55 protein-coding genes and 1 pseudogene (2 of these 56 running past the window's edge) are annotated in these 57671 nt (G+C 71.0%); 29 read left to right on the top strand and 27 right to left on the bottom strand.

Annotation, left to right across the window (positions count from 1 at the left end):
- From LO762_RS13040 to LO762_RS13115, 16 genes are all read right to left on the bottom strand, one after another.
- A protein-coding gene (locus LO762_RS13040) for an ABC transporter permease (RefSeq protein ID WP_230614874.1) crosses the window boundary here: on the bottom strand, nucleotides 1-2371 show its 5' portion. It extends 140 nt beyond the left edge of the window; the window shows 2371 of its 2511 coding nt (coding positions 1-2371); it begins with the start codon at nucleotides 2369-2371; its stop codon lies beyond the left edge, outside the window.
- Nucleotides 2368-3147, bottom strand: a complete 780-nt coding sequence (locus tag LO762_RS13045; RefSeq protein ID WP_374201554.1) for an ABC transporter ATP-binding protein — start codon at nucleotides 3145-3147, stop codon at nucleotides 2368-2370. The genes LO762_RS13040 and LO762_RS13045 overlap by 4 nt, the downstream gene beginning before the upstream one ends.
- Nucleotides 3148-3363: 216 nt before the next feature.
- Nucleotides 3364-4050, bottom strand: a complete 687-nt coding sequence (locus tag LO762_RS13050) for a response regulator transcription factor (RefSeq protein ID WP_230614875.1) — start codon at nucleotides 4048-4050, stop codon at nucleotides 3364-3366.
- 1 nt (nucleotide 4051) lies between these two features.
- A complete protein-coding gene (locus LO762_RS13055; RefSeq protein WP_230614876.1) occupies nucleotides 4052-5242 on the bottom strand; it encodes a sensor histidine kinase in 1191 nt (396 codons plus the stop codon).
- Between the two features lie 121 nt (nucleotides 5243-5363).
- Nucleotides 5364-6440: an ABC transporter ATP-binding protein gene (locus tag LO762_RS13060; protein WP_304523643.1), complete on the bottom strand. Its 1077-nt coding sequence runs from the start codon at nucleotides 6438-6440 to the stop codon at nucleotides 5364-5366.
- Between the two features lie 8 nt (nucleotides 6441-6448).
- A complete protein-coding gene (locus LO762_RS13065) occupies nucleotides 6449-7501 on the bottom strand; it encodes an ABC transporter ATP-binding protein (protein ID WP_230614877.1) in 1053 nt (350 codons plus the stop codon).
- Nucleotides 7498-8511 (bottom strand): ABC transporter permease, encoded by a 1014-nt coding sequence (locus tag LO762_RS13070; protein WP_230614878.1) that lies wholly within the window; start codon nucleotides 8509-8511, stop codon nucleotides 7498-7500. The genes LO762_RS13065 and LO762_RS13070 overlap by 4 nt, the downstream gene beginning before the upstream one ends.
- A gap of 90 nt (nucleotides 8512-8601) precedes the next feature.
- Nucleotides 8602-10353: an ABC transporter substrate-binding protein gene (locus LO762_RS13075; protein ID WP_230614879.1), complete on the bottom strand. Its 1752-nt coding sequence runs from the start codon at nucleotides 10351-10353 to the stop codon at nucleotides 8602-8604.
- A gap of 61 nt (nucleotides 10354-10414) precedes the next feature.
- On the bottom strand, nucleotides 10415-11404 hold the full coding sequence (locus LO762_RS13080) for an ABC transporter permease (RefSeq protein WP_230614986.1): 990 nt from the start codon (nucleotides 11402-11404) through the stop codon (nucleotides 10415-10417).
- Nucleotides 11405-11740: 336 nt separating this feature from the next.
- Nucleotides 11741-12721, bottom strand: coding sequence for an ABC transporter ATP-binding protein (locus LO762_RS13085; protein ID WP_255685656.1), 981 nt, complete (start codon nucleotides 12719-12721; stop codon nucleotides 11741-11743).
- Between the two features lie 10 nt (nucleotides 12722-12731).
- Complete coding sequence (locus LO762_RS13090; RefSeq protein ID WP_230614881.1) at nucleotides 12732-13799, bottom strand: ABC transporter ATP-binding protein; 1068 nt, start codon at nucleotides 13797-13799, stop codon at nucleotides 12732-12734.
- A complete protein-coding gene (locus LO762_RS13095) occupies nucleotides 13800-14813 on the bottom strand; it encodes an ABC transporter permease (protein ID WP_230614882.1) in 1014 nt (337 codons plus the stop codon). It abuts the gene before it with no gap.
- A gap of 106 nt (nucleotides 14814-14919) precedes the next feature.
- Entirely contained in the window at nucleotides 14920-16671 is a 1752-nt protein-coding gene (locus tag LO762_RS13100) for an ABC transporter substrate-binding protein (protein WP_230614883.1), read from the bottom strand.
- A gap of 53 nt (nucleotides 16672-16724) precedes the next feature.
- Nucleotides 16725-17717, bottom strand: a complete 993-nt coding sequence (locus LO762_RS13105; protein WP_230614884.1) for an ABC transporter permease — start codon at nucleotides 17715-17717, stop codon at nucleotides 16725-16727.
- Between the two features lie 487 nt (nucleotides 17718-18204).
- Nucleotides 18205-18642: a hypothetical protein gene (locus LO762_RS13110; protein ID WP_230614885.1), complete on the bottom strand. Its 438-nt coding sequence runs from the start codon at nucleotides 18640-18642 to the stop codon at nucleotides 18205-18207.
- A 102-nt stretch (nucleotides 18643-18744) separates the two neighbouring features.
- The gene (locus tag LO762_RS13115) at nucleotides 18745-19398 is read right to left on the bottom strand and encodes an HAD family phosphatase (RefSeq protein WP_230614886.1); all 654 of its coding nucleotides are present in this window, start codon (nucleotides 19396-19398) and stop codon (nucleotides 18745-18747) included.
- A 194-nt stretch (nucleotides 19399-19592) separates the two neighbouring features.
- Between LO762_RS13115 and LO762_RS13120 the strand changes: the two genes are divergently transcribed.
- From LO762_RS13120 to mshC, 3 genes are all read left to right on the top strand, one after another.
- The gene (locus tag LO762_RS13120; RefSeq protein ID WP_230614887.1) at nucleotides 19593-20048 is read left to right on the top strand and encodes a universal stress protein; all 456 of its coding nucleotides are present in this window, start codon (nucleotides 19593-19595) and stop codon (nucleotides 20046-20048) included.
- A gap of 135 nt (nucleotides 20049-20183) precedes the next feature.
- Complete coding sequence (locus tag LO762_RS13125; RefSeq protein WP_230614888.1) at nucleotides 20184-21038, top strand: PAC2 family protein; 855 nt, start codon at nucleotides 20184-20186, stop codon at nucleotides 21036-21038.
- Between the two features lie 34 nt (nucleotides 21039-21072).
- Nucleotides 21073-22302: a cysteine--1-D-myo-inosityl 2-amino-2-deoxy-alpha-D-glucopyranoside ligase gene (gene mshC, locus LO762_RS13130; protein ID WP_230614889.1), complete on the top strand. Its 1230-nt coding sequence runs from the start codon at nucleotides 21073-21075 to the stop codon at nucleotides 22300-22302.
- 111 nt (nucleotides 22303-22413) lie between these two features.
- Here mshC and LO762_RS13135 read toward each other — a convergent pair whose 3' ends face one another.
- The gene (locus LO762_RS13135; protein WP_230614890.1) at nucleotides 22414-23469 is read right to left on the bottom strand and encodes a glycosyltransferase family 2 protein; all 1056 of its coding nucleotides are present in this window, start codon (nucleotides 23467-23469) and stop codon (nucleotides 22414-22416) included.
- 178 nt (nucleotides 23470-23647) lie between these two features.
- On the opposite strand from LO762_RS13135, the gene LO762_RS13140 reads away from it, so the two are divergent.
- The 11 genes from LO762_RS13140 (at nucleotide 23648) to LO762_RS33475 (ending at nucleotide 35788) form a co-directional block, all read left to right on the top strand.
- Nucleotides 23648-24475, top strand: coding sequence for a family 16 glycosylhydrolase (locus LO762_RS13140; protein WP_230614891.1), 828 nt, complete (start codon nucleotides 23648-23650; stop codon nucleotides 24473-24475).
- A gap of 184 nt (nucleotides 24476-24659) precedes the next feature.
- A complete protein-coding gene (locus LO762_RS13145; RefSeq protein WP_230614892.1) occupies nucleotides 24660-25808 on the top strand; it encodes a glycosyltransferase family 4 protein in 1149 nt (382 codons plus the stop codon).
- A complete protein-coding gene (locus LO762_RS13150; protein ID WP_230614893.1) occupies nucleotides 25805-26917 on the top strand; it encodes a glycosyltransferase in 1113 nt (370 codons plus the stop codon). Before LO762_RS13145 ends, LO762_RS13150 begins: the two co-directional genes overlap by 4 nt.
- A complete protein-coding gene (locus LO762_RS13155) occupies nucleotides 26907-27947 on the top strand; it encodes a glycosyltransferase family 2 protein (protein ID WP_230614894.1) in 1041 nt (346 codons plus the stop codon). The genes LO762_RS13150 and LO762_RS13155 overlap by 11 nt, the downstream gene beginning before the upstream one ends.
- Entirely contained in the window at nucleotides 27944-28816 is an 873-nt protein-coding gene (locus tag LO762_RS13160) for a glycosyltransferase family 2 protein (protein ID WP_230614895.1), read from the top strand. Before LO762_RS13155 ends, LO762_RS13160 begins: the two co-directional genes overlap by 4 nt.
- Nucleotides 28813-29865 (top strand): glycosyltransferase, encoded by a 1053-nt coding sequence (locus LO762_RS13165; RefSeq protein ID WP_230614896.1) that lies wholly within the window; start codon nucleotides 28813-28815, stop codon nucleotides 29863-29865. Before LO762_RS13160 ends, LO762_RS13165 begins: the two co-directional genes overlap by 4 nt.
- Complete coding sequence (locus tag LO762_RS13170; RefSeq protein ID WP_230614897.1) at nucleotides 29865-31157, top strand: oligosaccharide flippase family protein; 1293 nt, start codon at nucleotides 29865-29867, stop codon at nucleotides 31155-31157. Before LO762_RS13165 ends, LO762_RS13170 begins: the two co-directional genes overlap by 1 nt.
- Nucleotides 31154-31993 (top strand): glycosyltransferase, encoded by an 840-nt coding sequence (locus tag LO762_RS13175; RefSeq protein WP_230614898.1) that lies wholly within the window; start codon nucleotides 31154-31156, stop codon nucleotides 31991-31993. Before LO762_RS13170 ends, LO762_RS13175 begins: the two co-directional genes overlap by 4 nt.
- A gap of 95 nt (nucleotides 31994-32088) precedes the next feature.
- Nucleotides 32089-32994 (top strand): family 16 glycosylhydrolase, encoded by a 906-nt coding sequence (locus LO762_RS13180; protein WP_230614899.1) that lies wholly within the window; start codon nucleotides 32089-32091, stop codon nucleotides 32992-32994.
- Nucleotides 32991-33458 carry a hypothetical protein gene (locus tag LO762_RS13185; RefSeq protein WP_230614900.1) on the top strand — a complete coding sequence of 156 codons (468 nt, stop codon included), beginning with the start codon at nucleotides 32991-32993 and terminating at the stop codon, nucleotides 33456-33458. The genes LO762_RS13180 and LO762_RS13185 overlap by 4 nt, the downstream gene beginning before the upstream one ends.
- The gene (locus LO762_RS33475; protein WP_230614901.1) at nucleotides 33455-35788 is read left to right on the top strand and encodes a DUF2206 domain-containing protein; all 2334 of its coding nucleotides are present in this window, start codon (nucleotides 33455-33457) and stop codon (nucleotides 35786-35788) included. Before LO762_RS13185 ends, LO762_RS33475 begins: the two co-directional genes overlap by 4 nt.
- Nucleotides 35789-35828: 40 nt before the next feature.
- Here LO762_RS33475 and LO762_RS13195 read toward each other — a convergent pair whose 3' ends face one another.
- Genes LO762_RS13195 through LO762_RS13210 form a run of 4 tightly spaced genes read right to left on the bottom strand, consistent with a single transcriptional unit; the run spans nucleotide 35829 to nucleotide 38549 of the window.
- Nucleotides 35829-36605: an NRDE family protein gene (locus LO762_RS13195; RefSeq protein WP_230614902.1), complete on the bottom strand. Its 777-nt coding sequence runs from the start codon at nucleotides 36603-36605 to the stop codon at nucleotides 35829-35831.
- A 7-nt stretch (nucleotides 36606-36612) separates the two neighbouring features.
- Nucleotides 36613-37341 carry an SCO1664 family protein gene (locus LO762_RS13200; RefSeq protein ID WP_230614903.1) on the bottom strand — a complete coding sequence of 243 codons (729 nt, stop codon included), beginning with the start codon at nucleotides 37339-37341 and terminating at the stop codon, nucleotides 36613-36615.
- Nucleotides 37338-37880 carry a DUF3090 family protein gene (locus LO762_RS13205; RefSeq protein ID WP_230614904.1) on the bottom strand — a complete coding sequence of 181 codons (543 nt, stop codon included), beginning with the start codon at nucleotides 37878-37880 and terminating at the stop codon, nucleotides 37338-37340. Before LO762_RS13205 ends, LO762_RS13200 begins: the two co-directional genes overlap by 4 nt.
- Nucleotides 37881-37889: 9 nt before the next feature.
- Nucleotides 37890-38549, bottom strand: a complete 660-nt coding sequence (locus tag LO762_RS13210; RefSeq protein ID WP_230614905.1) for an MSMEG_4193 family putative phosphomutase — start codon at nucleotides 38547-38549, stop codon at nucleotides 37890-37892.
- A 120-nt stretch (nucleotides 38550-38669) separates the two neighbouring features.
- On the opposite strand from LO762_RS13210, the gene LO762_RS13215 reads away from it, so the two are divergent.
- Nucleotides 38670-39638, top strand: a complete 969-nt coding sequence (locus tag LO762_RS13215; protein ID WP_230614906.1) for a magnesium and cobalt transport protein CorA — start codon at nucleotides 38670-38672, stop codon at nucleotides 39636-39638.
- A gap of 4 nt (nucleotides 39639-39642) precedes the next feature.
- Here LO762_RS13215 and LO762_RS33480 read toward each other — a convergent pair whose 3' ends face one another.
- A complete protein-coding gene (locus tag LO762_RS33480) occupies nucleotides 39643-40428 on the bottom strand; it encodes an SDR family oxidoreductase (protein ID WP_230614907.1) in 786 nt (261 codons plus the stop codon).
- Complete coding sequence (locus LO762_RS13225) at nucleotides 40425-40982, bottom strand: hypothetical protein (protein ID WP_230614908.1); 558 nt, start codon at nucleotides 40980-40982, stop codon at nucleotides 40425-40427. Before LO762_RS13225 ends, LO762_RS33480 begins: the two co-directional genes overlap by 4 nt.
- 126 nt (nucleotides 40983-41108) lie before the next feature.
- On the opposite strand from LO762_RS13225, the gene LO762_RS13230 reads away from it, so the two are divergent.
- The 3 genes from LO762_RS13230 (at nucleotide 41109) to LO762_RS13240 (ending at nucleotide 44392) form a co-directional block, all read left to right on the top strand.
- On the top strand, nucleotides 41109-42047 hold the full coding sequence (locus LO762_RS13230; protein ID WP_230614909.1) for an aldo/keto reductase: 939 nt from the start codon (nucleotides 41109-41111) through the stop codon (nucleotides 42045-42047).
- Nucleotides 42037-43617 carry an ATP-dependent RecD-like DNA helicase gene (locus LO762_RS13235; protein WP_230614910.1) on the top strand — a complete coding sequence of 527 codons (1581 nt, stop codon included), beginning with the start codon at nucleotides 42037-42039 and terminating at the stop codon, nucleotides 43615-43617. The genes LO762_RS13230 and LO762_RS13235 overlap by 11 nt, the downstream gene beginning before the upstream one ends.
- A 160-nt stretch (nucleotides 43618-43777) precedes the next feature.
- Entirely contained in the window at nucleotides 43778-44392 is a 615-nt protein-coding gene (locus LO762_RS13240; RefSeq protein WP_230614911.1) for a hypothetical protein, read from the top strand.
- A 125-nt stretch (nucleotides 44393-44517) separates the two neighbouring features.
- Here LO762_RS13240 and LO762_RS13245 read toward each other — a convergent pair whose 3' ends face one another.
- Nucleotides 44518-45255: a GntR family transcriptional regulator gene (locus LO762_RS13245; RefSeq protein WP_230614912.1), complete on the bottom strand. Its 738-nt coding sequence runs from the start codon at nucleotides 45253-45255 to the stop codon at nucleotides 44518-44520.
- A gap of 179 nt (nucleotides 45256-45434) precedes the next feature.
- Between LO762_RS13245 and LO762_RS13250 the strand changes: the two genes are divergently transcribed.
- The 7 genes from LO762_RS13250 to LO762_RS13280 all read left to right on the top strand — a co-directional run bounded on the left by LO762_RS13250 (nucleotide 45435) and on the right by LO762_RS13280 (nucleotide 52168).
- Nucleotides 45435-45809 (top strand): hypothetical protein, encoded by a 375-nt coding sequence (locus LO762_RS13250; protein ID WP_230614913.1) that lies wholly within the window; start codon nucleotides 45435-45437, stop codon nucleotides 45807-45809.
- Between the two features lie 11 nt (nucleotides 45810-45820).
- A complete protein-coding gene (locus tag LO762_RS13255; RefSeq protein WP_230614914.1) occupies nucleotides 45821-46840 on the top strand; it encodes an NAD(P)-dependent oxidoreductase in 1020 nt (339 codons plus the stop codon).
- Nucleotides 46841-46867: 27 nt separating this feature from the next.
- Complete coding sequence (locus LO762_RS13260) at nucleotides 46868-47614, top strand: hypothetical protein (RefSeq protein ID WP_230614915.1); 747 nt, start codon at nucleotides 46868-46870, stop codon at nucleotides 47612-47614.
- Nucleotides 47615-47623: 9 nt separating this feature from the next.
- Nucleotides 47624-48943 carry a hypothetical protein gene (locus LO762_RS13265; RefSeq protein ID WP_230614916.1) on the top strand — a complete coding sequence of 440 codons (1320 nt, stop codon included), beginning with the start codon at nucleotides 47624-47626 and terminating at the stop codon, nucleotides 48941-48943.
- Between the two features lie 12 nt (nucleotides 48944-48955).
- Complete coding sequence (locus LO762_RS13270; protein WP_230614917.1) at nucleotides 48956-50026, top strand: NAD(P)-dependent oxidoreductase; 1071 nt, start codon at nucleotides 48956-48958, stop codon at nucleotides 50024-50026.
- A complete protein-coding gene (locus tag LO762_RS13275; protein ID WP_230614918.1) occupies nucleotides 50016-51185 on the top strand; it encodes a DegT/DnrJ/EryC1/StrS aminotransferase family protein in 1170 nt (389 codons plus the stop codon). Before LO762_RS13270 ends, LO762_RS13275 begins: the two co-directional genes overlap by 11 nt.
- Before the next feature lie 104 nt (nucleotides 51186-51289).
- Nucleotides 51290-52168, top strand: a complete 879-nt coding sequence (locus tag LO762_RS13280; protein ID WP_230614919.1) for a glycosyltransferase family 2 protein — start codon at nucleotides 51290-51292, stop codon at nucleotides 52166-52168.
- A gap of 86 nt (nucleotides 52169-52254) precedes the next feature.
- Here the strand turns inward: LO762_RS13280 and fabI are convergent, their stop codons facing one another.
- The gene (fabI, locus tag LO762_RS13285; protein WP_230614920.1) at nucleotides 52255-53043 is read right to left on the bottom strand and encodes an enoyl-ACP reductase FabI; all 789 of its coding nucleotides are present in this window, start codon (nucleotides 53041-53043) and stop codon (nucleotides 52255-52257) included.
- Nucleotide 53044: 1 nt separating this feature from the next.
- A complete protein-coding gene (fabG, locus tag LO762_RS13290) occupies nucleotides 53045-53749 on the bottom strand; it encodes a 3-oxoacyl-ACP reductase FabG (protein WP_230614921.1) in 705 nt (234 codons plus the stop codon).
- 176 nt (nucleotides 53750-53925) lie between these two features.
- Here fabG and LO762_RS13295 point away from each other — a divergent pair, with 176 nt between their 5' ends.
- Both LO762_RS13295 and LO762_RS13300 read left to right on the top strand, forming a co-directional pair.
- Entirely contained in the window at nucleotides 53926-55428 is a 1503-nt protein-coding gene (locus LO762_RS13295) for a TldD/PmbA family protein (protein ID WP_230614922.1), read from the top strand.
- Nucleotides 55425-56774, top strand: a complete 1350-nt coding sequence (locus LO762_RS13300) for a metallopeptidase TldD-related protein (protein WP_230614923.1) — start codon at nucleotides 55425-55427, stop codon at nucleotides 56772-56774. The genes LO762_RS13295 and LO762_RS13300 overlap by 4 nt, the downstream gene beginning before the upstream one ends.
- 45 nt (nucleotides 56775-56819) lie before the next feature.
- On the opposite strand, the gene LO762_RS13305 is transcribed toward LO762_RS13300, so the two are convergent.
- On the bottom strand, nucleotides 56820-57035 hold the full coding sequence (locus LO762_RS13305; protein WP_230614924.1) for a dodecin: 216 nt from the start codon (nucleotides 57033-57035) through the stop codon (nucleotides 56820-56822).
- 144 nt (nucleotides 57036-57179) lie between these two features.
- On the opposite strand from LO762_RS13305, the gene LO762_RS13310 reads away from it, so the two are divergent.
- Together LO762_RS13310 and LO762_RS13315 are read left to right on the top strand one after the other, a co-directional pair.
- A complete protein-coding gene (locus LO762_RS13310) occupies nucleotides 57180-57524 on the top strand; it encodes a DUF3099 domain-containing protein (protein ID WP_230614925.1) in 345 nt (114 codons plus the stop codon).
- A 90-nt stretch (nucleotides 57525-57614) separates the two neighbouring features.
- A pseudogene (locus tag LO762_RS13315) lies at nucleotides 57615-57671 on the top strand (RNA-guided endonuclease InsQ/TnpB family protein) (it continues 1040 nt past the right edge of the window).

Below are 57671 nucleotides of genomic sequence, written 5' to 3' on the forward strand. Positions count from 1 at the left end.
CGTCCTTGATCGCCTGTTGGATGGCGATGCCGAACGCGAGGCCGAGGCCGATGCCGAGGATTCCGCCGAAGAGGGCGATGACGACGGATTCGAGGCGGATCATCCGGCGGGTCTGTCTGCGGGACAGGCCGACGGCGCGGAGCAGGCCGAGTTCGCGGGTCCGTTCGGTGACGGACAGGGTGATCGTGTTGATCACGCCGAACACCGCGATGACGATGGACAGGGCCAGCATGAAGGTGAAGAAGACGAGGAATCCGTCGAGCTGGCCGGACACCATCTCCTTCAGGTCCGCCTGGTCCATGACGTCGACGCCGGGGTAGGGCTTGAGGGCGTCTTCGAGTGCCTGTTTGGTCTGCGGTCCGGGGTCGGCGGCGTTGACGGCGATCTCGCGGGCGAGTGCCTTGTCGGTGTGCGCGTGCCACAGGTCGGGGCTGAGGATGATGGAGGGCAGGACCTCGGAGTCGGGGAAGATCCCGGTGACCTTGAGCTGGGTGCGGGTGCCGTCGGCGAACACGGCGGGCACGGCCGCGCCGACCTTGAGTTTGTTGTCCTTGGCGTAGCCCTCGCTGAGGAGGACGCCGTCGGGGCCGGTGGTGGCGGTGCCGTCGCTGACGCTGGCGTTGGAGACGGCGAGGAGGTCGGCGGGCTCGCCGCTGGCGTAGCTCTGGTTCTCGCCGTTGAAGGAGAACTGCTCGTAGCCGATCGGCACGACCTTCGTGATGCCGGGGACGGCGCGGACGGCGTCGACGGCGGCGGGTTCGACGCCGCCGGGGCTCATCGTGAAGACGTTGTAGTGGGCGCCGAACTGGCGGTCGATGAGGTCGTTGACGGACGCCCGCGCCGAGGAGGCGATGACGTTGACGGTGGTGACGAGGGACAGGCCGATCATGAGGGCGACGGCGGTGACGGCGGTGCGGCGCGGGTTGCGCTGCGGGTTCTCGCGGGCGAGTTTGCCGGAGACGCCGAACACCTTCGGGTACCAGGCGGCCAGGACCTTGACGACGGGCTTGCCGAGGACGGCGGCGAGGAACGCGGCGGCGAGCCAGACGAGCAGGACGCCGATGCCCAGCAGGCTGAAGGTGGCGGCGGTGCTGCCGGTTCCGGAGAGGCCGAGCGCGAGGGCGGCGACGCCGAGCGCGGCGAGGACGGTGCCGATGATGGTGCGCAGGCGCAGGCTGCGCTGCGGGATGGACACGTCGTCGCGCATGGCGGCGACGGGCGGGATCTTGGCGGCGCGGCGGGCCGGGAAGTAGGCGGCGGCGCAGGTGACGAGGACACCGACCGTGTAGGACATGATCACGGCGGCGGGGGTGATGGCGAGGTCGCCGCCGAGTTCGAGGCCCTGGGCGGCGAACACGACCTTGAGGAGTGCGGCGATGCCGGCGCCGACGAGGAGGCCGAGGGTGGAGCCGATGACGCCGACGGCGACGGCTTCGCCGAGGACGGCGGTGGTGACCTGGCGACGGGAGGCGCCGACGGCGCGGAGCAGCGCGAGTTCGCGGGTGCGTTGGCCGATGAGCATCGAGAAGGTGTTGAAGATGTTGAAGGATCCGACGACGATCGAGACGATCGCGAAGGCGAGGAGGAAGTTGCGCAGGACGCTGAGGGCGCCGTCGACGTCGCTGCGGGTCTCCTCGGAGAGTTTGTCGCCGGTGACGGCTTCGAGTTCGGCGGGCAGGAGGGGTGCGACGCGGGCGGCGAGGTCCTGCTGGGAGGCGCTGCCGTCGCCCTGGATGACGATGAGGGAGAGTTGGCCGGGCTTCAGCAGGAGTTTCTGGGCGGTGGCCAGGTCGAAGAAGACGAAGGTGACGCCGAGGTCGTCGCCGGAGGCGATGCCGGTGACGGTGGCGGTCTCCTGGCCGCCGCGGACGGCGATGCGCACCTGGTCGCCGATCTTGGCTTCGGCGAGTTCGGCGGTGCGTTCGCCGAGGGCGACCTCGCCGGCCTTGGCGGGTGCCTTGCCTTCGATGAGGGGTGTGGCCTGGTCGCCGTTCCAGGCGAGGCCGAGTTGGGGCGGTCCGCCGCCGCCGATGAGGTCGCCGTCCTTGTTGATGAGGGCGGCGAACCCGTTGACCTCGCCGCGTGCCTCCTTGACGCCGGGGACGGCGGCGACGCGTTCCTTGAGGTCCTCGCTGATGGCGATGGCGGTGACGGCGTCGTCGTCGCTGCCTTCGATGGCGGGTTTGGCGCGGACGGCGACGTCGGTGTTGGCGTACAGGTCGGTGAAGAGGGTGTCGAAGGACTTGTTGGCGGTGTCGGTGAAGATGAGGGTGCCGGACACGAACGCGACGCCGAGGATGACCGACAGGGCGGTCAGGACGAGGCGGATCTTGTGGGCGGCGAGGTTGCGGAGGGTGACTTTGGTCATCATCGGGTGACGACCTCCGGCAGCTCGAAGCCCTTCATGCGCTCGAGGACCTTGTCGGCGGTCGGCTCGGGCATGGTCCCGACGATCTTGCCGTCCTGCAGGAAGATCACTTCGTCGGAGTAGGCGGCGGCGGCGGGGTCGTGGGTGACCATGACGATGGTCTGGCCCATCTCGCGGACGGAGGACCGCAGGAACGAGAGGACTTCGGCGCCGGAGCGGGAGTCGAGGTTGCCGGTCGGCTCGTCCGCGAAGATGATCTCGGGCCGGGAGACGAGGGCGCGGGCGCAGGCGACGCGCTGCTGTTGGCCGCCGGACAGCTCGGACGGGCGGTGCTTGAGGCGTGGCCGCAGGCCGACGGTGTCGATGACGCGGTCGAGCCATTCCTTGTCGGGTTTGCGGCCGGCGATGTCGAGCGGGAGTGTGATGTTCTCCAGCGCGGTCAGGGTCGGCACGAGGTTGAACGCCTGGAACACGAACCCGATCTTGTCGCGGCGTAGGCGGGTGAGGCGTTTGTCGTCGAGGCCGGTGAGGTCGGTGTCGCCGATGAACACCTGGCCGGAGGTGACGGAGTCCAGGCCGGCCATGCAGTGCATGAGGGTGGACTTGCCGGAGCCGGAGGGGCCCATCACCGCGGTGAACCGGCCGCGTGGCACGCCTGTGGTGACGTCGTCGAGCGCCCTCACCTCGGCGTCTCCGCTGCCGTAGGACTTCGTGACGTGCAGGACGCGCGCGGCGAGGTCGCCGGTGGGTGCGGGGGGCTGGGTGGCGGTGTGCGGCACGGGGTCTCCCGGAACGGTACGGACTGAGGTATGTCACTACCGTAGGGATTTCGGCGCTCCGGCGGATCGGTCGTGGGGACGGGCTTGCCGCTCCCCCCGCCGCAGGAGGAGGACGGGGCCGGTCCTCCCCCTGAAGGAGGGGTGTCCCCGAGGCCGGTCCCCCGCCGGTCTCAGGGATGCGGCCCGCTCGCGGCGGGGTGTCCCGGTATGTCCTGTTCAGCCGCCGCCGGGGCGGATGACGCCCGTCTCGTAGGCGTAGACGACGGCCTGGACGCGGTCACGCAACCCGAGTTTGGCCAGGACGTTCCCGACGTGCGTTTTGATGGTGGTCTCCGACACGACGAGTTCGCGGGCGATCTCGGCGTTGGACAGGCCGCGCGCGACCTGCCCGAGGACTTCGCGTTCCCGTTCGGTGAGGTGGTCGAGGCCGGGCGGCGGGCCCTCGTCGCGGACGGCGGGCAGCCGGGACGCGTAGGTGTCGATGAGGCGGCGGGTGACGCTCGGCGCGATGAGCGCGTCGCCGTCGGCGACGATCCGGATGGCCGCGACGAGGTCCTCGGGCGGCGCGTCCTTCAGCAGGAAGCCGGACGCGCCGGCGCGGACCGCTTCGATGACGTACTCGTCGAGGTCGAAGGTGGTGAGGATGAGGACCCGCGGGTTGTGGGCCGCTGCCCCGTCCCGGACGATCCTGCGGGTCGCCTCGATGCCGTCGACGCCGGGCATGCGGATGTCCATGAGGACGACGTCGGGCAGGAGCGAGCGGGTCGCCTCGACCGCCGCCGCGCCGTCGGCCGCCTCGCCGACGACGGTGAGGTCGGGTTCGGCCTGCAGGATCAGCCGGAATCCGGCCCGCAGTAGCGGCTGGTCGTCGACCAGCAGGATCCGGGTGGCCGCCGTGCTCAAGTCATACCTCCAGGGGGAAGCTCGCGCGGACCTGGAAGCCGCCGCCGGTGCGGGGGCCTATCCGCAGTTCACCACCGTAGAGGGCGACGCGCTCCCGCATGCCCACCAGGCCGTGCCCGGACGACGTGCCGGCCGAGGAGTCCAGGACGCCGCGGCCGTCGTCGGTGATCTCGACGGTCAGGTTCCGGTCGCCGTAGTTGACGCGGACCCAGGCGCGGGCGTGCGGGCCCGCGTGTTTGAGGCTGTTGGTGAGGGCCTCCTGGATGAGCCGGTAGGCGGCGAGGTCCACGCCGGTGGACAGGCGGCGGGATTCGCCGGCGACGTCGAGTTGCACGTCGAGGCCGGTTTCGCGGACCTGTTCGATGAGGCCGGACAGGTCCTCGACGCCGGGCTGGGGGGACAGTTCGTGACCGGGCGCGACGGTGTCCCGGTCGGTCCGCAGCACCCCGACGATCCTGCGCATCTCCGACAGCGCGGTCCGGCCGACCTGCTCGATCGTCTCGATGGCCTCCCGCGCGGACTCGGGGTCCTTGGCCATGACGCGGCGGGCCGCGCCCGCCTGGACGGTCATGACGCTGACGTGGTGGGCGACGACGTCGTGCAGTTCCCGCGCGATCCGGGACCGCTCCTCGACGCGCGCGGTGCGGGCGTCGGCGAACCTGGCCTTCTCCAGGCGGGCCGCCCTGTCCTCAAGCTCGGTGAGGTAGGAGCGGCGCAGCCGGGTGGAGCGGCCCGCCCACCAGACCGTCGCGATCAGCGCCAGGTAGAGGGCGATGAGGACGGCGGGCGGGCGGGGTGAGGCGACGGCCATGAGGAACGCCGACACGGTGAACGCGGTGGCGCCCGCGAGGAAGCTGCGGGCGAGCGGCCGGTAGGCGGCGACGGAGTAGACGGCGATGAGGAACGCGACGAGGTCGCCGGACGGCTCGCGGTGCGTCAGACCGAGATAGGTCTGGCCGAGCAGCGCCAGCAGGAGGACGGCGACGGGGAACCGCTGCCGCACGACCATCAGCCCGGTCAGGGAGATCGTGACGGTGTAGGACAGGGTGCTGGGGGCGGTGAACTCGCCGGTGTTCCTGGCTCCCGACAGGTCGACGAGGGTCAGCACGGTCAGCGCCAGCGCGAGAACCCCGTCGGCCGCCTCCGGATGGCGGCTCGTCCAGGCTCTCAGCTCGCGGATACGGGTGGTCACCCCCTCACGGTAGGGCCACCCGCACCATGCCCGCCCCCTCCGGGATGCCGAACCGGGCCCCCTCCTGGAGGAGGAGACCCGGACCGGGGCTACCGCGCCCGGCTAACCCGACGACGTCCGTTCACGGTACGGGCGCGGCTTCGGGCGCCGGTTCGGGGAAGTGGCAGGCGACGGCGTGGCCCGGCGTACCGCCCGCCTCATCCGCGAGGGCCGGTTCCTCCACCTTGCACCGGTCCTGTGCCTTCCAGCAGCGCGGATGGAACGGGCAGCCGGGCGGCGGGTTCAGCGGCGACGGCACGTCTCCGGTGAGCCGGATCCGCTCCCTGCCGTCCCGGGCCGCCGGGTCCGGGACCGGCACGGCCGACAGCAGCGCCTTCGTGTAGGGGTGCTTGGGCCGGGTGTACAGGTCGGCCTGGTCGGCGATCTCCACGATCCGGCCCAGGTACATGACGGCGACCCGGTCGGAGATGTGCCGCACCACCGAGAGGTCGTGCGCGATGACGACATACGTCAGCCCGAGTTCGTTCTGGAGGTCCTCCAGCAGGTTGACGACCTGCGCCTGGATCGACACGTCCAGCGCCGAGACCGGCTCGTCCGCCACGATCAGCTTCGGCTTGAGCGCCAGCGTCCGCGCGATGCCGATGCGCTGCCGCTGCCCGCCGGAGAACTCGTGCGGGTACCGGTTGTAGTGCTCCGGGTTCAGACCGACCAGTTCCAGGAGTTCCTGGACGGCCCGTTTCACCCCGTGTTCGGTCTTGATGTCCTGCAGGTGGAACGGCGCGCCCACGATCGACCCGACGGTCTTGCGGGGGTTCAGCGACGAGTACGGGTCCTGGAAGATCATCTGGATGTCGCGGCGCAGCGGGCGCAGGCGGCTCTGCCTGAGCGTCGCGATCTCCCGGCCCTCAAAGCGGATGCTGCCCGCCGTCGGGTCCTCGAGCCGCATGATCATCCGGCCGGTGGTGGTCTTGCCGCAGCCCGACTCCCCCACCAGGCCGAGCGTCCGGCCCCGGTCGACGGAGAACGACACACCGTCGACCGCCTTGACCGTGGCGACCTGGCGGCGCATCAGGCCCGCGTGCACCGGGAAGTACTTGCGCAGGCCGGTGACCTCCAGCAGCGGGCCTTCCCCGCCGCCGGGCGCGGGCGACGCGGCGGGCGCGGCGGGTTCGGCTGCCTTCACGGCGTCGGTCTCCATGCTCTCCCTCACAGCTTCGGCCCGATCTCTGTCTCCCAGACGCGGCGGCGCTCGGCGACGTCGAGGTGGCAGGCGGCCCGGTGGGTCGTCTCCGGCTCCACCCGCAGCTCCGGCACCTCGGTCTGGCTGCGGCCGCCCGTCCGGTCGGCGTAGGCGCAGCGCGGATGGAACGCGCACCCGGACGGCAGGTTGATGAGCGACGGCGGCGCGCCCTTCACCGGCATGAGCCGTTCCGTGCGGGCCCGGTCCAGGCGCGGCATCGACCCGAGCAGCCCCCACGTGTAGGGGTGCAGCGGCCGGTGGAACATGTCGTCCACCGCCCCGTACTCGACGCAGCGGCCGCCGTACATGACGAGCACGTCGTCGGCGAGTTCGGCGACGACCCCGAGATCGTGGGTGATCATGATGATGGCGGAGTCGAACTCGCGCTGGAGGTCGCGCAGCAGGTCCAGGATCTGCGCCTGCACGGTGACGTCCAGGGCCGTGGTCGGCTCGTCCGCGATGAGCAGCTCCGGGTCACACGACAGGGCCATCGCGATCATCGCGCGCTGCCGCATGCCACCCGAGAACTGGTGCGGGTAGTCGTCCACCCGCTTGTCCGGCGTGGGGATGCCGACCCGGCCGAGCATGTCGATCGCGTGCTTGCGCGCGACCTTCTTCGACACCGCGTTGTGGATCCGGTACGCCTCGATGATCTGCGCGCCGATCGTGTAGAACGGGTGCATCGACGACAGCGGGTCCTGGAAGATCATCGCCATGTGGCGGCCGCGCAGCCGCCGGACGTCGTCGGGGTCCGCGCCGACGAGCTCCTTGCCGTCGAGCCAGATCTCGCCCGAAACGCGGGCGTTCCTGCGGTGGTGCAGGCCGAGGATGCCGAGGCTCGTCACGGACTTGCCCGAGCCCGACTCCCCGACGATCCCGAGGGTCCGGCCGCGCTCCAACGTGAACGACAGGCCGTCGACGGACCTGACGAGGCCGTCGTCGGTCGGGAAGTGGATGCGCAGGTCCCGGACGTCGAGGAACGGGGAGCCGCCGGAGGTGTCCTTCACCGGTTCGCTCACGACAGCCTCACTCTCGGGTCCACCACCGCGTACAGGACGTCCACCAGGAAGTTCAGCAGCACCACGAACAGGGTGGCCAGCAGCACCACGCCCATCACCATCGGCAGGTCGCCGGTGAAGATCGACTGGATGGACAGCGCGCCGAGCCCGGCGAACCCGAACGTGCTCTCGGTGAGGACGGCGCCGCCCAGCAGCAGGCCCAGGTCCAGGCCGAACACGGTGAGGATCGGGGTGAGCGAGGCGCGCAGCGCGTGCCGGGTGATGACGGTCCGCTCCGGCAGGCCCTTGGCGCGGGCGGTGCGGATGTAGTCCTCGCCGAGGGTCTCCAGCATCCCGGCGCGGGTCAGCCGGGCGTACAGGGCGGCGTACAGGAACGACAGGGTCACCCACGGGAGGATGAGGTTGTAGGCCCAGTCCACGGGGTTCTCGGTGAACGGGACGTACCGGACGCCCGTGGGCCACAGGCCGAGCCCGTAGGCGAACACCGCGAGCGACACGAGACCGGTGAAGTAGATCGGCAGCGACACGCCCGCGAGCGCCGTCACCATCGCGGCCCGGTCGAAGACGCTGCCGCGCCGCAGCGCCGACAGCACGCCGATGCCGACGCCGGTGACGACCCACAGGACCGACGCGCCGAGCGCGAGCGACAGGGTCACCGGGGCCCGGTCGAGGAGTTTCGGGAGGACGGGCTCGTTGGTGGTGAAGGAGTAGCCGAGGCACGGGGGCGGGCACCAGATCTCGCTGGGGCCGTTGTCGAACTCCTTGCCGACGAAGACGCCCTCGACGAACCTGGCGTACTGCACGGCGATCGGCTCGTCCAGGCCGAGCCTGACCTTGATGTCGTCGATGGCCTGCTGGGTCGGGGCCTTGCCCGCGTAGGTCGCGGCGAGCTGGTCGGTGGTCTGCCCGGCGAGCTTCGGCAGGACGAAGAAGATGCCGAAGGTGACGATGCTGCTGACGACCAGCATGGCCATCGCCCCGAGGAAGCGGCGGATGATGAATGACAGCACGGTCTGCGGCCAACCGCCGGACCCGCCCGGAGGGGACGGGTCCGGCGAAACGGCCTCTCACCTACCTTCTAGTGCACGTCCGGCAGGCGGTTACTTGACGCCGAGGTTCAGGTAGTCGTACATGCCGCCGTAGCCCTCGGTGATGGTGAGGTTGGTGACGTTCGGCGGCCGGTACAGCAGGATCTTGGCGTACAGGAGCGGCACGATCGTCGCGTCCTCCATCACCAGCTCGTCGATCTTGGTGTACATGGCGGTGCGGGCGGCCGGGTCGGTGTTCTTGGCCGCGTCGTCCAGGAGTTTGTCGACCTCGGGGAGCCGGGTCTCCTGGATGTTGGTGTTGCCGCCGTCGCGGATGGTGCGGCCGTCGACGATCTGCGACAGGAAGCCGTAGCCGGACGGCCAGTCCGCCGCCCACGCCATCGACAGGAGACCCGCGTTGTTGTTCCGGATCCACTTCGGGGAACCGGCGTAGCGGCCGAAGTAGTCACCGGCCGGGACCTGCTTGATCTCGACCTCGATGCCGACCTTCTTCAGCCCCGCCTGGATCGCGGTCGCCGCGGCGACCTCCTTGGGCCGGTCCGAGCGTGCCGTCAGCGTCGTCTTGAAGCCGTTCGGCTGGCCGCACTCGGTGAGTTCCTGCTTGGCCTTCTCGATGTCGCCGTGGTTGTCGGCGCCCGACGGGTAGCGGTTGGCCTCCTTGTAGCCGGTGACGCCCGGCGGGAGGATCGTCGTGGCGATGTCGCCGCCCGCGACGGGGCCGCCGTGGCCGGTCTGCGCGCCGACCTTGTCCATCGCGTAGGCGACGGCGCGGCGGCAGTGCACGTTGTCGAACGGCTTCACGTTCGGGTTGACGCCGATGTAGCGCAGGAAGCCCGCGATGGCGTTGTCGGAGTTGGCGAGGTTCGCCTGGTTGCCGAGGATCTTCGGCTGCGCGGCCTGCTGCACGCCGGTGCCCATGATGTCGATGTCGAGCGCGCCCGACATGAGGCGGTTGTCGAGGTCATCGGGGTTGATCTTGAGGGTGACCTCGATGTTGTCCGGCAGCGCCTTGTCCGCGCGCAGCGGGTCGGTCGCCGGGTCCCAGTGCTCGTTGCGGGACAGCTTCATGACCTTGCCGCGCTCGTAGGTGTCGATCTTGTACGGGCCGGTGGAAAGGATGTTCTTCTGGTACTCCAGGCCGTTGTCCTTGGCCTTGGGCACAGGCTGCGTCTGCATCTGGACCAGGAAGTCGAACTCCGCGAACGGCTGGTTCAGGTGGAAGACGATCGTGTGGTCGTCGGGGGTCTCGATCGCTTCGAGGCCCGTCTCGGACTTGTCGTCGTAGGGGCCCTTGTAGGGCTCCTCGTTGTCCTTCAGGTAGCCCTTGAAGTACTTGGGGCCCTCGGTCAGCTCGGCCGTGTAGTTGGACCGCTCGACGGCGTGCTTGACGTCCTTGGCGGTGACCTCGGTGCCGTCGGAGTACTTGACGCCCTTGCGGATCTTGTACGTCCAGGTGAGGCCGTCCTCGCTCACCTCGCCGAGGCTCTCGGCCAGGTCCGGGACCAGCTCCAGGGTCTTGCCGGGCGCGGAGTTGAACGTGGTGAGGGCACGTCCGTACAGGCGGCCGAAGTTCTGGGAGAAGGCGTAATACGTATTGCCCATGTCCGGCGAGTCCCAGTCGTCGGAGCTGCCGAACCGGAGCGTGCCGCCCTTCTTGTCGGACGGGTTGGCCAGCGCCGTCAGGGCGGTGTTGGCCGGGGACGTCTCCGACGAGTCGCCGTCGCCGTCGCCTCCGCACGCGGACAAGCCCGCGGCCAGCGTCAGCGCCACCGCTGTCGCGACGATCGCTTTGAACCTGGTCATCAGCCGGGTTACCTCTTCCTGTTTTCTCGGGGGGTAGGGGTTTGGCCAGCGGCCGGGGCCGTTAGCGGGAACGGGGGTCGAGCGCGTCACGCAGCCCGTCCCCCAGGAGGTTGAAGGCCAGCACCGTGACGAAGATCGCGAGGCCGGGGATCACCATGAACAGCGGCGTGTTCTGGTACGTCTGCACGGCCTGGCTGAGCATGCCGCCCCACGACGGCATCGGCGGGTTCACGCCGACGCCCAGGAACGACAGCGAGGCCTCGAACAGGATGTTCGTCGGGATCAGCAGCGTCGAGTACACGATGATCGGCGCGACGAGGTTCGGCAGCACCTCGCGGAAGTAGATGTGGAAGTGGCTCGCGCCCATGCTCCGCGCCGCGTCGACGAACTCGCGTTCGCGCAGCGACAGGGTCTGGCCGCGCACGATCCTGCCGATGTAGGGGCAGTTGAAGAACCCGATGATGAACACCAGCACGGTGATCTTCAGGGGGTTGCCGGACAGGCCGTACACGTCGGTCGGCAGGATCCCGACGAGCGCGATCGCGAACAGCAGCAGCGGGAACGCCAGGAGCGCGTCCATGAACCGGCTGACGACGGTGTCGACGAACCCGCCGAAGTATCCGGCGAGGCCGCCGAGGATGACGCCGATCGTCATCGACAGGGCGGTCGCGGCGACCGCGACCAGCAGCGACACCCGCGCGCCCACGAGGATCCGCGCGAACATGTCGCGGCCGGTGGTCGGCTCGACGCCGAGCAGGTGGTCCCAGCTGATGCCCGAGTGCAGCCAGCCTTCCTTGGGCCGCAGCATCGTCGTGTCGATGAGTTCCTGGTTGTAGACGTCGGGGTCGGGCAGGAACCACGGGCCGACGATCGCGGCGAGCACGAGGACGACGATGGTGACGCCGCCGCCGACCGCGACCCTGTCGCGTTTCAGCCGGAGCCAGGCGATCTGCCACAGCGACCTGCCTTGGATCGCCTTGCCCACGCCTTTGAGTACCTGCTCAGGCTGGGCCTCGAAGTCGGACCCGGACACCTTGATCGGCGCGGTCACGCTCACGAACCTCCACGCAGCACGGGACTGCCCTCGAACTCTGTCGTGAAGCACAGTCGCCGCGTGGCCGACGGGACGCCAGCCCTCGTTTCCGCATCGTGACATCCGCGAGACCGAAAACGGATGAGACCATGACAAAGAACGGACATAAGGCGTGTTTCACACCTCATGTCCGTTCTCACCCGGCAGCGCCGCGAGCGTGCGCGCCGTAACAGTTGCTCCTCAGGAGATCCCGTGACGAAGGCCGTCCGGCCCCCATGGTGATGATCGGGACATTCTCCTGTAACAGCAAACTCTTTATGGAGTTGTGTCCCGGCGTCCCGGGACCGTCCCGGGTCAGTCCTCCGGGAAGTGGCAGGCCACGCTGCGTCCCGGCGTGCGCTCGGAGAGCACCGGAACCTCGGTCGCGCACTTCGGCTGCGCCTTCCAGCACCGCGGGTGGAACGGGCAGCCCGGCGGCGGGTTCAGCGGCGACGGCACGTCGCCCGTGAGCCGGATCCGCTCCCGCTCCTTGCGCGCCGCCGGGTCCGGGACCGGCACGGCCGACAGCAGCGCCTTGGTGTACGGGTGCTGCGGCCGGGTGTACAGGTCGGCCTGGTCGGCGATCTCGACCATCCGGCCCAGGTACATCACCGCGACCCGGTCGGAGATGTGGCGGACCACCGACAGGTCGTGCGCGATGACGACATAGGTCAGGCCGAGTTCGTTCTGGAGGTCCTCCAGCAGGTTGACGACCTGCGCCTGGATCGACACGTCCAGCGCCGACACGGGCTCGTCCGCCACGATCAGCTTCGGCTTGAGCGCGAGGGTGCGGGCGATCCCGATGCGCTGCCGCTGCCCGCCGGAGAACTCGTGCGGGTACCGGTTGTAGTGCTCCGGGTTCAGCCCGACCAGTTCCAGGAGTTCCTGGACGGCCCGTTTCACCCCGTGTTCGGTCTTGATGTCCTGCAGGTGGAACGGCGCGCCCACGATCGACCCGACGGTCTTGCGCGGGTTCAGCGACGAGTACGGATCCTGGAAAATCATCTGGATGTCGCGGCGCAGCGGGCGCATCCTGCCCTGGCTGAGCCGCGAGATCTCCCGGCCCTCGAACGTGATGCTCCCGGCCGTCGGGTCGAGCAGCCGCATGATCATCCGGCCGGTGGTGGTCTTGCCGCAGCCCGACTCCCCCACCAGCCCGAGCGTCTCGCCCTTGGCGACCGAGAACGACACACCGTCGACCGCCTTGACCGCGGCGACCTGGCGGCGCAGCAGACCCGCGTGCACCGGGAAGTGCTTCTGGAGCCCGGTGACCTCCAGCAGCGGCGTGGAACTCAATGAACTCACCTCAGAGGTTCGGCCTGATCTGGTTCTCCCAGATGTCCAGGCGCTGCTCGGGGGACAGGTGGCAGGCGACGCGGTGGCCGCTGTGCGCGGCGGTCGCGACCAGTTCGGGACGGACCGTCGTGCACGGGCTGCCCGGGCCCTGCGCGTGCGGGCAGCGCGGATGGAACGCGCAGCCCGACGGCAGGTTGATGAGCGACGGCGGCGAGCCCTTCACCGGCATCAGCCGGTCCGTGCGGTCCCGGTCCAGCCGCGGCATCGAGCCGAGCAGGCCCCACGTGTAGGGGTGCTGCGGGGAGTGGAACAGCTCCTCCACGGTGCCCTGCTCGATCGAGCGGCCGCCGTACATCACCATGATCCGGTCCGACAGCTCGGCGACGACACCGAGATCGTGCGTGATCATGATGATGGCCGAGTTGAACTCCTGCTGGAGGTCGCGCAGCAGGTCCAGGATCTGCGCCTGCACCGTCACGTCCAGGGCCGTGGTCGGCTCGTCGGCGATGAGCAGTTCCGGGTCACACGACAGGGCCATCGCGATCATCGCGCGCTGCCGCATGCCGCCGGAGAACTGGTGCGGGTAGTCGTCCACGCGTTTGTCGGGGGTGGGGATGCCGACGCGGCCGAGCATGTCGATCGCGTGCTTGCGCGCGACCCTCTTCGACACCGCGTTGTGGATCCGGTACGCCTCGATGATCTGCGCGCCGATCGTGTAGAACGGGTGCATCGACGACAGCGGATCCTGGAAGATCATCGCCATCGCCCTGCCGCGCAGCCGCCGGACGTCGTCCGGGTCCGCGCCGACCAGCTCCCGGCCGTCCAGCCAGATCTCACCCGACATCCGGGAGTTCTTCCGGTGGTGCAGGCCGAGGATCCCCAGGCTCGTCACCGACTTGCCCGAGCCCGACTCCCCCACGATGCCGAGGGTCTGGCCGCGCTCCAGCGTGAAGTCCAGGCCGTCGACCGACCTGACCAGGCCGTCGTCGGTCGGGAAGTGGATCCGCAGGTCGCGGACCTCCAGGAACGCGCGGGCCGTGGCGGCGGGCGCGGCCGACGGTTCGTACACGGTGCTCAACTAACCCAGCCTCACCCTCGGGTCGACGACGGCGTACAGGATGTCCACGATCAGGCTCGCGAAGACGATGAACACGGTCGCCAGCAGCACCACGCCCATCACCATCGGCAGGTCGCCCGACAGGATCGAGTGGATCGACAGGGAGCCCAGGCCCGGCAGGCTGAACGTCTGCTCGGTGAGGACCGCGCCGCCCAGCAGCAGCCCCAGGTCCAGGCCGAAGATCGTGACGATCGGGGTGAGCGACGCGCGCAGCGCGTGCTTGCCGATCACGGTGCGTTCCGGCAGCCCCTTGGCCCGCGCCGTCCTGATGTAGTCCTCACCGAGGGTCTCCAGCATCTGCGACCGGGTGAGCCGCGCGTACGTCGCCGCGTACAGGAACGCCAACGTCACCCAGGGCAGCACGAGGTTCCACGCCCACAGGCCCGGGTTCTCGGTGAAGTCGCTGTAGGCAACCCCGTTGGGCCACAGCCTGAACGTGTAGACGAACACGGCCATCGACACCAGGCCGGTGAAGTACACCGGCAGGGACACGCCCGCCAGGGCCGTCGCCATCGCCATCCGGTCGAAGACGGTGCCGCGCCGCAGCGCGGACAGGATGCCGATGCTGACGCCCGCGACGAGCCAGATGAGGGACGCGCCGACCGCGAGCGACAGCGTCACGGGGGCCCGGTCGAGGAGGGTCGGGAGGACCGGTTCGTTGGTGCGGAAGGAGTAGCCGAGGCAGGGCGCGGCGCAGTGCTCGACACTCGGCCCGTTGCTGAAGTCCTGTCCGGTGAAGACGCCCTTGACGAACCTGCCGTACTGGACGGCGAGGGGGTCGTCGAGGCCGAGCCGTTCCTTGACGTCCGCGATGGCCTCCGCGGTGGGGGCCTTGCCGACATAGGAGGCGGCGAGCTGGTCGGTGGTCTGCCCGGCCAGCTTCGGCAACTGGAAGAAGATGCCGAAGGTGACCATGCTGACGATCACCAGCATGACGACCGCGCCCATGAGGCGCCTGACGATGAATGCGAACACGATGGAACGGCCCGGTGACCCCGACCCCCCTGCGGTGCGGGGGGCCGGGGTCACCACTCGGCCTTCACCTGCCTTCTGCGGTGATGACGAGCGGTGTGCGGCGGCCTTACTTCAGGCCGAGGTTGACGTAGTCGTACTGGCCGCCGAGGAACTCGGAGACGACGACGTTGGTCAGGTTGGCCGGCCGGTACAGCAGCTGCACGGAGTAGGTCAGCGGGACGACGTCCGCGTTCTCCATGGACAGGTTGTCGATCTGCGCGTAGATCTTGCTGCGGGCGTCGGCGTCGCCCTCCTTGGTGGACCTGTCGAACAGCTTGTTGATCTTCGGCAGGTCGGTGGAGGACAGGTTGGTGTTGCCGGTCGGCTTGATGGTGCGGCCGTCCAGGATCTGCTGGAGGAAGCCGAAGCCCGACGGCCAGTCCGCCGCCCACTTCATCATGGCCATGCCGACGCCGTTGTCCTTGAGGAACGCGGGCGAGCCGGCGTACTTGGTGAAGTAGTCACCCGACGGGTAGCCCTTCAGGTCGACCTTGATGCCGGCCTTGCCGAGGCTCTGCTGGATGGACTCCGCGGCGGCGACCTCCTTGGGCCGGTCGGCGCGGTAGGTCAGCTTGGTGGCGAAGCCGTTCGGCTTGCCGCACTCGGTGAGCTGCTCCTTGGCCTTGGCCAGGTCGCCGGCGTTCCCGGCGGACGGGTACTTGTTGAACTCCTCGTGGCCGACGACGGTCGGGGGCAGCACCGTCGAGGCGATGTCGCCGCCGGAGATCGGGCCGCCGAGGCTCGTCTGCACCGACACCTTGTCGATCGCGTACTGGACCGCGCGGCGGCACGCGATGTTGTCGAACGGCGCGACCCGGCCGTCGATCGTCATGTAGGTGAGGGCCGAGCCGGACGCGGCGTCGCTGTTGGCCTTCTGGGTGCCGCCGAGCACCTTGGGCTGCGCGGCCGGGCCGACGCCGCCGGCGGCCAGGTCCATGTCCAGCGCGCCGGACATGAGCTTGTTGTCGATGTCGTCCTGTTCCTGGTTCAGCGCGACCGAGATGGTGTCGGGCAGCGCCTTGCGGACGGGGTCGGTCGCCGCGTCCCAGTGCGGGTTACGGGACAGCTTCATCGACTTGCCGACGTCGTAGGAGTCGATCTGGTATGGGCCGGAAGACACGATGTTCTTCTTGTAGTTCAGACCGTTGTCCTTGGCGCGCGGGACCGGCGCGGTCTGCGGCATGTAGGCCAGGTAGTCGAACTCGGCGAACGGCGTGTTCAGGTTGAACACGATCGTGTACTTGTCCGGGGTCTTGATGGACTTCAGGCCCGCGGGCGCCTTGTCCTTGTAGGGGCCCTTGTAGCCGCCCGCGTTGTCCACGAGGTACTGCGCGAAGTACTTCGGGCCGCCCTGGAGCTCGTCGGTGAAGTTCGACCGCTCGACCGCGTACTTGACGTCCTGGGCGGTGATCTCCGAGCCGTCGGAGAACTTGACGCCCTCGCGGAGCTTGTACGTCCAGGTCTTGTTGTTGTTGGACGCCTTGCCGAGGTCCTCGGCGAGGTCCGGAACGAGCTGCTGGCCCTCGGCGCCCGGCGCGTTCTTGAACGTCACCAGGGTGCGGGCGTAGTAGCGGGAGAAGTTCCAGGAGAAGGCGTAGTACGTGTCGCCCGGGTCCGGGGAGTCCCAGTCGCTCGACATCGCGAACCGCAGCTCGCCGCCCTGCTTGTCGGACGGGTTGAGGACCGAGGTGTTCGCGGCGTTGTAGGCGGCGGTGGAGGTCGTCCCGCCCGACGACTCCGAGTCCCCGCCGCAGGCGGTCAGCCCGGCGGCGAGCACGGCGCACGCGGCGAGCGACGCGCCGATCTTGATCTTGTTCATTGTGCTGAGCGCACCTCTCTGGGAACTGGCAGGGAACACACGACCCATGGGGGTCACCGGGCCCGGGGATCGAGCGCGTCGCGCAGCCCGTCCCCGAGCAGGTTGAAGGCCATCACCGTCACGAAGATGGCGAGACCGGGGATGATCATGAAGAACGGCGTGTTCTGGTACGTCGGCACCGCGAGGCTGAGCATCCCGCCCCACGACGGCATCGGCGGGATCACGCCCACGCCCAGGAACGACAGGGCCGCCTCGAACAGGATGTTCGTGGGGATCAGCAGCGTCGTGTACACGATGATCGGCGCGAGCAGGTTGGGCAGCAGCTCCTTGAACAGCACGTGGCCGTGGCCCGCGCCGAGGCTGCGGGAGGCGTCCACGAACTCGCGCTCGCGCAGCGACAGGGTCTGGCCGCGCACGATCCGGCCGATGTAGGGCCAGGAGAAGAACCCGATGACGAACACCAGGACGCCGACGCGCAGGCCGTTGCCGCGCAGCCCCAGCATGTCGTCCGGGACGACGCCGACGAGCGCGATCGCGAACAGCAGCAGCGGGAACGCCAGGAACACGTCCATGGCCCGGCTGATCACGGTGTCGACCCAGCCGCCGAAGTAGCCCGCGACGACACCGAGCACGGTGCCGATGGTGACCGACACGAGCGTCGCGAGGAACGCGACGATCAGCGAGATCCGGGCGCCGAGCACGATCCGGGACAGCATGTCGCGGCCCGTCGTCGGCTCGACCCCGAACCAGTGCTCCCAGCTGATGCCCGAGTGCAGGAAGCCGTCCTTGGGCCGCTGCATCGTCGGGTCGATCAGGTCCTGGTGGTAGGCGTTCGGGTCCTGCAGGAAGAACGGGCCGAAGGCCGCCAGGAGGATCAGCAGCGCGATGACGACGGCCCCGCCGAGCGCCGCCCTGTCGCGCTTGAGCCGCAGCCAGGCGATCCGGCCGAGCGAGCGGCCCTGGATCGCCTGGGTGCCGACGCCCTTGAGGACGTCCTCGGGATGGGCCTCGGCCTCACCCTTCGAAACTTCGATCGGCGCGGTCACGCACGTTCCTTCCTCGCCACCTGGACACCGCGACTCCGCGTAGCGGTGTACGTGCCCCTTGTACCGGCGGGTGTGGCGGCCTCCGGGCACGTGGGGCGGCTTGTTGCACAGAAAGTTGCCGCCCCATGACGCATCCGGCCGACGGGCCCTTCGGCGGAAGCGGAACGTTCCATGAAGTCTTCGTCAATTTCGGACGCGCGGTGAGATGTTATACGTGCATCCGATATGAACCGCACGGCGGCGGCCCGACCCCATGAAGATTTATCGTTCTGAGTCCCCAGGCGATGTCACCCGGCGCACGGAGGTGCGACCCGCCGAAGAATATGTGGACGGAGCACCAGTTCAGCCGTGGTACGAGACCCCATCAGGAGGTCATACCAATTACCTATAAGGCTGGAGCTATGCCGGGGCACAAAGAAGGCCCGCCCCAGCGGGACGGGCCTGATTTACGGACATGCCGGGCAGCGCCCGGTGGCGCGGACGGGCGTCAGATGCCCCTGCGGCGCAGGATCTCCTCGATCTCGGCCATCTCGTCGTCGATCGGCGGCGCGGGCCTGCGCGCGGCGCCCCCGACCGCGGGCGGCTGCGCGCCCGCCCCGGCCCGCCGGGGCTCGCCCCCGTGCGCACCGCCCGTCCTGCCCGCCCTGCCGGGCCTGCCCGCCGAGGAGCGCAGCCGCACCCCCGACACCACGTACAGCACACCGGCCAGGGCCAGCACCACAACGCCCGCCCACTTGGCGGGACTGAACACCAGGGACGCCAGGAACCCCGTCAGACCCGTCAGGTAGAAACCGAGCGGCACCAGCGACCAGGCGGCGCCGCGCAGCCCCGAGGCCGCGCCGCGCCCCCGGCCGACCCGCCAGCTGGCCAGCAGCCCCAGGACGGTCACGGCAAGGCTCACCGTGAACAGCAGCGCATCGCTCATGTCGGCCTCCCGTAGCCTCGACTCCCTTCCATAGTCACACGGGGAAGCCGGTTCGGCCCTCCTCCCGAAGGAGGGTTCGGGCCCTGAGGAGGTTTGGGGGGCTCAGGAGGGCGGTACCAGGGACCGCAGCCTGTCCAGGCTCAGTTCGGTGAGGGCCGGGACGACGGTACGGGACGGGCCGTCCGGGATCGGGACGACGTTGGGGATCGCGACGACCCGGCAGCCCGCGGCCTCGGCGGCGGCGACGCCCGTCGGGGAGTCCTCCAGCGCGACCGTCCGGCCGGGCTCGGCGCCCAGCAGGCGGCACGCCTTCAGGTAGGGGTCGGGGTGCGGCTTGGTGTGATCGACCTCATCGCCGGTGATCGTCACGGCGAACAGGTCGCGGCCGAGCGCGTCGATCGCGATCTCGGCGAGCTCACGGAACGTCGACGTGACCAACGCCACCGGGACGCCCTGCGCCGCCGCCTCGGTGAGGAGCTGCTTGGCGCCCGGGATGATCTCCAGCTCCGTCGGCAGGTTCAGCACCATGAAGTCCAGCATCCGGCGGCCCACCACCTCGACCGGGACGTCGGCGCCCGCGAGGTCGATCATGTACCGGGACGTGCCGTACAGGGAGCCGCCCAGGGTGATCTGCTCGTGCTCGGTGCCCCACGGGCCGCCGAGCCACGCCATCACCTCACGTTCGGCGGCGTGCCAGACCGGCTCGGAGTCGATGAGGGTGCCGTCGAGGTCAAAAGCAAGCGCCTGGAGAGTCACGTGTACCAAGACTATGCCAAGAACCGCGCGGCCACCGACCCGTCCCCGCCGCGTTCGGGAGCCCGCCCGTGGACGTTCACCGGGCCTTCGGACGGTGTTGGCGGAGAGTGATCGGGACCTCTGGGCATGGCGGGAACGCCCGCCGTCTTAGTAGCGTTCCCCGAACAACTACCGACTGGTAAGGAGCACCCCCCATGACGTACCGGTCCATTCTCGTCGGCACCGACGGCTCGGCCTCGTCCCTCCGGGCCGTGGACAGGGCCGCAGGGCTCGCCGCGGACACCGGAGCGAAGCTGGTCCTCGTGTCGGCCTACCACCCGATGCCCGAGCGGGAGCGCCTGGAGGCCGCCGACCGGCTCGGTGACCTCGCCTACAAGGTGCAGGGCTCCACGCCCGCCGAGGACGTGCTGCGCGCCGCCCGCGACCGCGCGGTCGCCGCCGGGGCCAAGGAGATCGTCGAGGTGGCGCGTGAGGGCGACGCCGTCGACGTGCTCACCTCGGTCACCCGGGAGCAGGCCGTCGACCTCGTCGTCGTCGGCAACCGGGGCCTGAACAGCCTCGCCGGACGCATCCTCGGCTCGGTGCCCGCCAACCTCTCCCACAAGTCTCCGGTGGACGTTCTCATCGTCCACACCACAGACGGTAAGTGACGGAGAAAGCGGATCATCTCATCCCTACCGCACAGGGATGACCCGTCGTCGTATGGGTAGGGGTTGCCCAGGACGTAGGCTGGACTTGACCATGATCCGGCTGGATCGTCGACCGTCGTCCCGGTGGGAGGCCGTGTGCTCGAACTCGATTCCGTGCCCGAGCTGGAGCGCCCCGTGCTGGTCGCCGCCTTCGAAGGGTGGAACGACGCGGGTGAGGCCGCGAGCGGCGTCATCGCCCACCTCGCGCAGAGTTGGGGCGCCCGGCAGATCGCCGAGATCGACCCGGAGGACTACTACGACTTCCAGGTGACCAGGCCCCGGGTCGAGCGCGACGGCGAACGCCGCACCATCGTGTGGCCGACCACCCGGATCTTCGTCGCCCGGCTGGAGTCGGGCCGCGATGTCGTGCTGCTGCACGGGATCGAGCCGAACATGCGGTGGCGCGGCTTCTGCCGTGAGCTCACCGACTACCTCGCCCGGCTCGGCGTGCGCGCCGCGGTGCTGCTCGGCGCGCTGCTCGCCGACGCCCCGCACACCAGGCCGGTGCCGGTGTCGGGGTCGGGCACCGGGGGCGGCGCCGTGTTCGGCGACGACCTGTCGTTCGAGCCGTCCACCTACGAGGGCCCCACCGGCATCCTCGGCGTCCTGCAGGACAGGTTGGAGGCCGGCGGCGTCGAGACGGTCGCGCTGTGGGCTCAGGTCCCGCACTACGTGTCCTCGCCGCCCAACCCGAAGGCGACGCTGGCGCTGCTGCGCCGCGTCGAGGACATCCTGGACGTCACGGTGCCGCTCGGCGAGCTGCCCGAGCAGTCCCGCGCCTGGGAGGACGGCGTCAACGAGCTCGCCGAGCAGGACAGCGAGGTCGCCGACTACGTGCGGACCCTGGAGGAGGCCAAGGACGCCACCGAGCTGCCCGAGGCGACGGGCGAGTCCATCGCCCGCGAGTTCGAGCGGTATCTGCGGCGCCGTGGCATGGAACCTCCCGTCTGATCCGCTTCTCCTGACCCACCGGTAAGGTGGCGTCATGCGTTCCTGGTCAGCTCCCCGGGTCCCCCGTCTGTCCGATCTGGGCCTGGCCGGTCCAGGTCCGGCCCTTCGCCTGTACGACAGCGCCACCCGCGCGGTGAAGGCGACGGCCCCCGGGCCGACAGCCCGCATGTACGTGTGCGGCATCACCCCCTACGACGCCACCCACCTCGGGCACGCCAGCACCTATCTGGCGTTCGACCTGGTGAACCGGGTGTGGCGGGACCTCGGCCACGACGTCCACTACGTGCAGAACGCCACCGACGTGGACGACCCGCTGCTGGAGCGGGCGCGGGCCATCGGGGTGGACTGGCGCGACCTCGCCGAGCGGGAGATCGAGCTGTTCCGCACCGACATGGAGGCGCTGCGGGTCCTGCCGCCCGACCAGTACGTGGGCGCCGTCGAGGCCATCCCGATGATCATCGAGATGATCGCCGAGTTGAAGTCCGCCGGGCTCACCTACGAGCTCGACGGCGACCTGTACTTCCCCGTCACGGCCGATCCGCGGTTCGGCGAGGTGAGCGGGCTCTCGGCGGCCGAGATGCTGCCGCTGTTCGCCGAGCGCGGCGGCGACCCGGCCCGTCCCGGCAAGAAGGATCCGCTGGACGCGCTGCTGTGGCTGGCGCGGCGGCCCGGCGAGCCCGGCTGGGAGTCGCCGTTCGGGGTGGGGCGGCCCGGCTGGCACATCGAGTGTTCGGCGATCTCGATCCGCCACCTCGGCATGGGCTTCGACGTCGAGGGCGGCGGCAGCGACCTGACGTTCCCGCACCACGAGTTCAGCGCGTCGCACGCGCAGGCCGCGACGGGTGAGGCGCCGCACGCCAAGACGTATGTGCACGCGGGCATGGTCGGCCTGGACGGCGAGAAGATGTCCAAGTCGCGCGGCAACCTGGTGTTCGTGTCGAAGCTCCGCGCGGCCGGCACCGACCCGATGGCGATCCGCCTCGCCCTGCTCGCCCACCACTACCGCACCGACTGGGAATGGACCGCTCCGCACCTGGACGAGGCCGCCGCCCGCCTCGCCCGCTGGCGCGCGGCCGTCACCCGCCCCACCGCCCCACCCGCCGCCCCGGTCGCCGCCGAAGTCCGCGCCGCCCTGGCCGCCGACCTCGACGCCCCCACCGCCCTGGCCGCCCTCGACCGCTGGTCCACCACCGAAGGCCCCGACCCCTCCTCCCCCACCCAAATCCAGTCCCTCACCGACACCCTCCTCGGCATCACCCTCTGACCGCCCCGAAAAGGCCCGCCCCTATCTCCTCGGGACGCGGGCCTTTTTGCGTTTACGACTCCGCTCCGGACCCGCGCCCGGCGGCCCCGCGTCCCGGCGTCCCGGGGCCGGTCAGGGCACGGGGTGTGGCGCGCGGTGCGGCCCGGCCTCGGGCGGGTGCGGGAGGTCCCGGAACTTCCAGGCGCCGTGCGCGAACCCGACGTTCTCGCACGCCTCCTGCGCCAGCCGCAGGTACGGGTCGGCGAGGGACTCCAGGGGACGGCCGCGCAGCGCGTTGCGCAGGCCGACCGGGTAGAGGACCAGCGGCGCCAGCAGGCCCGCGACGGCGGCGGGCGGGAAGGCCACGCCCGCGAGCAGGAGCGCGGCCACGAGGAACGGCCAGGGGAAGACGGTGGGGCGGACCTCGGGCCACTTGCGGAAGTGCAGGGCGTTGCCGCGCCCGTAGGCGACGCTGTGCCGCAGCAGCGCGCGCGGCGTCGGCTCGTAGGTGTAGGTGAGGCGGGCGGCCTGCACGCAGCGCATCACGCCGTGCCCGGCCTGCCGCAGCCGCCGGGTCAGGTCCTCCTCCTCACCGCCGAACCTGAAGCGGGCGTCGAAGCCGCCGACCTCCAGCAGCGCGTCCCTGCGGAACGACATGTTGCTGCCGGTGAGCGCGTACACGTCCTCGACGGGGACGGGACGGCGGACCGTCCACTGGCGGCGCAGGTACAGGTAGAGGCGGTAGGGCAGGCCGTGGCCGCGCGTCAGGGCGAGCTCCTGCGGCTGGTGCCGGTTGTTGCGCGCGACGAACCTGGCGAGGAAGCCGCGGCCGCCCTCGGGCTCGACGGGGCCGCCGACCCCGGTGACGCCGGGCTCGTACCCGGCGAGCAGCGCCGCGGCCCAGGTGAGCGGCGGGGCGCAGTCGTCGTCGAGGAACGCGACGACGGGCGCGGTCGCCGCCCGCGCGCCGGAGTTGCGGGCGGCCGACACCCCCTGGTTGCGTTCGTGTACGACGACCCGGGCGCCGCGTGCTCGGGCGACGTCGGCGGTGCGGTCGGTCGATCCGTCGTCGACGACGACGATTTCGAGGGCTGACCCGAGGGTCTGGGCGGCGAGGGCATCAAGGGCACGGCCGATCCGGGCCTCTCCGTTCAAGGAGCTGATGACCGCGGTGATCTGTGCGGACATGAGGGCGAATCCTACTTGGCTACCGCCGTTTGGCGGACATGTCCTATGTCACCCCTGTATCGCGGCCATTTCTAGCTGATTTGACACAAACAGATGTTTCGTAACATAAGCCAAATTGGTCACGTTCATAGGGTACGCTCCCGGCTGTTTCGCGATCGCCAACGCAGTAGGAGTCACCGTGGCAGGCCGTCGGCCCCCCTCTTTCGTCCGCGCCGTCCGCGCCCTCGTGGCGCTCGTCTCCGCCGGTGCGCTGGCCGCCTCCCTGGGCGCCGCGCCCGCCCAGGCCAAGGCGCCGAAGCCGAAGTGGAAGATCAGTTGGCGGGCGGAGTTCACCGGCACGGGCGTGCCCAACCCGAAGATCTGGAACGCCCACAACGGCAACGGGATCAACGGGTACGGCCACCAGGCCCTGCAGTACTACGACCCGGCCAACGCGCGCCTCAACGGCAAGGGCCAGCTCGTGCTGACCGCCGAGAAGAAGCGCAACGGCCAGACCTGCTGGAACGGGCCCTGCCAGTACACCTCGGGCCGCGTCGACACCCGCGACAAGTTCGCGCACGGCTACGGCAGGTTCGTCGCCCGCATCAAGATCCCGACCGGCGTCGGCCTGTGGCCCGCGTTCTGGATGCAGACCGTGGAGAAGAAGCCCTCCCGGTACGCCGAGATCGACGTCGTGGAGACCATCGGCAACGAGCCCAACCGCGTCCAGGGCTTCGCGCACACCGCCAAGGGCAAGGTCGCCACCGCCTCCAAGCTGCTCAACAAGCCGCTCAGCGCCGGGTACCACACCTACGCCGTGGAGTGGACGAGCACGGGCATCGTCTGGAAGGTCGACGGCAAGCGGTACGGCTACCTCAAGAAGTACAAGAACTGGCCGTTCGACACGAGGATGTTCATGATCCTCAACCTGCAGGTCGGCGGCGAGTGGCCCGGCCCGCCGAACGCCCAGACGAAGTTCCCCAAGCGGATGACCGTCGACTGGATTCGCATTTACAAGCGCGCTTAATGCAAGAAGATCACGTTATGTAGCGTTTCGGAAGCCAGTCGTGACAGCGACCTTTCCCAAGTTGTCAAATCTTCAAGGGCCGTGATATCCCTTGCGGCCCGTCACATTCGCACCGTTTTGCCCAATAAACGCATGGGCTTCCCCTCATGACGCCACAAGCGTCCCCCCGACCCCCCGCCTCTTGATGCCTTCTTCACAGACACCCGTCCGCCGTCCCGTCATCGCCCTCGTCACCGACGCGGTACACCCCTACAGCAGGGGTGGCCGCGAGGTCCGCTACCACGAACTCGGCCGACTGCTGAGCGAGCACGCCGACATCCACGTCTACACCATGCGGTGGTGGGACGGACCGCGCACCCGTCGCGAGGACCACCTCACCCTCCACGCCGTGTGCCGCCGGATGCCCTTCTACCGGGGCACCCGCAGGTCCGTCACCCAGGCCGTCGTGTTCGCCCTCGGCTGCCTGCGCCTGCTGTTCCGCCGCTTCGACGCGCTCAGCGTCGACCACATCCCCCAGTTCCAGCTCTTCACGCTCCGGATCGTCGCCACACTCCGCCGCAAACCGCTCGTCGCCACCTGGCACGAGGTGTGGGGCCCCGAGTACTGGCGCGACTACATGGGCGGGCTCTCGGGCAGGTTCGCCTGGTTCGTCGAACGCCTGTCCATGCGGGTGCCCGACCACATCATCGCCGCGTCCGAACAGACCGCCGCGCGCATCCACGAACTCGTCGGCGACCACGGCCAGGTCACCGTCGCGCCCAACGGCATCGACCTCGCCGCCGTCGCGGTGGCGCCGCCCGCCCCCGAGACGACCGACTTCGCCGTCGTCAGCCGCCTCATGCAGCACAAGCGCCTCGACATGCTGCTCCAGGCGATCGCCCTGCTGCACAGCCGCGGCCACCGGGTCACCTGCCGGATCATCGGCGACGGGCCGGAACGGCGCGCGCTCGCCGCCATGGCCGCCGAACTCGGCGTCGCGCACGCCGTCGAGTTCCGACACGACGTCACCGAGCAGAAGGACCTGTACTCGCTGCTCAAGGCCGGGCGGGTCTTCCCCTTCCCGTCCAACCGCGAGGGCTTCGGCATCGCGGTGCTGGAGGCGCTCGCCTGCGGCCTGCCGGTCGTCACGACAACGGCGCCCGACAACCTCGCGGTCCACCTGGTAGCACGCTCCAGAGACGGCATCGTGTGCGCGCACGAGACCGAGGCGCTCGCCGAGGCGCTGCTCACCGCGCTGCGCGAACGCCGGGACGACGGCTGGATCGAACCGTGGCTCGGCGAGTACACCTGGGAGGCGGTCGCCGACCAGGTCGGTAAGGTCCTGCTCACGTGAGAGTCCTCTTCGTCAGCCCGTACCCGCCCGCCAAGGACGGCATCGGCACGTACACGCGGGTGGTCGGCGGATCCCTGACGGCGGCCGGCCACACCTTCGCCGTCGCGGTCCCCCGGCCGCTGGAGGGCGCGCCGCCCGAGGTCATCGGCCATCTCGGCGACCTCGACGCGCTCACCACGGCGATCGCCCGGTTCGCGCCGGACGTCGTGCACGTCCAGTTCGCGGTGCCCGCGTTCGGCACCCGCAGCCGCGCGGTGCGGCGACTGCTGAACCGGCTCGGCGGGTCCGTGCCCGTCGTCGCGACCATGCACGAGGTCACCAGGGACACCGAGCTGCTGCGCGGTCCGGGACGGGCGCTGTACCGGTCGGTCGTGGCGCGGGCGTCCCGGGTCACCGCGCACACCGGCGCCGCCGTGGCGCTGCTGGCGCGGCTCGGGGCGCGGGAGCCGGTCCTGCTGCCGCACTTCGCCGCCCCGCCGCCGCCCGCCGCGCGCAAGCCCTCGGAGGTGCGTGCCGAGCACGGCCTGGACGGGGCGCGGCTGCTGCTGATGTTCGGGTTCATCCACTACCACAAGGGCCTGGACGACCTGGTGCGGGCGCTCGCGCTCCTGGCCGAGGCCGATCCGGCGCTGGCCGCCGAGGTCAGGCTCGTCGTCGCCGGGTCGGTGCGCCGCCGCAGCGGGCTGTTCCGGATCATGGAGGCCGTCGACCACGCGCACCACGCGCGGGCGCGGCGGCTCGCGCGGCGGCTCGGCGTGGCCGACCAGATCACCTCGACCGCGTTCGTGCCCGACGGGGACATCGCCGCCTGGTTCGGCGCCGCCGAGGCCGTCGTCCTGCCTTACCGCAGAGCCGAGCAGAGCGGTGTGGCGAACCTCGCGCTCGCCTACGGCACGCCCGTGCTCGGCACCGACGCGGGCGGCCTCGCCGAGCTGCTCGCCGGTTCGCCGTGGACGGTGCCGCCCGCCCGGCCCGACCTGCTCGCGGCGATGCTCGCGCGGTTCCTGCGGACCGGCCCGCACACCGTCCCCGCGCGGCCCGGCACCGGCCTCGACGAGGTCACCGGCGCTCTGGTCGCGCTGTACCGGAGCGTCACCGATGGCCGCTGAGCTGACGGTCGTGCTGTGCACGCTGAACGGACGCGACCGGATCGGGCCGACGCTCGACGCGCTGGAGCGGCAGACCGCGCGGGACCGGATGACCGTGCTCGTCGTCGACGACGGGTCCAGTGACGGCGGCGGCGACCACGCGGCGGCGCGCGGCCACACCGTCGTCCGGCACCCGGAGAACCGCGGCCTGTCGGCGGCCCGCAACACCGGCGTCCGCGCCGCCCGCACCCCGCTCGTCGCGTTCCTCGACGACGACTGCGTGCCCGCCGACGACTGGGCCGAACTCCTGCTCGGCGCGCGCGGCGACGGCGTCATCGGGGTGAGCGGGCCGGTCGTGCCGGTCGTCGGCGGCAGCGGGTACCTGTCGCGGTACGTCGCCCGCAACAACCGGCATCTGCCGCTGGAGCTGGAGCTGACCGTCAGCCAGGCCCCGCACTACCGGCTGTGGCTGTACCTGCGGCGGCTGTGGCGGCGGTCGTGCCCGGCCGAGGGGCGGCGCGACATCTACTGCCCGACCGGCGGGAACATGGCGTTCGAGCGGGCGGCGCTGGACGCCGTCGGCGGGTTCGACGAGCGGTTCAGGTTCGGGTCCGAGGAGGAGGACATGGTCCGGCGGATGCGCCGCGACCACCCGGGCCGCATCGTGTTCCTGCCGGAGGCCGCCGTCACGCACGCGTTCGCGCCGACGTGGCGGTCGCTGCTGCGCCGCAGCGTCGCCTACGGGCGCGGCAACGCCCTCCAGTTCCGCAAGTGGCCGTCGGTCAACCCGACGCTGTTCCCCTGGCCGTTCGGCGTCGCGCTGCCGCTGCTCGCCGCGCCGTGGTGGCCGCCGCTGCTGGCGGTGGCGCTCCTCGCGCCGCTCGCGCTGTACCCGGCGGGGGTGCGGGGCGCGCTCGCGTTGCGGCGTCCCGAGCCGCTCGCCGACGCCTACGTCCAGCTCCTCCAGGAGGCGTGCGAGAACCACGGCTTCGTCACCGGCGCGCACCGCTTCCGCAGGATCAGGCCCGAGCCGAAGGAGGCAGCCCGATGATCTCGGTCGTCGTCATCAGCAAGGACGAGCGGGCGCTCGACGCCACGCTCACCGCGGTCGCGGCCCAGCTCGCCGAGCTCGGCACGCCGGGCGAACTCGTCGTCGTGGACGCCTCCGCGGGACGGCTCGCCGACATCGCCGCCCGGCACCCCGGCGTCCGGTGGCTCGACTTCACCCGGCCCGCGGGGGTGCGGGTGTCGATCCCGCACCAGCGGAACGCCGGCGTGCGGGCCGCGCGCGGCGACGTCGTGGTGTTCACCGACGCGGGCTGCCTGCCCGCCGACAAGTGGCTGGCCCGGCTCGTCGAACCCGTCCTGGACGGCGCGGAGGCGGTGACGGCGGGTGTCGCCACCGGCGGCCTGTACGAGCGCGACGTGCTGCGCAGGCCCGACTACCTCGACGAGTGCCCGACGATCAACCTGGCGTTCACCCGCGCCGCGTTCGACGCCGTCGGCGGGTTCGACGAGCGGTTCGAGTACGGCTCGGACGTCGACTTCTCCTGGCGGCTCATCGACGCCGGGCACCGGATCAGGAGCGTGCCCGACGCCGTCGTCACACACGACTGGGGCGACGGGCGCAGGCAGCTCAAGCGGTCGTTCGCCTACGGCAAGGCCCGCTCCCGGCTGTACCGCAAGCACAGGGCGCGGCGCGGAAGGCTGCTGACGGCCGAGCCGATGGTCGTGGTCTACCCGGTGTTCCTGCTCGGCCTGCCCGTGCTGCTGCTCGCCCCCTGGCTGCCGTGGGTGCTGGCGTACCCGCTGCTGCTGGCCGTCCCGGCGTGGCGGGCGCGCGGCAACGGCCCGGCCCGCGTCGTCGTCGACCATCTCGCCTACGGGGCGGGGGTCCTAGCCGACCTGGCGGGCCGGTGAGGGTCCTCGCGCTGCCCAGGGACGCCAACCCCTACCAGGAGCTGCTGTACCGGGAGATGCGCCGGGAGGGGGTGCCGGTCGGGTACCTCGCCGACGCCACGCCGTCGCGGACCCTGAACCTGCTGCTGCTGCCGCTGGAACTGGTGTGGGCGCGGCTGCGCGGCGGCGCCGTCGTGCACCTGCACTGGGTGTTCGGGTTCGGGCTGCCGGGCGGGCGGCGCACCCGGTGGCTGGCGCGCCGCTGGTACGGGCTGTTCCTCCGGCTCGTCGGGCTGCTGCGGCTGCCGCTGGTGTGGACCGCGCACAACGCGCTGCCGCACGACCCGGTGTTCGCCGACGACCTCGCCGCGCGCCGTGCCCTCGTCCGGCGTGCCGCGCTCGTCGTCGCGCACGACGAGGCGGCCCTGGGGCGGCTGGCCGAGCTGGGCCTGGCGCCGCGCCGGTCCGTGGTGATCCCGCACGGCTCCTACCCGGCTCCGCCGGTGCCGCCGCCTCCCGCCGGGCCCGGCCGGACGTTCCTGTTCCTCGGCCGGGTCACGCCCTACAAGGGCGTCCCGGAGCTGCTCGCGGCGTTCGCGCCGCTGGAGGGCGGGCACCGGCTCGTCGTCGCCGGGTCCTGCCCGGACGCCGCGCTCGCCGCCCGGCTGCGGGGGGCCGCCTCCGCCGGGGTGGAGCTGGACCTGAGGCACGTGCCGGAGGAGGAGCTGGCCGGGCTGTTCGCCGCCGCCGACGCCGTCGTCCTGCCGTTCCGCGCCATCACCACCAGCGGCAGCGCCCTCCTGGCGCTCAGCCACGGCCGCCCGCTCGTGCTGCCCGACCTGCCCGCGCTCGCCGGGCTGCCGGGGACCGTCCGCTACGACGGGAGCGTGCCCGGCCTGGCCCGGGCGCTCGCGGACGTCGCCGCGCTCGACGCCGCGGCGCTGCGCGGCCTGTCGGACCGGGCGCTCGCCTACGCCGCGTCGGTGTCCTGGCCCGTCATCGCGGCCGAGACCACCGCCGCCTTCCGCGCCCTGCGAGCCGGGCGCGCCGTCCACGGGGGAACCACCTGATGATCACAAGAGCGCTGCGGGCGGTGCGCACCGACGCCCAGTACCGCGGCTCGATCCTGCTGCTGTGCAACACGGTGTCGCTGGCCGGGTTCGGGTTCGTGTTCTGGACGCTGGCGGCCCGCACCTACCCCGAGGCGGCCGTCGGACGGCTCGCCGCCGTCACCGCCGCGGTGAACCTGCTGGCGACGTTCGCCGCGCTGGGCCTGCCCAACACGGTGCTGCGGCACGTGAAGGAGGCGGGCAACCCCCGCGAGCTCGTCGCGGTGATCGTCGTGACGGTGAGCGTGCTCGGCGGGCTGCTCGCCGCGTTCGGCCTCGTCGTCGTCGGCCCGGTGCTGCCGGAGTCGATGGCGATGCACCACGGCGGCGGCTCCGCGCTGCTGGTGACGGTGCTCGTCGTGCTCACCGCGGTCGGGTCGGCGATCGACGCGGGGCTGATCGCGGTCCGGGCGGCCGGGACACTGCTGCTGAAGAACCTCGTCGGCAGCGTCACCAAGATCGTGGCGCTGCCGCTGCTCGCCGACCTCGACTCCGGCGGCCTCATCGCCGCCTACGGGCTCGGCACGATCGTCGCGGCGCTGCTGGGCGTCGGCACGCTGTGGAAGCGGCTGCGGCCCGTGCCGCGCCGGACCGGCACCCGCGCGGTGCTGCGCCGCTACGTGTCGTTCTCCCTGGGCAACTACGTCGGGACGGTGTTCGGCATCCTGCCGAGCACGATCGTGCCGCTCATGGTCCTGGCCGAGCGCGGCGAGGTCGAGACGGCGTGGTTCGCGGTGGCGTTCCAGCTCGTCGGGTTCCTCAACTTCATCCCGTCCACCGCCTCCCAGGTGATGTTCGCCGAGGCGCGGCAGGGCGGGCTGATCAGCTACTTCCGCAAGGCGTTCAAGAGCATCTACGTGATGCTGCTGCCCGCCTCGCTCGTCATGTACGCGCTCGCGCCCTACCTGCTGCTGCCGTTCGGCGACGACTACTCCGAGGCGGGCACCGGGGTGCTGCGGGTCCTGGCGCTCGGCTCGCTGCTGACCGCTGGCAACTACCTCGTCGACGCCGCGCTCATCGCCCGCGACCACACCCGCTCCTACATGGCGATGAACGCGACGAACTCGGTGCTGGTGCTGGCGTTCACCTGGCTGCTGCTGCCGGGCGGCCTCGTGGACGGCGCGGTCGGCTGGGTGCTGGCGCAGGGCGTGTCCGTCGCGATCGGGCTGCTCATGCTCATGGTCGCGTTCCGGCACCGCAGACCCGGCAGGTTCAGGGTCCCGGTGCGGCCGGAGCGGGAGGCGGCCCGGTGAGCGGCCCGCGCATGGCCGTCGTCATCCCGGCCGGGCCCGCCGACGACGTCGCCGACACCCTCGCCAGCGTGCTGCGCTGGATCCGGGACCCGCCGCTCGTCGTCATCGTCGACGACACCGGCGGCGCCCTCGCCGGGCTCGCCGGACCGGCCGTCACCGTGCTGCCCGCGCCCGTGGGCGCGCCCGGCGGCCAGGGCGGCCTCTGGGTGAAGCTGGCGGCCGGGCTGCGGCACGCCCTGGACACCGCCGAGTTCGACCTCCTGTTGCGGCTGGACGCCGACGCGCTCCTGCTCGGCCCCGGCCTCGCCGAACGGGCCGCCGCCCGGTTCGCCGAGCACCCGCGCGCCGGGATGCTCGGCTCGTACACCACGGGGCCGGACGGGATGCCGCGTGACTGGTCGCCCGCCCGCCGCGAGCTGGCCGCCGAGATCGGCGCGCGCGGGCTGCGCAGGCCGGGGGTGCGCTCCGTCCTGCGCGACCTGTACGGGCGGGCGCGCGCGCACGGGTACGAGCTGGGGGCGCACGCGCTCGGCGGCGCCTGCCTGTACCGGGCCGAGACGCTGCGGGACGTCCGCGCGGCGGGCCTGCTCGACCTGCCCGTCCTGGCCCGCAGCAACGCCGGTGAGGACCACCTGTTCGGGCTCGTGCTGCACGCGCGCGGCTGGCGGATCGCCGACTTCGGCGGCCCCGGCGACCCCCTCGCCCTGCGGTGGAAGGGGCTGCCCGCGGCTCCGGCGGACCTGCTGGCGCGCGGCGCCCTCGTCACGCACTCCGTGCGGCACTGGGCGGACCTCGACGAGACGGCCATCCGCGGCTTCTTCGCGGCGCGCAGGTGACCCCCGGCGCGGCGCCGCCCGGAGAGCGGGCACGGCACAGCACAGCCGTACACGTACCTTAAAATCCCTCGAAGTCTGGAATACGGAGGACAGTGATGTCGGGAGTGGGGAAAACGGCCCTGTGGCGGGTCGCCGCCGCCCTGGCCGGAGCCCTCGCGCTGTCGTCCGCCGTGGTCGCGCTCCAGCCCGGCGAGCCCGAGAACGCCGCGGCGATCCCGACGCTGCTGCCCGAGCAGCCCGCCAAACCCAAGGCGGAGAAGAAGCCCGTCGTCACCCTCCCCGACGTCAAGTGGAAGCTCAGCTTCCAGGACGAGTTCGACGGCACCGGCCACCCGTCGCCCGGCCGGTGGAACATCCACCACGGCAACGGCATCAACGGCTACGGGCACAAGGCGCTGCAGTTCTACCACCCCGACAACGTCAAACTGAACGGCAAGGGCCAGCTCGTGCTCACCGCGCGCAAGGTCAAGGACTTCCAGACCTGCTGGTACGGGCCGTGCACGTACACGTCGGGCCGCATCGACAGCAAGGGCCTGGTCACCCACTCCCCCGGACGGCTCACCGCCCGGATGAAGATCCCCAAGGGCAAGGGCCTGTGGCCCGCGTTCTGGGCGCAGACCGTCGAGACCAAGCCGAAGCGGTACAGCGAGATCGACATCCTGGAGACCATCGGCAGCGAGCCGACCCGCGTCCAGGGCTTCGCGCACACCGCCAAGGGCAGGGTCGGCGGCGGCGACCGCTGGCTGGACGAGCCCCTCGCCGACAAGTACCACGTGTACGGGGTCGACTGGACCGACGACAGGATCGTCTGGTGGATGGACGGCGAACCCTACGCCGAGGTCAAGCGCTACCCCGGCTGGCCGTTCGACACCACCATGTTCTTCATCTTCAACCTGCAGGTCGGCGGCGAGTGGCCGGGCGACCCCGACGCCGAGACCGAGTTCCCCGCCCTGATGCTGATCGACTGGATCCGCACCTACCACCCGGCGGGCGCCGCGTGAGCCTCGGCCTCGACGAGCTGGAGGACGAGACACGGTCACCGCTCCCCCTCGCGGTCGCCGCCGCCGTGGCCGTCGTCCTCGCCCTGCTCGTCCAGACCGGGGCGGGCGGCGCCGTGCTGCGCGCCCTCGGCCTCGCCCAGAACCCGCTGCCCTACACCGAACTCGCGTTCGTCACCCCTCGTGAGCTGCCCGAACGGGTCGTGACGGGCCAGGCGCCGAAGAACGCGGCGTTCGAGATCCGCAACATGACGGGCGCCGAACAGCGCTACACGTGGAAGGCGTACGTCGTGCTCGGCGCGAAGGAGACCGAGGTGGGCGGCGCCGCCGTCACCGTCGCCGACGGGGCGCGGGTCGAGATCGCCCCGCCGAAGGTCCGCTGCGCGCCCGGCCCCATCCGGTTCGTCATCAAGCTGGCCAAACGCGACGAGAGCCTCGCGTTCCACGCCGAATGCGGGGCCGCGTGAGAGGCGACCCCACCCGCACCGTGCCGGACCTCCTCGACCGGTCGCCGCTGGAGACCATCCCCGACCTGCCCGTCGTGCCGCCGCGCGGCGACGCCCGCAGGACCCTGTACCGGTACGCGGGCCTCATCATCGCGATCGACGTGCTCGTGGTGGCGCGCGACCTGTGGGCGGCGCAGATCGTGCTGCTGCCGCTGCTGTTCACGGTGCCGGGACTGCTGCTGCTGCGGGCGCTGCGGGTGCCCGGCACGTCCATCGCCGCGTTCCCCCTGTACGTGCCGACCGCGTCGGTGATGACGCTGCTGGCGTCGGGTCTCGCGGTGAACTTCGTCGGGCCCGTCGTCGGCGTGGACGCGCCGCTGCGGGCGCTGCCGCTGCTCGTCGGGCTCCAGTTCGTGCTGGGCGGCCTGCTGCTGGCCGGGGCGCGCGCGCCCGACGCGACGTTCCTGGACTGGAAGGACCTGCCGGGCACCGCCTGGCTGCTGCTGCCGCCGCTCGTCCCGCTGCTGGCGGCGATCGGCGCGCTGCGGCTGAACACCGGGCACGACAACACCATCGCCGTCGTGTCGATCGTCGTGTGCCTGCTGCTGCTCGTCGTCTCGACGGCCTCGGCCGACCGGATGACGCACGGCCAGCTGTCGATCATGCTGGTGGCGGTCGCGCTGGCGATGATGTGGTCGTTCTCGCTGCGCAGCGAACTGGTGTACGGGTTCGACATCGCCACCGAGTACGGGCAGGCCCGCCGCACCTACCTCGCCGGGGTCTGGGAGGCCGACCACAGCACCGACGCCTACGGGGCGATGCTCAGCATCACCCTCATGCCCGCCCAGCTACACGCGCTGACGGGCATGTCCGAGGTCGTCGTCCTCAAGCTCGTCTACCCGATCCTGTTCGCGCTGTTCCCCGTCGGGGTGTTCCGCCTCGCCGACCGGTTCCTGCCGACCCGCTGGGCCTACCTCGCCGCGACGTACGCGCTCGTCCAGGGCGGCATCTTCCAGCAGTTGCCCGCGCTCGCCCGGCAGGAGATCGCGCTCCTGCTGTTCGCCGCCGTCCTCGGCGCCGTGTTCGACCACCGGGTCAGCGGGCGGCAGCGGGCCGCGCTCATCGCGGTGTTCGCCCCCGGCATGATCATCTCGCACTACTCGACGGCCTACCTCGCCGCCGCGGTGTTCGCCGGGGCCCTCGTGATGCAGGGCGTCGTGTCCGTGGTCAAACGCAAACGCGCGGTCAACCTCGCCGTCCTCGCCGCGTTCGTCGCGAGCCTCGGCGCGGGCGTGGTCTGGTACGGGTTCGTCACCCACTCGGCGTCGAACCTGTCGCAGTTCAGCGGCTCGATCAGCGCGGGCGGCCTGAAGCTGCTGCCCAACGCCGACGGCGGCAACATCATCTCCGGCTACCTCAAGGGCACCGAGACCAGCGGCATCAGCGTCGCCGACTACCAGGTGCGGATAGACGAGCAGTACACGCGGTACCGCAAGTACGTCGAACCGTTCGAGGACGCGGGCGAGGAGAAGTACGAGCTGAAGGCGAAACCGGCCGACCGGCCGCCCGTGCTCGTCCCCGCGCTGCGCGGCGTCCTCAACCTCGGCGAGCTGCTCGCCCAGCAGCTCGGCAACCTCCTGGCGCTGCTCGGCGCCCTGTTCGTGGTGTTCCGCCGGAAGTCGCCGGGCGCGATCCGGGTGGTGGGGCTGCTCGCCGTGCCCGCCCTGCTCATGCTCATGCTGTTCCGGGTGTCGGGCACGTTCGCGTCCGCCTACAACCAGGGGCGGGCCCAGCTCCAGGTGATGATCCTGCTCGTCGTCCCGCTGTTCTGGGTGCTGTACAAGCTGGTGCAGCGGCTGCACAGGTTCAACCGGGAGGACGACGAGCTGTTCCTCGACCGGCTGTTCCGCACCACGTCGGCGCTCGCCCTGCTCACCATCTTCCTCAACACCACGGGCTTCGTCGGCGCGTTCTTCGGCGGCGGCACCAGCACCAACCTGACCGCCAAAGGCGAGGACTTCACCCGTTTCTACATGCGGGAACCCGAACTCGCCGGGGCCCGCTGGATGGGGCCGCGGGTCGCCCGGAAGGAACTGGTGTACGCCGACAGGTACGCCACCCTCCGGATCTACGCCGAGACCACGATCACCGACCAGCTGCACGCCGACATCACGCCCCGCACCCTCCACCAGACCGGCTGGATCTACGCGAGCCACGCCAACGTCGTCGACGGCAGGGTGCGCAGCCTCGTCGACAACAAACTCACGATCTACGCGTTCCCCGAACTGTTCGTCGACGACCACTACAACAAGGTCTACGCGAACGGCTACTCGGCCGTCTACCGCCGCTGACCCCGGCTCCCGGGCCTCGGGCCAAGACGAACACGCCCGGTCAGGGGAGGACGCGGTGCCAGGCGGTGGGGGTGCCGGGAGTGGGGGTGAAGTCGTAGCGGAGGGTGTTGTGGGAGAGGGCTACGAGGGAGATGGAGGTGGTGCCGAAGACTCGGTTGTCGGGGGTGGGGTGGCGGTGGACGAGGGCTCGGGGGTCGGAGAGGGGGAGGTTGGCGCCGTCGGCCAGGGGGAGCCAGGGGCCCCAGGCTTCGGCGGGGGAGGTTGAGGGGGTGGGGGTGGGGCGGGGGGTGGATTCCAGGAGGGGGCGGAAGTGGGCGAGGCGGGAGCGGATGCCCTCCAGGGCGGACTCCGGGATGGCGGACGGGCCGGGGCAGGTGGCGTCCAGGCCGGTGTTGACGACGAGGTGGAAGCCCGGCTCCAGCCAGCGGTCGGTCAGGTCGAGGCCCGTCCACGTCCAGAGCCGTACCTTGTCCGGCTCGGCGCAGATCAGGTGGAAAGGGTCGAAGCGGGACGGGTCGAGGGGGCCGAGATCACCGTGGGCGGCGACGCGCAACGGCAGGTCGCCCCGGGACAGGCGGCCCTCGACGGGGGCGTCCACACCGCAGCCGTTCAGGATCACGCCGAGTCGGCGTTCGGCCGGGTTGACCGCGAGCCACGTGCCGCCCGCCAGACGGTCCCGGCCGCCGATCAGGCCCGGGTGGTCGGGCCAGTGCGCGGCGGGCGGGTCCCACGCCCGGTCGACGTACTCGTCACGGACACCGGCCGCCAGGACGGGCACGGGGGCGGCGGGGTCGAAGCTCAGCAGGCACGTGCACATGCGGACCTCACATGGGGGGCCAGGGGACGGCGGGCCAGTCCTCGGGCGGGTAGGGGTGGACTTTGTGCTTCAGCATGAGATCCACCCGGTGGCGGGTCGCCTCCACCTCGGTGGGGGTGATGTGCCCGGTGAGCCGCTCGGCCAGCGTCCCGTCCAGCTCGGCCCGCACCTTCGCCAGCGCCTGCAGGGCGAGCGGCTTCAGCGGCTTGCCCCGCCACTGCCACAGCACGGTGCGCAGCTTGTAGTCGGTGGAGAAGGTGACGCCGTGGTCGCAGCCGTGGACGTGCCCTCCCGGCACCGGAAGCAGGTGCCCGATCTTGCGGTCGGCGTTGTTCACCACCGCGTCGAACACCGCGACCCGCCGGACGGCCGGGTCGTTGGCGCGGGACAGCGCCACAAGGTCGACCTCCGGATCCGGCTCGATCCACAGCTGGACCATGCCGGGCCCGTACGGGCCGTCCCGGTGCACGGTGGGCGGCACGACCCGCAGACCCATCGCCTGCGACACCAGGTAGGAGGCGACCTCACGGCCCGCGAGGGTGCCGTCGGGGAAGTCCCACAGGGGCCGCTCGCCCGCTATCGGCTTGTACACGCACTTGGCGCGCACCCCGCCGAGCTCGATGTCACAGCGCAGTGTCGCGTTGGACGCCTGGACGATGCGCCCTTCGACGGTCATCTCACCTTCGGTGAGCAGTTTCTCCGCCGCCACGGAGTCCTCCGCCAGGGACCGCGTCATATTGTCCTTAGATGCCCGTTCTGCCGGGGGCAGACGTGGCCCGCGGCGTCCAGGGGAAGGCCGCACAGCGGGCACGGCGGACGGCCCGCCGCGACGAGGCGCAGCGCCCGCTCGGCGAACGCGCGGGCCCGCGCCGCGCTCAGCGACACCCGCAGCGTGTCGCCCTCGGGGTCGGGCTCGCCCGCGTCGGCCTCGGCGGACTCGGCGGCCTCGATGATCACCAGCTCGCGTTCCGGATCCCAGGCCAGCGACAGCGACCCCACCCGGAACTCCTCCTCCACGGGCAGGTCGAGCGGGGAGTCGTCGCGCAGCGCCTCGGGGGTGAGCGCGGGGACGTGCGCGACGCCGCCGCTGCGCCGCAGCACCTCGTCCAGCAGCTCCTCCAGGCGTTCGGCGAGCAGCCCGACCTGGAACTTCTCCAGGCCGACGCTCGTGGTCCTGGCGCCGTCGCGGGCCTGGAGGTAGAACGCCCGCTGTCCGGGCTGGCCGATGGTACCGGCGACGAACCGGTCCGGCATGTCGTAGGAGATGACCGGCATGATCCGACCCTACGCGCCGCCGCCGACCGGTGCGTCACCGCTCCCCGGGTTGGGCGGGACGAGCCCGGCCACCGATCCCCCGGTGTCGTTGAGCCGCGCCAGGAACGGCCGCAGGGCGGTGTACCGGATCACCGTGAGGGACGCGGGCTCGACCTGGATCCGCTGGAACTGGTCGAGGTGGAGGCCGAGCGCGTCGGCGGTGATCGCCTTGATGATGTCGCCGTGCGAGCAGACCGCGTAGACGGCCTCCTCGCCCAGCCGCGCGTTCCACTCACGGACCGCCTGGACGGCCCGTGCCTGCGCCGCCGCCAGGGCCTCCCCGCCGGGGAACACCACGGCGCTCGGATGGGCCTGGACGACCTTCCACAGGGGTTCCTCGGCCAGCTCCGAGAGCTTCCGGCCGGTCCAGTCGCCGTACCTGACCTCACCGAACCTGTCGTCCGTCTCCAGGGCGAGCGCACGGCCCGCCAGGACGGCCCCGGCCGTCTCCCGGCACCGGTCCAGGGGGGAGGACACGACGGCGTCCAGGGGGAGCCCGGACAGCCGCGCGGCGAGCGCCTCGGCCTGGGCCCTGCCCCGCTCGTCCAGGGGCACGCCGGGGGTCCAGCCGGTGAGGACGGGCCCCGTCTGCGCGGTCAAACCATGACGGATGAGAAGAACTGTCGGCACAACCCTCACTCTATGCGTCCCCGCCCCTCCCCCGGCGGGGATCCCCGACCGCCGATACCCACAGGATCGTGGCGTCCGGGACTCTGGGCACGGAGCGGGATCTTGCCGGATACTTGCCGGGTGATCGTCGACTCCGCGATATACCGCGACGGGTTCCGGGAGAGCCCCGCCGGGGACGTCGCCACCGCGCTCGCCTCCGTCCGGGACGACCCGGGGGCGTTCCTGTGGATCGGGCTGCACGACCCGGCGCCCGCCGAGTTCGACGAGGTGGCGCGGGAACTGCGGCTGCACCCCCTGGCCATCGAGGACGCCACCGAGGGCGACCAGCGGCCCAAGCTCGAACAGTACGACGACGCGTTCTTCATGGTCGTGAAGACCGTCTCCTACACGCGGCCCACCGAGGTGACGGTCGGCGAGATCATGCTGTTCGTCGGCGCCGACTACGTGGTGACGGTCAGGTACGGCGCGGCCAACCCGCTGAAGGCGGCCCGCGCGAGGCTGGAGGACGATCCGAAGCTCCTGTGCGAGGGTCCGGGAGCCGTCCTGTACACGGTTCTCGATGAGATCGCCGACACCTACGACGTCGTCGCGCACCAGATCGAAGCCGACATCATGGACCTGGAGCGCCGGATCTTCACCCGCAGGGGCGGCGACCACACCGAGGACATCTACACGCTCAAACGCGAGATGCTCGAGTTCCGCACCGCCGAGGACCCGCTCCTGCCCGTCATGCAGGAGCTCGTCAAGGGCAGGGTGCGGCTGTGCGCGGACCTCGCCGACAGGTTCCGCGACGTGCAGGACCACCTGCTGCGGATGGACCAGCAGGTCGACGCGCACAACGAGCTCATCACCAGCGTGCTCACCGCGCACCTGGCGCTGCTCGGCAGGCAGCAGAACGAGGACGTCCGGAAGATCTCGGCGTGGGCGGCGATCCTGGCGCTGCCGACGATGATCGCCGGGATCTACGGCATGAACTTCGAGCACATGCCGGAGCTGGAGTGGAGGTTCGGGTACCCGCTGGCCGTCGCCGTCATGGTCGGCGCGTGCTTCCTCCTGCACCGCAGGTTCAAGCGCAGCGGCTGGCTGTAGCGGCTCACATCGGCGCGGGGCGGCGCGGGTGCACGATCGCGTCCGTGCCGCCGTCGGCGACCACGACGGAGCCGACGAGCAGCGACGCCGCGTCCGACAGCAGGAACGCGACGAGCGCGGCGACCTCCTCGGGCCTGCCGGGACGGCCGAGGGCGGTCGGGTAGGCGTCGGCGAACACGCCGAGCACGGGGTCGGCGCGCAGCGCGTCGGTCATGGCGGTGGCGATGAGGCCGGGCGCGACCGCGTTCAGCCGGACGCCCGCGCCGATCCACCGCGCGGTGACGGCCTCGCGGCGCAGCCAGTACGCCAGGGCGGCCTTGGTCGCCGGGTAGACCTGGACGGCGTCCACACCTTCGACGGCGGCCCGTGCGGCGTCCTCGTCGCCGTCCAGGCACGCCCGCGCGACGTCCACGGGCCAGCCCGGCTGGCAGGTGACGGAGTTGGACGACAGCAGCACCACCGACGCGCCGCCCGCCGCCGCGAGTTCCGAGCGCAGCCCCTCGACGAGCCCGACCGCGCCGAAGTGGTTGACGGACACGACGAGCGCCGGGTCCACGCCGGTGAGGCCCGCGACGCCCGCGCACGGGACGAGGCCGTGCACGACGCCCGTCCGCGCCCGCACGCCCGCGACGGCGGCGGCGCGGCCCTCGGGCGTCGCCAGGTCCGCGACGACGTCGGCGTCGCGCAGGTCCACGGTGATGACGGTGTCGCCGTCCGCGCGCAGCCGGGCGGTGGTCGCCGCGCCGATGCCGGACGCCGCGCCGCTCACCACCACCGTGCGCGCGCTCACTCGGCGACCAGCCGGGGCTCGTAGGGCGCCAGCAGCGCGGGCCACAGATAGGCGGCGGCGTCCGGGCCGAGCCGGGTACGGATCCGTTCGATCGTGCCGCGCGTCGGCAGCGCCAGCGTCACCACGAGCGGGTAGCCGCACACGAACGCGAGCGCCATCGGCGCGAAGGAGTCGGCGGCCATCGCGAGCGGCAGCCCGGCCAGCACGACGCCCTCGGTGAGCGCGAACCGCAGGAACAGGGCGCCGCGGAACGCCTCCGACACCCGCTGCGCCGCGCGTCGCGGGTCGTGGGTCGGCGGGAGCGGCAGCGGGAGGCGCGCGGCGAGCCACAGCGCGACGAGCGCGAGGACGGGCACCGCGGCGGCCGACCACAGCGGCGGCGTGTCCAGCGTGTGCGTCTCGATCCTGATGATGAACGGCGACAGCGCGAGCACCACCACCGGCACCGCGCTGAGCAGGAGGAACGACCGGCGCAGGCGTCCGAGCATGGACGGTGTGCGCAACGAGGCGAGGTACCCCGGGTCGTCCTGCGGGCCGACGGTGTGATCAACCACAGCCGAAGGGTAGCCTGTGACGGGCGATACCGACAGACACCGGGCGCAACGGACACGCGGGCCCGAGGTGCGCACGGGCACACTCCCCCCGTCGGTGTCAGCGGGACGCTATAGCCTTGAGGACTCATGGAGCATCGTCAGCTGGGCCGCAGCGGGCTCATGGTGTCCCGCCTGGGGCTCGGCACCATGACGTGGGGCGAGGGCACCGACCCCACCGAGGCGGCCGGGCAGCTCAGGGCGTTCGTCGCCGCGGGCGGCACCCTCGTCGACACCGCCGACGTGTACTGCGACGGGCGCAGCGAGCAGATCCTCGGCAGCCTCCTCGGCTCCGTCGTGGACCGCCACGAACTCGTCCTGGCCACCAAGGCCGGGCTCACCCCGCACGGCTACGACTCCTCGCGCCGCCACCTGCTGTCCGCGCTCGACCGCTCGCTGGACCGGCTCGGCGTCGACAACGTCGACCTGTGGCAGGTGCACGCGCACGACCCCAACACCCCGTACGAGGAGACGCTCGCCGCGCTCGACGAGGCGGTCTCCTCCGGGCGCACCCGGTACGTCGGCGTGTCCAACTACAACGGCTGGCAGCTCGCGACCGCCGCGACGTGGCAGCGGTCCTGGCCGACGCGCTGCCCCATCGTGTCCGACCAGGTGGAGTACTCGCTGCTCCAGCGCGACCCCGAACGCGAGGTGCTGCCCGCCGCGCTCGCCTGCGGCACGTCCGTCCTCGCGTGGTCGCCGCTCGGCCGCGGCGTGCTGACGGGCAAGTACCGGCTCGCGATCCCGGTGGACTCCCGCGCGGCGCGCGACCGTCTGGAGGACTTCGTGGCACCGTATCTCGGCGAGCAGAGCGCCCGGATCGTCGAGTCCGTCGCCACCGCCGCCGATGGGCTCGGGACCACCGCGCTCGCGGTGGCGCTGGCCTGGGTCCGCGACCAGCCGGGCGTCGCCGCACCGCTCGTCGGCGCCCGCACCACCGTCCAGCTGAAAGCCGCGCTGGCCGCCGACGACCTGACCCTGCCCGACGAGATCCGCGACGCCCTGGACGACGTATCCGATGTCCTCTGACCTGCTCGGCCTGCCCGAGGCCCTCGCCGACCGCGCCCACGCCCACCTGGGCGGCGACGCCGCCGCGCTGCTGCGCGGCGACCCGTGGGAACTGCTGCGGGTGCCGGGCGTCACGCCCGCGCAGGCCGACGCGTTCGCCCGCGACGTCCTCACCGACCCCGACCCGCAGGACCCGCGGCGCGGCCGCGCGCTCGTCGCGCACCTGCTCGCCGAGGCGGCCCGGCGCGGCGACACCGCGCTTCCCGGCGCCGAGGTGGTGGCGGCGCTGCGCGGGCTGCGGATCGCCGACCCGTTCGCGGCGGTGAACGCGGCGCTCGACGAGGCGCGCGTCATGCTGTTCCTGGAGGAGCCGGATGTTCCGGACGACGCCGAGGAGCTGCCCGACCCGGAGGAGTGGCTGGCGCTCGCGCGGTACGGGCTGGCCGAGGAGACCGTCGCGGAGGGCGTCCAGCGGCTGTCGGCGACAGCCCCGCCGTTGGAGGCTTCGGCCGACGGGGAGGCGGCGCGGCAGGCGCTGTTCCACGGCGTCAGCGTCGTCACCGGGCCGCCCGACGGGGTGCTGGCGGAGCTCGCCGCGACCGGGGTGCCGCTCGCCGTCGCCGCCGTCACCGCGACGGCCGCCGCCGAGTATCCGGGCGCGGTGAGCCTGCACCGGCTCCTGGAGGCCCGTGAGGGCCACGGAGGGCTCGGCTACGCGCGCGGGGAGCAGTGGCCCCTGGACGCGGCGCTCGTGGCCGTGGTGGGCGCTGAGGCGCTCGACGTGGAGGCCGCAGCCGCGCTGGTCGAGGCGTGCCCGGACGGGGCGCATCTTGTGCTGTTCGGGGATGTCGATGGGCTCGCTTCGTTGCGGCCCGGTCGGGTGCTGGCGGATCTCGTCGCTTCGGGCGCGGTGCCGGTGACGGCCGTCGCGCCCTCGTCGGGGCCGCTTTCCGAGCTCGTGTCGGGGGTGCGGGGCGGGGGGCTGCCCGTGGTGGCCGCGCCGGACCGGGAGGTCGTCGTGGTGCCCGTCAAGGACGGCGCCGAGGCGGCGCACCGGGCCGGGCAACTGCTGACGGACTCGATTCCCCGGGCGCTCGGGATTCCTTCCGACTCGGTGCAGGTGCTCACCCCTGGGCTGGCCGGGACGGCGGCGTTCAACGCCTCGTTGAAGGCGGTCGTCAACCCTGGCGCCGGCGTGTGCGGCGGGTTCGACGTCGGGGACAGGGTGCTGGTGGCGGTGCCGCTGGAAGGCGCGCCCGCCGGCGAGACGGGCACCGTGACGGAGGCAGACGCTTCCGGGCTGACCGTGGCGTTCGTCGACGGGAAGGTCCGGGTGCCGCGCGCTCTCGTCGCCCGGCTGCGGCACGGATGGGCGATCCCGGTGCAGCAGGCGGCCGGTACGCGGTGGCCCGCTGTCGTCGCCGTCTTCCCCTCGGCGTCGGGGCTGTCGGGCGCGCTGCTGCTCACCGCGTTGACGCGGGCGCGGACGCACCTGTCGATCGTGACGGCCGCCGGGCCGGGGCTCACGCGGGCCGCCGCCGACCGGACGCCGCCCGCCCGCCGCACCCGCCTCGTCGGCCTCCTCACCTGACGGGCCGTCCGCTGAGCCCGGCGGGGCCGGCGGGGTCGGCGGGTACCCGCGACAGAATCCGATTCGTTTTCTTGTTGCGCATACGTGACTTGGGCGCCGTCGATCCGTTAAATAAGGCGAAAGGGATCACTTTCTCCCACCCCGCCCCCCGAGGAGGAGCATGCACCCCGGACGACGTCCCTCCCGCCGTCTCGGCGCCGCGACCGTCCTTGTCTCGACAGGTGCCCTGCTCGTACTGTCGGCCACCCCCGCCGCCGCCGACGAGAAGGGCTGCGTCAAGGGCGTCGACCCCAAGACGACGATCGAGAACATCACCTGCCAGTGGAACAACAACGTCGAGCACATCAAAGACCAACTCGACACCCTCCAGGGCAAACCCCCCAAGGAGGAGCCCAAGCCGAAGCCCTCCCCCAGCATCAACAAGGGCAAAGCCGAAGAGCCCAAGCCCAAACCCAAAAAGCCCAAACCCGCCCCCCCGGCCCCTCCAACCCCCGCCTCCTCCCGAGTCCCCCTCCCCCAGTCCGCCTACACCGCCCCCCTCCCCGCCCCCACCACCCCCGACATCCTCCCCGAACCCCAGGTAGCCGAAGCCCCCACCACCACCCTGGCCCTCCCCCCCACCCACATCATCTCCCCCGCCTCCGCCACCACCCCCGCAGGCAACCCCACCCAGGCCCTCTGGACCGCCGCCGCCACCGCCGCCGTCACCACCCTCGTCATGGCCCACTTCACCATCCTGGGCGCCCACCTCCGCCGCCCCACCCCCCACCGCTGACCCACCCGCCCCACACCCCCGACCCACCAGCCCAGCCCAGGCCCCAGCCGCCGGAGAGGCCGCGCAACACCCACAGATAAGGGCCCGGCCACGACACCCCGGGCCCACTCACCACCCATCGCGTGCTAGGTCAGTGGGTATTCGCCTGATAGCTCACGACCAGGACCGAGGTAGTCCCGCGCGTACTCGGTGACGTCGCCGTGCTGGTCCCAGTAGTAGTTCGTCATGGTCAGCACGACGTCACCCTCACCCACACCGAGGACCGGCGCCACCTCGCCCGGCACCGCCTCAACGGACACCACGTCGCGGCGGTGGACCGCGCGGCGTTCCGTCCGTTCCTCGATGAGACCGAATGTCATCTTCGGCAGGGGATCCGTGGAGACGAGCTCCGGCGCGGCGGCCGCCAGTTCCCCGGGCAGCCACGAGGTCGAGACGGCCACCACGCCCTCGTCGTCCCGGTAGACACGCTCGCGCCGGATGACCGGCGTGCCCTCTTCGACGCCGAGGGCTTCGGCCACACCGGCCGGAGCCGGAACCAGTGACGCGCCGAGGATCTCCACCCGCTCACCGGCCCGGTAGCCGCTGCCCGTGGCACGCAGAAGCTGAAGCCGGTCAGGCCCGGTCGTCTGCCGCGCCGCGAGGGTCACGAAACTCCCCTGGGACGTGGACCTGACGAGCCCTTCACTCTGAAGCAGCTTCAGCGCCTTCGCCGCGGTCGCCGTAGCCACCGTCCAGTCCTGCGAAAGCCTGGCGACGGAAGGCAACTGCCGCCCCTCCTCCAGCCGCCCTTCCAGGATCGCCTTCCGATAATGATCGGCGATCTGCAGATAGGGCGGCCGACTCCGCTCAATCCGAGGCGACACCACACTCCCCCTCATCTACTAGCTCACATCCACCCTACCCAGAAATCCCCCGTTGCCAACGCATACTAGCATGCGTAGAGTGTTGCATACTAGCTCGCGGCCCGCCAGCGGACTAGTACGCCGAGTCGAGCGGGAATCGCTTCCCATCAGGGCATCGCGTCGATCTTCAGGAGGTTCACATGCAGGCCGACAACGCTGGCGGGAGGTTGCGCCCCGCGAACGCGAACCGTCCCGCCACCGTGTCGGGGCAGGAGGCTCAGGAGGCCGTGCGCCACCTGCAGTCCCTCGCCGACACGCTGAGTTCCTGCGGACTCCACACCCACGCCGAGTTCGTCGGCGAGCTTCCGACCCTCGTCGTCGCCAACCCCCGCAGCCCCGCCGCGGCGACGCTCTCCGGCGTCGCGCTCAACGAACGGATCTCCGCCAAGCGGCGAAACGGCTTCTGGACCTGGTGCTGGTCATGGGGCGACGAGGTCGCGCCCATCACCGAACCCGCGAAGGCCGCCGACCGTATCTGCCACGTACTGCACATGCCCACCCCGGATGAGACGTGAAGGAGGGCATTGTGCCTCTGGATGAGCTGGCGGGTGCTCGGGTGCTGGTCACCGGTGCGGGAGGGCTGATCGGGTCGCGTCTGACGGCGCGGCTTCGGCAGGTCGGTGCGTTCCCGGTGTCGGTCTGCAAGTTCGACGCCTACCCGATCGCGGTCTACCTCGAACACTTCGGAATCTCGACCGACGACCACGACTTCCACGTAGGGGACGTCGCGGAGCCGGGGCTGGTCCGGCGGGTGATGCGTGGCTGCGACTACGTGATCCACGCCGCCGCGCTGGCGGACGTGGCCGCATGCACGAGGCGGCCCTTCGACGCGATCAAGACGAACATCGTCGGCACACAACGAGTGCTGGAGGCCGCTGCCGCGACGGAGACCGTACGGCGTGTCGTGTTCGTGTCGTCGGCCAGCGTCTACGGGAACCGGACCGCGCCGTCAGGAGAATTCTCCGAAGAGGCCGCGCTCGCGCCGCTGTCGGTATATGGCTCAAGCAAAGCGTGGGGCGAGTTCCAGACGGCCGCCGTGCTCGCTGAGGCGGGCCTCTCGCACACGATCGTGCGCTACTTCTCTGTCTACGGCGAGCCGCAGACGGTCAAGGAGAACTCCCACTCCTGGGTCGTCGCCTGGTTCTGCATGCGGGCCTCCCTCGGACTGCCGCTCCAACTCAACGGAGGCGGCCACCAGGTACGCGACTTCGTGCATGTAGACGACATCGCCGTGGGCACCTTGCGGGCATTGATCGCGCCAGCCGCCCACAACCAGACGATCAACATCGGTAGCGGGCGCGGGACCACGATCCGGGAAATCGCCGATCTCGTCCGTCTCCACTATCCGGATGTCCCGTTCGCCCACACGCCGCTCCCGCCCGGCGACCCTCTCGGCGGGTTCGCCTCGACGCGGCGTATGGCCGACCTCCTGGAATGGCGGCCCGAGGTCACCGTCGCCTCGGGGGTGGCGCGCTACGCCGCGTGGCTCGGCACCCATCCAGCTGCCATCCCGGCATGGCTGAGCGAGCCAGTTCCACACCGCTGAGCTCTCAACCGACCTAGGAGGCCGCCAGTGCGCGCCGGACCCACGGAATCCCTTCACGAACTGGCTCGCTCGGGACGGCTTCCCGAACACCAGAAGATGGACCTGCCCACACTCGCGTGGATCGAAGACCATGCGCCGCGCGACAGCGCCGCGCCCCCTCTCCTCGCGGAGCCACCGGCACCGCTTTTTCCCGACCTGGCGTGGTTCGCCGAACCCCGCCAGGCGGACGGCATACACGGACTCCTGCATGGAGCCCGTGTATGCATGATCGCGGAGCTCTTGGCTGAGCGATACGGCATGGGCGAGTCACAGACGGCGGCGCTCCGGCTCGCCGCCGCCGTTCATGACTGCCGTCGCGTCAACGATCGAGCCGATCCGGGCCACGGCGGTCGAGCGGCATCGTGGCTTCTACGCAATCACGAGGAGTTGACCGGCGCGGTCGGCGGGGTCTTGACCGCTGCCGAGATCCGCGCCACGAGCACGGCCGTCAGGCTGCACGACATCGACTACCCGGCGTTCTCCGCTGAACAGCTACGGGCTTACCGGGCGGCCGAGCAGCTGATCGATGTGCTGAAAGCCGCCGATTGCCTGGACCGGTACCGGCTGCCCAGTCGCAGATGGTGGCCCGACATGTCCCGACTTCGCGTTGGCGTCCCGGAATGGATGTGCCGGGTCGCGTTCGGCCTCGTGGTCGCCAGTGAACGGGCGCACCTGGCCGGGGCGTCGCCCGCCGAAGCGATCCACCACGCCCGTCGATCCGTCTTCGACGTCTGAGGAGACCGCGTGAACATCGCATGGGAGAACGCGCACACCGGTTACGGCCCCGACGCTGACCGTCCAACGACGCCGGGCCGTCTGGCGGTCAGCGAGGCGCAGTGGCGACGGCGCCTGGAAGAGACGCCGAACGGGTGGATGCTGCGGGCGGGGTCCCTGTTGGAGGGCATGACCAGCGGCAAGCCGGTCCATGTCATGCACACGACCACGTACCTGAAGGAGATTCGTCGGAGCCGCCAGCTGTACCAGGCCGCCGGATGCCTGGTCGGAGCGCTCTACGGAGCGCCTCTCACGCCGGAAGGGAGCGGCCTCCGACCGCACAACCTGGGCACCTGGCTCCTTGAGTCCAAGCCCTGCACCCACACGCTCGTCTTCGAGATCACGCCGGAACGACCCGTTCCCGCCAAGGGCGTCAACTACCTCCGTCTCGGCGAGGCACACCTTCAGATATATGAGGCGTACCGGGACTTCTTGACTCCTCCCGAAGACCAGGCATTCAGGCAGGACGCCATACTCCGCGTCAACCAGGCAGCCCCGTTCCTTGATCGAATGATGGCGATGGCCCTGGGGGAACTCCCATGCCCAAGGCACTTCCTCGACGAGCTGGCGCGAGCCGTACCGGTCGTCCCCTTCCTCGGATATCTCTACTTCGAGGTCGTCGCCGAGTACCTGATGCTGCACTCGACCAGCGCAGCGACGAAGGCATGCGGCGAGAGCGGGGAGCTGAACAACCGGCTGTACAAGCAACTCGCCTTCTCGGCCGTCGAGTCGATGGGGCACCTGTTCGACCTCGCCCTGTTCAGCCCTGGCCGGGACCGGCTTCTCGAACTGGTCGCCAGCGTCGAACCGACGCTGGCAAGCCACGTCGTCGCCTACGTCGGTGAACGACTCCCGCATGTGTTCGCCACCGCGGCGCTCGCGCTGAAGCGGGACGCGGCGTCGGTGACGTTCCGCGGCGCCACCTACGCGAGGCTCGCGCGGGACGCGCCCGGGCTGCTCGGTCAGACGTTGTTCCGCCTGATGCGGGCGGGTCCCCGCTATCCGCAACTGTTCCCGGTCTTCGAACAGGCGAAGGCGACCGGCGTCTCGGCTTACTGGAACACCGAGGCGATACCCGTCCCGTTCAACGGGGTGATCCCCAAGGGCGAGGTCGGCGTCAACCTCGCCTGGCCGGGCGGTGCGCGGACCTGGATCGCCGAGCGATGCCCCAGCGGGCTGCTGCGTCCGACCGAAGAACTCGACCTGACCTTCGTCCCCCGGCTGGCCGACCTGCGAGAGACCGCGCTCGGCCGGGCCCGCTTCGCCCTCCCCCGTCCCGCTGACTACTGAAGGAGAGTTTCCATGCACGTCGTGCTTCTCGGCGGCGCCGGATACATCGGCACCGTCGCCGCCCCCCGTCTCGTCAGCTTGGGCATGCAGGTGACCGTGGTCGATGGGCTGGTCTACCGGCGCGCCGAAGATCCCCGCTGCCTCCTCCCGTCCGCCTGTCGCTTCATTCACGCCGACCTCCGCGACCCCGACGTACTCAGCGAGGCGCTCGCCGGGGCGGACGCGGTGGTCCACATGGGCGGACTCGTCGGAGAGCCGGCCTGTGCCGTGGACGAACGCCTGTCGGTCGAACTGAACTTCAGCTCACCGGTCATGGCGGCGCACACGGCCCTGGCCTGCGGGGTCCCGCACTATGTCCTGTTCTCCTCATGCAGTGTCTACGGGCGGCACGAGGAGACGGTCACCGAGGACACCGAGCCCCGCCCGCTCGGCGTCTACGCCCGCACGAAGGCCCTCGCCGAGCGGCACGTCACGCACGTCCTGCGCGACCAGGCGGACGTGACCACGTTGCGGCTGGCGACCGTCCACGGCGCGTCCCCGAGGCAGCGCCTGGACTCGGTCGTCAACCGCATGGCCGCACAGGCGGCGGCGAGGGGCCGCGTCCCCCTCAACGGCGGCTCCCAGCGCCGCCCACTCGTCCACGTCGCCGATGTGGCCGCCGTGCTGGCCGCTGTCCTGGAACGCCCGGCAGGACGCCGGACGCTGAACGTCGGGTCGGACCGGGAGAACCACACGATCAGACGGATAGCCGAGACCGTCGCCGAACTCGTGCCCGGCACGGTGATCGACGTTGGTCCCGAGCGCGACGAGGCAGACGCTCGGGACTACCGCACGAGCTTCGCCCGGCTCGGGGCGTTCGCACCGGACACATGCACGACTCCCCTCACGACGGGCGTGTCCGAGATCGCCGAAGCCCTGGCCACCCGGCAGATCACCGACCCCGATCACCCCGAGTACGACAACCTCAAGGGCCTCAGGCTCCGCCACGCGACCGGCCGACTCCGCGCGCTCAAGTCGCCCGAGCTGAACCGGCTGCACGACCTCTACGCCCGCGCGACCGTGGACGGCGACCGTGGCCGTTGACCCATCGCCGATCCCGGAGATCCCGTGGAACCGGCCGTCATTGGGCGACGACGAGATCACCGAGGTGGTAGACACCCTCCGGTCCGGGTGGCTGACCCACGGCCCCAAGGCCGCCGCCTTCGAGGACGCCGTCAGGACCGACCTCGGTGCCGAGGACGCCTTCGCGGTGACCTCCTGCACCGCGGCCCTCCATCTCGCCCTGCTCGCCGCGGGAGTCGGCCCGGGCGACGAGGTGATCACTCCGAGTCTGACCTTCTGCGCTGCGGCGAACGCCATCCGCCAGGTGGGCGCGCGTCCCGTCTTCGTCGATGTCGAGCCGACGACGCACAACCTCTCGCCCGAACTGACCGAGAAGGCCGTCACGGCGAGGACGAAGGCCGTCATCGTGATGCACTACGGCGGACACCCGTGCGATCTCCGGCGCTTCCGGACCCTCGCCGACGATCGGGGACTTCTCCTTGTCGAGGATGCGGCCCATGCGTTGCTCGCCCGGAGAGACGGTTTGCGCGCCGGGAGCGTCGGCGATCTCAGCACCTTCAGCTTCTACGCCAACAAGGTCATCACCACCGGTGAAGGCGGCATGCTCGTCGGGCGCGCGGATCTGGTCCGCAAAGCTCGATTGCTCGGACGGCACGGCATCGACTCGTCCGTCTGGCAGCGGCACACCGAGCGCCGTACCGCCGACTACGACGTCGCCGTACCGGGCCTCAAGTACGTGATGTCCGACCTCGCCGGGGCGGTCGGCCTGCGGCAGTGGCACAGGCTCGCCGACTTCACCGCCCGGCGTGCCGAGATCGCAGACATCTACAGCAGGGCCCTCCGGGCGTTGCCGGGGCTTTCGACCCCGAAGGTGCTGCCGGACACCGAGCCAGGGTGGTTCCTCTATTCGATCTTCATTGACGCCGGGTACGCCCCGGTGGACCGGGACGAGGTCGCGTACCGGCTCCGCACCGAGCACTGCATCTCCACGAGCAGGCACTTCCGGCCCGTCCACACGCTGCGGGCATTCGCGGACGAGGACAACCCGCGCCTTCCGGTCACCGAGGTCGTAGCGGCTAGGCAGTTGTCCCTGCCGTGCTACCCGGCGATGACAGACGACCAAGTCCAGCGCGTCATCGACGCATTGCGCGTGATCTGGGGAAACAGGATGGTGCCGTGAGTGGCATTGGCTAAGCTGGCTCATCCAGAAGATGAATCCCGGGCGGCTGGCGGGTGGCCGCCGAGTGGACGATCTTCGAGCGGTGAGCGACCAGAGGCGATTCCTTGAGCGAGCGAAGCGTGCGGCCGAGTGTCGGGGCGGTCGTGCTGACGATGAACGACCGGGTCGAGGAGTTCCCCGCAGCCATGCGCTCGCTTCTTGGGCAGGAAGGCGTGGAACTGGACGTGGTCGTCGTAGGCAACGGATGTGTTCCCGCGCTGGTGCCGGACGGCGTCCGTACCGTCGAGCTCGCCGAGAACGTCGGCATCCCCGAGGGGCGAAACGTCGGGGCCTCGAACGTCAAGGGAGACTATCTGTTCTTCTTCGACAACGACGCCGTCCTACCGACGACGGACGTCCTGGCTCGGCTCGTCGCCCAGTTCGCCGCCGAGCCGAGCCTGGCTTACGTCCAGCCGCGCATCCGTGACCCCCGCTCCGGCGTGACGCTGCGCCGCTGGGTCCCCCGCCTGCGCGCGTCCGACCCCGATCGCGGTGGCACCGTGACCGTCATGGCCGAAGGGGTCGTCATGGTCCGCCGTGACGCCTTCGACCAGGTCGGCGGCTGGCCCGGTGACTTCTTCCTCTTCCACGAAGGCGTTGACCTCGCCTGGCGCCTCTGGGACAACGGCCGCACCGGCGCGTACGCCCCCCGGATCGTCGTCCACCATCCGGCCACCGACCCCGCCCGCCACACCCTCTTCTACCGCCTCAACGCCCGCAACCGCGTCTGGCTGGCCCGTCGCAACCTCCCCGCTCTCCTCATCCCGCTCAACCTCGCCACCTGGATCGTCCTCACCCTCACCCGCTTCCGCGACCCCAGCGCCCTACGCGCTTCTCTCACCGGCTTCACCGAGGGACTCAGGACTTTCCCAGGGCCCCGAACCCCGATGCGCTGGACCACCGTCCGCAAACTCACCCGCGCAGGCCGCCCACCCATCTTCTGAACCCCCGATGTCCGGGCTTCTGGTCTGGGTCTTCCTGGAAAAGGGAGAGGCCCGGCTGGGGGCCGGACCTCGGGAGGGGGTGGGGGTCAGTCGAACTGGCCGCCCATGGCGTGGACGCCGCCGTCGACGTGGATGATCTCGGCGGTGGTGGCGGGGAACCAGTCGGAGAGGAGGGCGACGGTGGCCTTGGCCGTGGGGACGACGTCGGTGATGTCCCAGCCGAGGGGGGCGGACTTGGACCAGCCCTCGGTGATGCCCTCGAAGCCCGGGATGGACTTGGCGGCCATCGTGCGGATCGGGCCGGCGGCGACGAGGTTGAAGCGGACGCCGTCCTTGCCGAGATAGCGGGCCAGGTAGCGGTTGGCGGACTCCAGCCCGGCCTTCGCGACGCCCATCCAGTCGTAGACCGGCCAGGCGGCCTGCGCGTCGAACGTCATGCCGACAACGGAGCCGCCGCCCTTCATCAACGGAAGGCACGCCATCGCGAGCGACTTGTAGGAGAACGCCGAGATCTGGACGGCCGTGGCGACGTCCTCCCACTTGGTGTTGAGGAAGTTGCCGCCGAGCGCGTCCTGGGGGGCGAAGCCGATGGAGTGGACGACGCCGTCGATCCTGTCCCAGCCGTGCGCCTCCACGCTCGACACGAGCCCGTCGAGGTGCTCGGGGTTGGTGACGTCCAACTCGATGACGGGCGGCGGGTTGTCCGGCCCGGTGGGCAGCTTCTTGGCGATCCGCGCGGTGAGCGTCGGCCGGGGGAACGCGGTGAGGATGATGTTGGCACCCTCCTCCTGCGCGAGCCGCGCGACGTGGAACGCGATCGAGGCGTCGGTGAGGACGCCCGTCACCAGGATGTTCTTGCCTTCGAGGATGCCCATGTCAGTGCCCCATTCCGAGTCCGCCGTCGACCGGGATCACGGCCCCGGTGATGTAGGAGCCGCCGTCGCCCGCGAGGAACGCGACGACCTTCGCGATCTCCTCCGGCTCGGCCTGCCGCTTCAGCGGGATGTTCTCTTTGATCGTCTTCTGGAGCTTCTCGGGCAGGTCGGCGGTCATGTCGGTGTTGACGAAGCCCGGCGCGACGACGTTCGCGGTGATGCCGCGCGAACCCAGCTCACGGGCCATGGACCGGGCCATGCCGACCATGCCCGCCTTGGACGCCGCGTAGTTGACCTGCCCGCCGGAGCCCGCGAGGCCCACCACGGAGGAGATGAAGATGACGCGGCCCCTGCGCAGCTTCATCATGCCCTTCACGGCGCGCTTGGCGACGCGGAAGGAGCCGGTGAGGTTGGTGTCGAGGACCTTGCTGAAGGAGTCCTCGCTCATGAGCGCCATGAGGTTGTCGTCGGTGACGCCCGCGTTGGCGACGACGACCTCGACGGGCCCCTGTTCGGCCTCGATCTTGCCGAAGGCGGCGTCGACGTCCGTCCAGCTCGTCACGTCGCACTTGACGCCGAACAGGCCCTCGGGCGGCTGGCCCGACCGGTAGGTGACGGCGACGGCGTCGCCCGCGGCCTGCAACTCCCGGGCGATCGCGAGCCCGATGCCCCGGTTGCCGCCGGTCACCAGCACTGAGCGCGTCATGCGCGAAACCTCCGTTGGGTAGCGAACGTCACATCGCCGCCGACACTACCGGTCCGGGTCGGCCCGCAGAGATGCCGACGACGACAAGATCCGACCCCCCGGTTTGTCCTTCCCGCGCAACGGGTGGCGCGGCCGACACGCATGCCGGAACCGTCCGCAGTCGTTAGGTTCGGGGGGTGCATGAAATCGATCCGGCTTTCACCGCCCTTCCGTTGCGGCGCCTGGCCGACGCCGCGCTGACCCGGGCCCGCGAGCTCGGGGCCACCCACGCCGACTTCCGGCTCGAACGGATCCGCAGCCAGACGCTGCGGCTGAAGGACGCGGTCCTGGAGACGGCGTTGGACGCCGACGACATCGGGCTGTCCGTGCGGGTCGTCAAGGACGGCACCTGGGGGTTCGCCTCGGGGATCGACCTGACGCCCGAGGCCGCCGTCGCGGTCGCCGAGCAGGCCGTCGCGGTCGCGAAGGTCGCCGCGGCGATCAACCGGGAGCCCGTGGAACTGGCCGCCGAGCCCGCTCACGGCGAGCGGCTGTGGGTCTCGGCCTACGACGTCGATCCGTTCACCGTGCCTACGGGCGAGAAGGCCGAGCTGCTGGCCGGGTGGTCGCGCGGCCTGCTGGAGGCGGGCGTCGACCATGTGGACGCGGCGCTGCTCCAGGTGAAGGAGAACAAGTTCTTCGCGTCGCTGGACGGCACCGTCACGACCCAGCAGCGGGTCAGGATCCATCCGCAGTTCACCGCCGTGAAGATCGCCGACGGGGCGTTCGACACGATGCGGACGCTGGCGCCGCCCGTCGGCCGTGGCTGGGAGTACCTGACGGGCAAGGGCTGGGACTTCCCGGCGGAGCTGGCGACGATCCCGGAGCTGCTGGCCGAGAAGCTCGCCGCGCCGTCGGTCGAGGCCGGGACGTTCGACGTGGTGGTGGACCCGTCGAACCTGTGGCTGACGATCCACGAGTCGATCGGCCACGCCACCGAGCTGGACCGCGCGCTGGGCTACGAGGCGGCTTACGCGGGGACGTCGTTCGCGACGCCCGATCTGCTGAACGACCTCCAGTACGGGTCGCCCGTCATGAACGTCACCGGCGACCGTACGGCCGAGCACGGCCTCGCGACGATCGGTTACGACGACGAGGGCGTGGCCACCCAGCGCTGGGACATCATCACCGGAGGCGTGTTCACCGGCTACCAGACCGACAGGCGGATCGCCCGCCTCACCGGGCAGGACCGCAGCAACGGGTGCGCGTTCGCCGACTCGCCGGGCAACACCCCGATCCAGCGGATGGCTAACGTGTCGCTGGCCGCCGACCAGGCCGCCGACGCGCCTTCGACGGACGACCTGATCTCCCGCGTGGAGGACGGCATCTACATCGTCGGCGACAAGTCGTGGTCGATCGACATGCAGCGGTACAACTTCCAGTTCACCGGGCAACGGTTCTACAAGATCAGGAACGGGCGGCTCGCCGGGCAGCTCAGGGACGTCGCCTACCAGGCGACCACGACGGACTTCTGGAACTCCATGGAGGCCGTCGGCGGCGCCCGGACGTACGTGCTGGGCGGCGCGTTCAACTGCGGCAAGGGCCAGCCGGGGCAGGTCGCCCCGGTCAGCCACGGCTGCCCCTCCGCCCTGTTCCGGGGCGTCAACATCCTCAACGCGGTGAAGGAGGCTGGCAAGTGAGGCCACAGGAGGCCGTCGAGCGGGCGCTTTCGCTCTCGACGACGAGCGACTGCGTCGTCATCGCCGAGGAGTCCAGCGGCGCGAACCTGCGCTGGGCGGGCAACACCCTCACCACGAACGGCGTCGGCCGCTCCCGGCGGCTCACCGTGGTCGCGATCCAGGACGGGTCCGTGGGCGTCGTGTCGCGGGCGGGCGCGGGCCCCGCGGAGATCGGCCAGCTCGTCAAGGACGCCGAGGAGATCGCGCGCGGCGCGGAGCCGGCCGAGGACGTCGCGCCGCTGCTGTCGGGGACGCACGGCGACTGGGACGCCGACCCGGCCGTCACCGACATCTCCGTCTTCGCGGGGTTCGCCCCCGCGCTGGGCGAGCAGTTCGCGCGCGCCGAAGAGGCGGGCCACCGGCTGTACGGGTTCGCGCACCACGAGATGAGCACGGTGTTCCTGGGCTCGTCCAGCGGGCTGCGGATGCGGCACGACCAGCCGACAGGCAAGCTGGAGCTCAACGCCAAGAGCGCGGGCAGCTCGGCCTGGACGGGCGCGAGCACCCGCGACTTCACCGACCTGGACGTGCCGGGCCTGGGCGCCGAGCTGAACCGGCGCCTCGGCTGGGGCGACCGGCGGATCGACCTCCCGGCCGGGCGGTACGAGACGCTGCTGCCGCCGAGCGCCGTCGCCGACCTCATGATCTACCTGTACTGGACGGCCGGGGCCAGGGACGCGCACGAGGGCCGGACGGTGTTCAGCTCGCACCCGGTCGGGTCGGAGCTGTCGAGCCTGCCGCTGCGCCTGTACAGCGACCCGAACGCGCCGGGCCTGGAGTGCCCGCCGTTCGCGCTGGCGCTGGCGTCCGGCTCGAACTCGTCGGTGTTCGACAACGGGCTTCCGCTGACGGCCACCGACTGGATCCGCGACGGCAAGGTCAACTCGCTGCTGTCCACCCGGTACTCGGCGAAGCTGACGGGCGCGGCGGCGCCGTCCCCGGAGATCGACAACCTGCTCATGGAGGGCGCTCCCGGCGGCGCGTCCCTGGCGGAGATGGTCGCGCGCACCGAGCGGGGCCTGCTGCTGACGTGCCTGTGGTACATCCGCGAGGTGGACCCGCAGACGCTCCTGCTGACCGGGCTGACCCGCGACGGCGTGTACCTGGTCGAGAACGGCGAGGTCGTCGGCGAGGTCAACAACTTCCGGTTCAACGAGAGCCCGGTCGGGCTGCTCTCGCGGGTGACCGAGACGGGCGCGGCGCGGCAGACCCTGCCGCGCGAGTGGTCCGACTACTTCACCCGCGCGTCGATGCCGCCCCTGCGGATCGCGGACTACAACATGTCGACGGTCAGCAAGGCGTCGTAGCGCCACCCGCCCCGGGGCGCCTTCGCGGTGTCCCGGGGCGTTCACTCATTCGGGGTCCTCAAGGCGGAAGCCGACCTTGAGGGTGACCTGGAAGTGCGCGACCTCCCCCTCGTCGAGCTGGCCCCTGACGTGCAGGACCTCGAACCAGTCGAGGTGCCGCAGGGTCGCGTGGGCGCGCCGGACGCCGTTGCGGATGGCGGCCTCGACGCTCTCGGGCGAGGTGCCGACGATCTCGGTGACGCGATAGGTCCGGTCGGACATGACGATTCCCCTTTTTTCGCCTATCTCCCGACCCTTCCCCAGCTGACCGCGCCTATCCCCGCCGATCCGCCCCCTCCCCCGTTCCCGTCTCCACAAACCCGCCCTCGCCTGGCCGTTCCGGAAGGACAGGCATACCGTGGAGGGGTGAGGCTTCGCACCCGCCGCAAGGCACCCGTCTACACCGTCACCGACGCCGCCCGGCCGCTGTCGGAGGACGTCGCGGACCGGGAGAAGCGCTACCTGATCTCCATGGCGATCCGCACCCTCTGCTTCATCCTCGCCGTGCTCCTCTGGCAACACGTCCACTGGACCATCGGCGCCCTCCTCCTCCTGGGCGCCATCGTCCTCCCCTACGCCAGCGTCATCTGGGCCAACGCCGGCCGCACCCCAGAGAAGCCCGTCCCCCTAGAAGACGGCGTAAGCACCCGCCGAGCCCTTGAGTCAGGAGATGACCCGCATTCCCCCAAAGACGAAGAAATGTCTCCGTGACCAAAGGCACCAGACGGGAACGTCGGCTTTACCCGTTCATGCGCACCTTATTCACGTGGCTGGCGTATCACCTGCGGATAAGATCAGAACGTGCGGCTTCGCTACAACTTCCGGCTTTACCCGACGCCCGCCCAGCAGACCGCGCTG

The organism is Actinocorallia sp. API 0066 (assembly GCF_020991275.1).
GTDB lineage: Bacteria > Actinomycetota > Actinomycetes > Streptosporangiales > Streptosporangiaceae > Actinocorallia.

Excerpts from the sequence above, each read along its gene's own strand:
- LO762_RS13060 (WP_304523643.1), bottom strand. The coding sequence starts at position 6,440 with ATGGAGACCGACGCCGTGAAGGCAGCCGAACCCGCCGCGCCCGCCGCG.
- LO762_RS13075 (WP_230614879.1), bottom strand. The coding sequence starts at position 10,353 with ATGACCAGGTTCAAAGCGATCGTCGCGACAGCGGTGGCGCTGACGCTG.
- LO762_RS13100 (WP_230614883.1), bottom strand. The coding sequence starts at position 16,671 with ATGAACAAGATCAAGATCGGCGCGTCGCTCGCCGCGTGCGCCGTGCTC.
- LO762_RS13110 (WP_230614885.1), bottom strand. The coding sequence starts at position 18,642 with ATGAGCGATGCGCTGCTGTTCACGGTGAGCCTTGCCGTGACCGTCCTG.
- LO762_RS13120 (WP_230614887.1), top strand. The coding sequence starts at position 19,593 with ATGACGTACCGGTCCATTCTCGTCGGCACCGACGGCTCGGCCTCGTCC.
- mshC (WP_230614889.1), top strand. The coding sequence starts at position 21,073 with ATGCGTTCCTGGTCAGCTCCCCGGGTCCCCCGTCTGTCCGATCTGGGC.
- LO762_RS13135 (WP_230614890.1), bottom strand. The coding sequence starts at position 23,469 with ATGTCCGCACAGATCACCGCGGTCATCAGCTCCTTGAACGGAGAGGCC.
- LO762_RS13145 (WP_230614892.1), top strand. The coding sequence starts at position 24,660 with ATGCCTTCTTCACAGACACCCGTCCGCCGTCCCGTCATCGCCCTCGTC.
- LO762_RS13155 (WP_230614894.1), top strand. The coding sequence starts at position 26,907 with ATGGCCGCTGAGCTGACGGTCGTGCTGTGCACGCTGAACGGACGCGAC.
- LO762_RS13160 (WP_230614895.1), top strand. The coding sequence starts at position 27,944 with ATGATCTCGGTCGTCGTCATCAGCAAGGACGAGCGGGCGCTCGACGCC.
- LO762_RS13170 (WP_230614897.1), top strand. The coding sequence starts at position 29,865 with ATGATCACAAGAGCGCTGCGGGCGGTGCGCACCGACGCCCAGTACCGC.
- LO762_RS13180 (WP_230614899.1), top strand. The coding sequence starts at position 32,089 with ATGTCGGGAGTGGGGAAAACGGCCCTGTGGCGGGTCGCCGCCGCCCTG.
- LO762_RS13195 (WP_230614902.1), bottom strand. The coding sequence starts at position 36,605 with ATGTGCACGTGCCTGCTGAGCTTCGACCCCGCCGCCCCCGTGCCCGTC.
- LO762_RS13200 (WP_230614903.1), bottom strand. The coding sequence starts at position 37,341 with ATGACGCGGTCCCTGGCGGAGGACTCCGTGGCGGCGGAGAAACTGCTC.
- LO762_RS13205 (WP_230614904.1), bottom strand. The coding sequence starts at position 37,880 with ATGCCGGTCATCTCCTACGACATGCCGGACCGGTTCGTCGCCGGTACC.
- LO762_RS13230 (WP_230614909.1), top strand. The coding sequence starts at position 41,109 with ATGGAGCATCGTCAGCTGGGCCGCAGCGGGCTCATGGTGTCCCGCCTG.
- LO762_RS13235 (WP_230614910.1), top strand. The coding sequence starts at position 42,037 with ATGTCCTCTGACCTGCTCGGCCTGCCCGAGGCCCTCGCCGACCGCGCC.
- LO762_RS13240 (WP_230614911.1), top strand. The coding sequence starts at position 43,778 with ATGCACCCCGGACGACGTCCCTCCCGCCGTCTCGGCGCCGCGACCGTC.
- LO762_RS13250 (WP_230614913.1), top strand. The coding sequence starts at position 45,435 with ATGCAGGCCGACAACGCTGGCGGGAGGTTGCGCCCCGCGAACGCGAAC.
- LO762_RS13270 (WP_230614917.1), top strand. The coding sequence starts at position 48,956 with ATGCACGTCGTGCTTCTCGGCGGCGCCGGATACATCGGCACCGTCGCC.
- fabI (WP_230614920.1), bottom strand. The coding sequence starts at position 53,043 with ATGGGCATCCTCGAAGGCAAGAACATCCTGGTGACGGGCGTCCTCACC.
- fabG (WP_230614921.1), bottom strand. The coding sequence starts at position 53,749 with ATGACGCGCTCAGTGCTGGTGACCGGCGGCAACCGGGGCATCGGGCTC.
- LO762_RS13305 (WP_230614924.1), bottom strand. The coding sequence starts at position 57,035 with ATGTCCGACCGGACCTATCGCGTCACCGAGATCGTCGGCACCTCGCCC.